45 protein-coding genes, 1 tRNA gene and 1 pseudogene (2 of these 47 cut by a window edge) are annotated in these 57,671 nt (G+C 71.9%); 21 read left to right on the top strand and 26 right to left on the bottom strand.

The window, feature by feature from the left end; translation table 11 throughout:
- From eccCa to ACQEVM_RS00775, 8 genes are all read left to right on the top strand, one after another.
- Positions 1-3,935: the 3' portion of a type VII secretion protein EccCa gene (eccCa, locus tag ACQEVM_RS00810; protein WP_433073441.1), read on the top strand. Its footprint begins 40 nt before the window's first position; 3,935 of the gene's 3,975 nt are visible here — the last part of the coding sequence; its start codon lies off the left edge, out of view; its stop codon occupies positions 3,933-3,935.
- Between the two features lie 34 nt (positions 3,936-3,969).
- Complete coding sequence (locus ACQEVM_RS00805; RefSeq protein ID WP_433073438.1) at positions 3,970-5,388, top strand: DUF6177 family protein; 1,419 nt, start codon at positions 3,970-3,972, stop codon at positions 5,386-5,388.
- Positions 5,389-5,504: 116 nt separating this feature from the next.
- The gene (locus ACQEVM_RS00800) at positions 5,505-5,837 is read left to right on the top strand and encodes a hypothetical protein (RefSeq protein WP_267797350.1); all 333 of its coding nucleotides are present in this window, start codon (positions 5,505-5,507) and stop codon (positions 5,835-5,837) included.
- Between the two features lie 58 nt (positions 5,838-5,895).
- Positions 5,896-6,207 (top strand): pore-forming ESAT-6 family protein, encoded by a 312-nt coding sequence (locus ACQEVM_RS00795; RefSeq protein WP_267797349.1) that lies wholly within the window; start codon positions 5,896-5,898, stop codon positions 6,205-6,207.
- A 28-nt stretch (positions 6,208-6,235) separates the two neighbouring features.
- On the top strand, positions 6,236-6,676 hold the full coding sequence (locus ACQEVM_RS00790) for a DUF6507 family protein (RefSeq protein WP_433073434.1): 441 nt from the start codon (positions 6,236-6,238) through the stop codon (positions 6,674-6,676).
- Complete coding sequence (locus tag ACQEVM_RS00785; protein WP_433073431.1) at positions 6,673-9,573, top strand: hypothetical protein; 2,901 nt, start codon at positions 6,673-6,675, stop codon at positions 9,571-9,573. Before ACQEVM_RS00790 ends, ACQEVM_RS00785 begins: the two co-directional genes overlap by 4 nt.
- 11 nt (positions 9,574-9,584) lie before the next feature.
- Positions 9,585-10,436 (top strand): immunity 49 family protein, encoded by an 852-nt coding sequence (locus ACQEVM_RS00780; protein ID WP_433073428.1) that lies wholly within the window; start codon positions 9,585-9,587, stop codon positions 10,434-10,436.
- A gap of 209 nt (positions 10,437-10,645) precedes the next feature.
- Positions 10,646-11,509 (top strand): immunity 49 family protein, encoded by an 864-nt coding sequence (locus tag ACQEVM_RS00775; RefSeq protein WP_433073425.1) that lies wholly within the window; start codon positions 10,646-10,648, stop codon positions 11,507-11,509.
- Between the two features lie 52 nt (positions 11,510-11,561).
- Here ACQEVM_RS00775 and ACQEVM_RS00770 read toward each other — a convergent pair whose 3' ends face one another.
- From ACQEVM_RS00770 to ACQEVM_RS00725, 10 genes are all read right to left on the bottom strand, one after another.
- Positions 11,562-12,308, bottom strand: a complete 747-nt coding sequence (locus ACQEVM_RS00770) for a DUF4232 domain-containing protein (protein WP_433073422.1) — start codon at positions 12,306-12,308, stop codon at positions 11,562-11,564.
- A 147-nt stretch (positions 12,309-12,455) separates the two neighbouring features.
- Positions 12,456-13,070, bottom strand: coding sequence for a TetR/AcrR family transcriptional regulator (locus ACQEVM_RS00765; RefSeq protein ID WP_433073419.1), 615 nt, complete (start codon positions 13,068-13,070; stop codon positions 12,456-12,458).
- Between the two features lie 219 nt (positions 13,071-13,289).
- Entirely contained in the window at positions 13,290-13,673 is a 384-nt protein-coding gene (locus tag ACQEVM_RS00760) for a hypothetical protein (protein WP_433073416.1), read from the bottom strand.
- 192 nt (positions 13,674-13,865) lie between these two features.
- Entirely contained in the window at positions 13,866-15,806 is a 1,941-nt protein-coding gene (locus tag ACQEVM_RS00755; protein ID WP_433073413.1) for an exo-alpha-sialidase, read from the bottom strand.
- 540 nt (positions 15,807-16,346) lie between these two features.
- Positions 16,347-16,532, bottom strand: coding sequence for a hypothetical protein (locus ACQEVM_RS00750; protein ID WP_433073410.1), 186 nt, complete (start codon positions 16,530-16,532; stop codon positions 16,347-16,349).
- 200 nt (positions 16,533-16,732) lie between these two features.
- Positions 16,733-19,726 (bottom strand): NHLP bacteriocin export ABC transporter permease/ATPase subunit, encoded by a 2,994-nt coding sequence (locus tag ACQEVM_RS00745; RefSeq protein ID WP_433073407.1) that lies wholly within the window; start codon positions 19,724-19,726, stop codon positions 16,733-16,735.
- On the bottom strand, positions 19,723-22,041 hold the full coding sequence (locus ACQEVM_RS00740; RefSeq protein ID WP_433073404.1) for an NHLP family bacteriocin export ABC transporter peptidase/permease/ATPase subunit: 2,319 nt from the start codon (positions 22,039-22,041) through the stop codon (positions 19,723-19,725). Before ACQEVM_RS00740 ends, ACQEVM_RS00745 begins: the two co-directional genes overlap by 4 nt.
- A 64-nt stretch (positions 22,042-22,105) precedes the next feature.
- Entirely contained in the window at positions 22,106-22,918 is an 813-nt protein-coding gene (locus tag ACQEVM_RS00735) for an HlyD family efflux transporter periplasmic adaptor subunit (RefSeq protein ID WP_433073401.1), read from the bottom strand.
- 24 nt (positions 22,919-22,942) lie between these two features.
- Positions 22,943-24,397: a SagB family peptide dehydrogenase gene (locus tag ACQEVM_RS00730; RefSeq protein ID WP_433073398.1), complete on the bottom strand. Its 1,455-nt coding sequence runs from the start codon at positions 24,395-24,397 to the stop codon at positions 22,943-22,945.
- A 230-nt stretch (positions 24,398-24,627) separates the two neighbouring features.
- Positions 24,628-26,880, bottom strand: coding sequence for a TOMM precursor leader peptide-binding protein (locus ACQEVM_RS00725; protein ID WP_433073395.1), 2,253 nt, complete (start codon positions 26,878-26,880; stop codon positions 24,628-24,630).
- A gap of 79 nt (positions 26,881-26,959) precedes the next feature.
- On the opposite strand from ACQEVM_RS00725, the gene ACQEVM_RS00720 reads away from it, so the two are divergent.
- A complete protein-coding gene (locus tag ACQEVM_RS00720) occupies positions 26,960-29,680 on the top strand; it encodes an AAA family ATPase (RefSeq protein WP_433073392.1) in 2,721 nt (906 codons plus the stop codon).
- Positions 29,681-29,743: 63 nt separating this feature from the next.
- On the opposite strand, the gene ACQEVM_RS00715 is transcribed toward ACQEVM_RS00720, so the two are convergent.
- The 10 genes from ACQEVM_RS00715 to ACQEVM_RS00670 all read right to left on the bottom strand — a co-directional run bounded on the left by ACQEVM_RS00715 (position 29,744) and on the right by ACQEVM_RS00670 (position 39,670).
- A complete protein-coding gene (locus ACQEVM_RS00715; protein ID WP_433073389.1) occupies positions 29,744-31,162 on the bottom strand; it encodes an NAD(P)/FAD-dependent oxidoreductase in 1,419 nt (472 codons plus the stop codon).
- Positions 31,163-31,411: 249 nt separating this feature from the next.
- Complete coding sequence (locus tag ACQEVM_RS00710) at positions 31,412-32,071, bottom strand: VOC family protein (protein ID WP_433073386.1); 660 nt, start codon at positions 32,069-32,071, stop codon at positions 31,412-31,414.
- A complete protein-coding gene (locus ACQEVM_RS00705) occupies positions 32,017-32,910 on the bottom strand; it encodes a hypothetical protein (protein WP_433073383.1) in 894 nt (297 codons plus the stop codon). Before ACQEVM_RS00705 ends, ACQEVM_RS00710 begins: the two co-directional genes overlap by 55 nt.
- Positions 32,911-32,990: 80 nt before the next feature.
- Positions 32,991-33,902, bottom strand: coding sequence for an alpha/beta fold hydrolase (locus ACQEVM_RS00700; RefSeq protein ID WP_433073380.1), 912 nt, complete (start codon positions 33,900-33,902; stop codon positions 32,991-32,993).
- Positions 33,899-34,822, bottom strand: coding sequence for a Rieske 2Fe-2S domain-containing protein (locus tag ACQEVM_RS00695; RefSeq protein ID WP_433073377.1), 924 nt, complete (start codon positions 34,820-34,822; stop codon positions 33,899-33,901). The genes ACQEVM_RS00700 and ACQEVM_RS00695 overlap by 4 nt, the downstream gene beginning before the upstream one ends.
- A 2-nt stretch (positions 34,823-34,824) precedes the next feature.
- Positions 34,825-36,072 carry a flavin monoamine oxidase family protein gene (locus ACQEVM_RS00690; protein ID WP_433073374.1) on the bottom strand — a complete coding sequence of 416 codons (1,248 nt, stop codon included), beginning with the start codon at positions 36,070-36,072 and terminating at the stop codon, positions 34,825-34,827.
- The gene (locus tag ACQEVM_RS00685) at positions 36,065-37,312 is read right to left on the bottom strand and encodes a cytochrome P450 (protein WP_433073371.1); all 1,248 of its coding nucleotides are present in this window, start codon (positions 37,310-37,312) and stop codon (positions 36,065-36,067) included. The genes ACQEVM_RS00690 and ACQEVM_RS00685 overlap by 8 nt, the downstream gene beginning before the upstream one ends.
- A 91-nt stretch (positions 37,313-37,403) precedes the next feature.
- Positions 37,404-38,306 carry an ABC transporter permease gene (locus ACQEVM_RS00680; protein ID WP_433073368.1) on the bottom strand — a complete coding sequence of 301 codons (903 nt, stop codon included), beginning with the start codon at positions 38,304-38,306 and terminating at the stop codon, positions 37,404-37,406.
- Positions 38,303-39,250, bottom strand: coding sequence for an ABC transporter ATP-binding protein (locus tag ACQEVM_RS00675; RefSeq protein WP_433073365.1), 948 nt, complete (start codon positions 39,248-39,250; stop codon positions 38,303-38,305). Before ACQEVM_RS00675 ends, ACQEVM_RS00680 begins: the two co-directional genes overlap by 4 nt.
- Positions 39,251-39,289: 39 nt before the next feature.
- Positions 39,290-39,670 (bottom strand): hypothetical protein, encoded by a 381-nt coding sequence (locus ACQEVM_RS00670; RefSeq protein ID WP_433073362.1) that lies wholly within the window; start codon positions 39,668-39,670, stop codon positions 39,290-39,292.
- 390 nt (positions 39,671-40,060) lie between these two features.
- Between ACQEVM_RS00670 and ACQEVM_RS00665 the strand changes: the two genes are divergently transcribed.
- The 4 genes from ACQEVM_RS00665 to ACQEVM_RS00650 all read left to right on the top strand — a co-directional run bounded on the left by ACQEVM_RS00665 (position 40,061) and on the right by ACQEVM_RS00650 (position 43,917).
- Entirely contained in the window at positions 40,061-41,404 is a 1,344-nt protein-coding gene (locus ACQEVM_RS00665; protein ID WP_433073359.1) for a cytochrome P450, read from the top strand.
- Complete coding sequence (locus ACQEVM_RS00660) at positions 41,401-42,324, top strand: class I SAM-dependent methyltransferase (protein WP_433073356.1); 924 nt, start codon at positions 41,401-41,403, stop codon at positions 42,322-42,324. Before ACQEVM_RS00665 ends, ACQEVM_RS00660 begins: the two co-directional genes overlap by 4 nt.
- Before the next feature lie 42 nt (positions 42,325-42,366).
- Entirely contained in the window at positions 42,367-42,552 is a 186-nt protein-coding gene (locus tag ACQEVM_RS00655; RefSeq protein ID WP_433073353.1) for a hypothetical protein, read from the top strand.
- Positions 42,553-42,645: 93 nt separating this feature from the next.
- A complete protein-coding gene (locus ACQEVM_RS00650; RefSeq protein WP_433073350.1) occupies positions 42,646-43,917 on the top strand; it encodes a cation:proton antiporter domain-containing protein in 1,272 nt (423 codons plus the stop codon).
- A gap of 105 nt (positions 43,918-44,022) precedes the next feature.
- On the opposite strand, the gene ACQEVM_RS00645 is transcribed toward ACQEVM_RS00650, so the two are convergent.
- A complete protein-coding gene (locus ACQEVM_RS00645; RefSeq protein ID WP_433073347.1) occupies positions 44,023-44,220 on the bottom strand; it encodes a GNAT family N-acetyltransferase in 198 nt (65 codons plus the stop codon).
- A gap of 458 nt (positions 44,221-44,678) precedes the next feature.
- A complete protein-coding gene (locus tag ACQEVM_RS00640) occupies positions 44,679-45,617 on the bottom strand; it encodes an alpha/beta fold hydrolase (protein ID WP_433073344.1) in 939 nt (312 codons plus the stop codon).
- A gap of 128 nt (positions 45,618-45,745) precedes the next feature.
- Between ACQEVM_RS00640 and ACQEVM_RS00635 the strand changes: the two genes are divergently transcribed.
- Complete coding sequence (locus ACQEVM_RS00635; RefSeq protein ID WP_433073340.1) at positions 45,746-46,381, top strand: TetR/AcrR family transcriptional regulator; 636 nt, start codon at positions 45,746-45,748, stop codon at positions 46,379-46,381.
- 159 nt (positions 46,382-46,540) lie between these two features.
- Here the strand turns inward: ACQEVM_RS00635 and ACQEVM_RS00630 are convergent.
- Positions 46,541-46,614, bottom strand: a tRNA-Gly gene (locus ACQEVM_RS00630).
- Positions 46,615-47,088: 474 nt separating this feature from the next.
- Here ACQEVM_RS00630 and dcd point away from each other — a divergent pair.
- From dcd to ACQEVM_RS00615, 3 genes are all read left to right on the top strand, one after another.
- Positions 47,089-47,676: a dCTP deaminase gene (dcd, locus tag ACQEVM_RS00625; protein WP_433073336.1), complete on the top strand. Its 588-nt coding sequence runs from the start codon at positions 47,089-47,091 to the stop codon at positions 47,674-47,676.
- Complete coding sequence (locus ACQEVM_RS00620; protein WP_053675422.1) at positions 47,673-48,170, top strand: phosphoribosyltransferase; 498 nt, start codon at positions 47,673-47,675, stop codon at positions 48,168-48,170. Before dcd ends, ACQEVM_RS00620 begins: the two co-directional genes overlap by 4 nt.
- Positions 48,171-48,370: 200 nt before the next feature.
- A complete protein-coding gene (locus ACQEVM_RS00615; protein WP_433073333.1) occupies positions 48,371-48,976 on the top strand; it encodes a hypothetical protein in 606 nt (201 codons plus the stop codon).
- Between the two features lie 118 nt (positions 48,977-49,094).
- Here ACQEVM_RS00615 and ACQEVM_RS00610 read toward each other — a convergent pair whose 3' ends face one another.
- On the bottom strand, positions 49,095-50,006 hold the full coding sequence (locus ACQEVM_RS00610; protein WP_433073330.1) for a Yip1 family protein: 912 nt from the start codon (positions 50,004-50,006) through the stop codon (positions 49,095-49,097).
- 290 nt (positions 50,007-50,296) lie between these two features.
- Between ACQEVM_RS00610 and ACQEVM_RS00605 the strand changes: the two genes are divergently transcribed.
- Positions 50,297-51,085 (top strand): hypothetical protein, encoded by a 789-nt coding sequence (locus tag ACQEVM_RS00605; RefSeq protein WP_433073327.1) that lies wholly within the window; start codon positions 50,297-50,299, stop codon positions 51,083-51,085.
- Between the two features lie 639 nt (positions 51,086-51,724).
- Here ACQEVM_RS00605 and ACQEVM_RS00600 read toward each other — a convergent pair.
- Together ACQEVM_RS00600 and ACQEVM_RS00595 are read right to left on the bottom strand one after the other, a co-directional pair.
- Positions 51,725-53,947: pseudogene (locus tag ACQEVM_RS00600) on the bottom strand (heterodisulfide reductase-related iron-sulfur binding cluster); the annotation flags it as partial.
- Between the two features lie 110 nt (positions 53,948-54,057).
- A complete protein-coding gene (locus ACQEVM_RS00595; protein WP_433073324.1) occupies positions 54,058-54,657 on the bottom strand; it encodes a sugar transferase in 600 nt (199 codons plus the stop codon).
- A gap of 235 nt (positions 54,658-54,892) precedes the next feature.
- Here ACQEVM_RS00595 and dnaK point away from each other — a divergent pair, with 235 nt between their 5' ends.
- The 3 genes in view from dnaK to dnaJ are tightly spaced (at most 39 nt apart) and all read left to right on the top strand, a layout consistent with a single transcriptional unit that may run on beyond the window.
- On the top strand, positions 54,893-56,740 hold the full coding sequence (dnaK, locus tag ACQEVM_RS00590) for a molecular chaperone DnaK (RefSeq protein ID WP_433073321.1): 1,848 nt from the start codon (positions 54,893-54,895) through the stop codon (positions 56,738-56,740).
- Positions 56,740-57,423, top strand: coding sequence for a nucleotide exchange factor GrpE (gene grpE / locus ACQEVM_RS00585; protein ID WP_433073318.1), 684 nt, complete (start codon positions 56,740-56,742; stop codon positions 57,421-57,423). The genes dnaK and grpE overlap by 1 nt, the downstream gene beginning before the upstream one ends.
- 39 nt (positions 57,424-57,462) lie before the next feature.
- Positions 57,463-57,671: the start of a molecular chaperone DnaJ gene (gene dnaJ / locus ACQEVM_RS00580; RefSeq protein WP_433073315.1), read on the top strand. Its footprint extends 985 nt past the window's final position; 209 of the gene's 1,194 nt are visible here — the first part of the coding sequence; the start codon lies at positions 57,463-57,465; its stop codon lies beyond the right edge, outside the window.

The following is a 57,671-nucleotide window of genomic DNA, read 5'->3' as shown; positions in this document are numbered from 1 at the left end:
GGCCGCCGGCCGCCTCCGACGCGCGCGTCATAGAGGCACCGCCCAACCTGCCCGAGGGCAAGGCGGGCAACATCGCGATGTCGCTGCTGCCCGTGGCCGGCGTCATGTCGTCCGTCGTGATGATGACGGTCGTCCGCAACAGCCAGTTCGCCGCCCTCGGCGCACTCATCCTCGTCGTCACCATCATCGGTTCCGTCGGACTCGTCTTCTCCCAACGCGGCAAGGCCCAACGCACCCGACGCACCCAGCGCGAGGCGTACCTCGCCTACCTGGAGGACCTCCGCGAGGAACTCGCCACCGAGGAACGCGAGCGCGGCGAACGCGCCGACGTGCTCAACCCGCCGCCCCACGCGCTCTACGACATCGTGCGCGACCCGGCCCGGCTGTGGGAGCGCCGCCGCGTCGACGCCGACTTCCTGCGGGTGCGCGTCGGGACCGGCGAGATGCCCGTCCGCGACCTTCGCATCGCGGAGCAGGGCTCCACCGTCCTCACCCCGCCCGACCTCTTCATGCTCAACGAGGCCTCGGCCCTGACCACCCGGTTCCGCAACGGCACCGAGCTCCCCCTCACCGTCCCCCTCGACCGCGTCGGCAACGTCACCGTCATCGGTCCCCGCGAGGACTGCCTGCGCGTCGCCCGCGCCCTGATGGTGCAGACCGCCGCGGCCCACGCACCCGACGACGTCGCCATCGCCCTGGCCGTGCCCGGCGACCGGCTCGACGACTGGGAATGGGCCAAGTGGATGCCGCACCTGCTCGACACCGAGCAGTTCGACGGCCCCGTCGCCGCCCGCCGGATCGCGCCCTCGACGGCGCGGCTCGCCCGCCGGCTCGGCCCCGAACTGCGCCGCCGCGCCTCCTACGCCGCCGAGGTCCGTCGCGGCCTGTCCGGCAAGGACGCCCTGTCGATGAACTCCCGGCTGCTCGTCGTCGCCGACGGACACGGTGAGGACGCCGTCGAGCTGCCGCGCCCGGACGAGGCCGTCGGCCTGCGCGAGATGGGCGTCACCGTCCTGCACCTGCTCGAACAGCGGATCCAGGAACCCGGCCACGTCGGCGTACGGATCACCGTCGACGAGGACCGGGTCCTCATCGAGGACCTGCGCGAGGAGGAACCGATCAGCGCCCACGGCACCGTGGACGAGGTCGGCATCCCCTTCGCCGAGGGCCTCGCCCGGATGCTCGCCCCGCTGAGGCTGTCCGCCGAGTCCCTGATCGACGCCCCGCTGTCCGGACCCGTCGACTTCGCCGACCTGCTCGGCATCGACGACGTGGCCCGCCTCGACCTCGACCGGCTGTGGGCGCCGCGCGGCGAGCGCGCCTTCCTGCGCGTGCCCATCGGCGTCAGCGACTCCCGCGAGCCGGTCCTGCTCGACCTGAAGGAGTCCTCCGAACTGGGCATGGGCCCGCACGGGCTGTGCGTCGGCGCCACCGGCTCCGGCAAGTCCGAACTGCTGCGCACCCTCGTGCTCGCCCTGGTCGCCACGCACCCGCCGGAGGACCTCGCGCTCGTCCTCGTCGACTACAAGGGCGGCGCGACCTTCGCCCCGTTCGCGGACCTGCCGCACGTCGCCGGTGTCATCACCAACCTGGAGAACCAGGCCGGTCTCGTCGAGCGCGTCCACGCCTCCCTCGCGGGCGAGGTCAAACGCCGCCAACAGGTCCTCAAGGAAGCCGGCAACGTCGCCGACATCGGCGACTACGCCGCGCTGCGCGCCGACCGGCGACCCGACCTGGAACCGCTGCCGCACCTGTTCGTCGTCATCGACGAGTTCGGCGAACTGCTCACGGCCAAGCCCGACTTCATCGACCTCTTCCTGTCCATCGGCCGGATCGGCCGCTCCATCGGCGTACACCTGCTGCTGTCCAGCCAGCGCATCGAGGGCGGCAAGCTCAGGGGCCTGGACACCTACCTCTCCTACCGGCTCGGCCTGCGCACCTTCTCCGCCGACGAGTCCCGCACGGTCCTGGACACCACCGACGCCTTCCACCTCCCCCCACTGCCCGGCTTCGGCTACCTCAAGGTCGACACCAGCCACTACGAGCGCTTCAAGGCGAGCTACGTGTCCGGCGGCTACCGCGGACCCGTCCGACGGGCCGAGGAGGAGGACACCGGCCCCCTCGCCCTGGAGTACGAGGCGTTCAACACCCTCGCCGACCTGGAGAACCAGGGGACGCAGGAACCCTCCGCCCGGCGCCGCGAGACGGGCCCCACCGAGATGGGCGTCATCGTCGGACAACTGGAGCACGCCGCCGCCCCCGTGCGCCGCATCTGGCTGCCGCCGCTGCCCACCGCGATCACACTGGACACGGTCGCCGGCCCGCTGGACGCCGGCCCGCGCGGCATGCAACTCGCCAAGCGGCGAGGCCGACTCGCCGTGCCGCTCGGCCTGCTCGACGATCCGACGAAGCAGTGGCAGGGCGAGTGGTACCTCGACCTGACCGTCGCGGGCGGCCACGCCGCCGTCATCGGCGGACCGCAGTCCGGCAAGACCACGCTGCTGCGCACCCTCGTCCTCTCCCTCGCGCTGACCCACACCCCGCGCGAGGTCGGCGTGTACGGCCTCGACCTGGTCGGCGGCGGCCTCCAGGCCCTGTCCGGTCTGCCGCACGTCGGCGGGATCGCCGGACGCGCCGACCGCGAGCGCGCGGCCCGTACCGTCGAAGAGGTACGGAACATGCTCGCCATCCGCGAGGACCTCTTCCGCGAGCACGGCATCGACTCCGTCGAGCAGTTGCGGACCCTGCACGCGGCGGGCCGGCTGCCGCGACTGGCCTCCGCGGAGATCGTGCTCGTCATCGACGGATTCGGCGCGCTGCGCGACGACTTCGAGGAACTCGACGACGCCGTCGTGGACATCCTCAAGCGCGGCGGCGGCTACGGCATCCACGTCGTCGCCGGCATGCTCCGCTGGAACGACGTCCGCATCGCCACCCAGTCGAACTTCGGCACCCGCGTCGAGCTGCGCCTCAACGACCCCGGCGAGTCCAGCATCGAACGCAAGCTCGCCGAGACCCTCTCGCCCGACGAGCCCGGCCGGGTCCTCACCGACGGCAAACTGTTCGCTCAGGTCGCGCTGCCCCGCACGGACGGCCTCGCGGACCAGGCGGAGCTGGGCGCGGTGCTGGAGCGCACGGCCCGCCAGGTGCGCGCCACCTGGAGCGGAGAGGCCGCCCAGCCGGTGAGGGTGCTGCCGCACGTCCTGGAGCCGCACCTGCTGCCGGGACCCGCCGCCGAACCCCGCCGGGTGCCGATCGGCCTCGACCAGAGCGCGCTTGCGCCCGTCCTGCTGGACCTCTTCGCGCACGACCAGCACCTGCTGGTCATGGGCGACAGCGAATGCGGCAAGACGAACCTGCTGAAGACCATCGCGGCCGGACTCATCGAGCGGTACGGCGAACAGGAGCTGGTCTTCGCCGTCATGGACCCGCGCCGCGCCCTGCGCGGGGCGATCCCCGAGGAGTTCAACGGGGGCTACGCGTACAACGCCAAGATGTGCGCGGGACTGGCCGCGGGCATCGCCACCGAGCTGGAGCGGCGGATGCCCGACGACAGCGCCGCCCTGGACGACCTGGAACCCGGCAGTTGGGGCGGCGGCCCGCGGATCGTGGTCCTCGTCGACGACTACGACGTGCTCACCACCGCCGGACAGTCGCCGCTCGCCCCGTTCCTGCCGTACATCCCGTCGGCGGCCGACATCGGCCTGCACTTCGTCCTGACCCGCCGCGTCGCCGGCGCCTCGCGCGGCATGTACGAGCCGCTGGTGCAGGGCCTGCGCGAGTCGGGGGCCTCGGCCGTGGTGATGGCGGGCGACCGCAGCGAGGGGCAGCTCTTCCCCGGTGTGTACGCCTCGCAGCAGCCCGCCGGACGCGGTGTGCTCGTCCGACGGGGACAGACCCACCGCCTGATCCAGACCGTGTACACGCCCGAGTGACGGAACCGCCAGACCCTAAGGACCGTACGACCCCATGACCAAGGACGTCATAGCACTCACCCCGCGGATGCCGGACGCCTGGAGCGTGCTCGCGGGGCTGCTCTCCGGCGGCCCGGACAAGCTGGTGGACACCACCGGCGAGGGCGCCGTCGTACAGCTCTGCGACCCGCGGGGCCGGCCGCTGGTGGCCGTCGAGGCGCCGATGCTCGTCCAGGTCCCCGGCGAGGCCGCGCGGCTGTTCGGAGCCGTGGAGCCGCCGGTGCCGTTCTGGTGGACCGAAGCGCGCGCCACCACCGGTGTCGCGGAGGCCGAGCGGCTCGCGGGCACCTTCGCGGCCCGGGTCGCCGCACTGACCGGGGGCACGGCCTGGCCGCCGGAGGTCGCGCTGTCGGTGGCCGTGGTCCCGGCCGAGGGCGTGGACGTCGCCCCCGCGCCGGCAGCCGCACAACCCGCCGTGGACGTCCTGACCGACAAGGTCGCCGTCGTCATCATGGACCGGCCCGTGGTCGCGATGACGGCCTGGCTCGCGGACGCCTTCCGGGCCGCCGCCGCCTCGGAGCGCGGGCTCCAGATCGTCAGCCCGGCGGGCAGCACCCTCACCCCGGCCGTGCGCGACGCCCTGCCCGGCCGGCCCTCGCGCTGGGTGGTGCAGGACGAACGGGACGGCTACTACGACGGCCGCTCGGGCGCCGTGTTGCGCTGGCAGGAGGGCATGTTCGCGACGGTCGTCCAACCGGACGCGACCGAAGACGATCCGCGCACCCCGGTGGCGGCCTCCTTCCGGGAGTTCACGGACGGCGGTGAACGCCAACTGACGGTCTCCTTCAGGACGGTCCATCCGGCCGACGACCGGCTGGTGCTCGGCGGCGCCCTGGAGACGGTCTGGCGCGAGCTCACCGGCGAGGCACCGGCCGGCTGGTCGACCGCCGAGCCCGCCAACCTGCCCTGGTCACCGGCGCGGTTGACCGACGTCGCGCACGCGCGCTCGCCCGAGCCGAGCTGGTTCGTGGTCGTCGGCAGCCCGGAGCGGCCGGGCGTCGCCGGCGTCCGGGTGACCCGCACGAAGGCGGGCGTGGAGGAGGACGTCACGCTCGCGTTCGGCTACGGGGCGCACGAGGAGCCGCCGTTGGAGGCGCTGCCGAGGCTCGCGGAGACCCTCGCCACCCGCCACCCCCTGCGATCGATGCTCGTACAGCTCCGCAAAGCGCGCCGTGACCTGGCGGTACCGGCCCGCTTCGAGGGCCCCGGGGTGCCGTTGGCGTTCGTCCTGGGCTCCGAGGAGGTCCGGGCGATGCCGGGTGACCGCGCACGGCGCACTCCGTTGTCGGTGCAGCCGGTCACACTGGGACCGAAGGCCCGCCCGGCGCTGTACTACCCGTTCCCGGGGGATCCTTCGGACCTTTCGGGGTGGACCGACTTCGAGCGGCTGGTGCGCCACCTGAAGGGCGAGTGATGGGGCCGCGGGTTTGTCAGGTCTTTGTCACAGGTACTCGGTTGCTGGTTGCACTAGCGACGTGAGTTGATAGAAATGAACATACTTACGATCATCCGAGTGTGCGGGGGAGTGGAATGAAGTTCGACATGGGGACGCAGGTTCTGACGAGCCTGATGTCGGGGTCGCGGAACTCCAGTACTGACCTGGGGACGCTGATCCAGCAGTTGATCAATGCGGCGCAGCCCCTGGAAGGCAAGTTCAACGGCCAGGGCAAGGTCGCGTTCGACTCGTTCAAGTTGCGGTCGGACGGGATCACGAAGGAACTCAACGCCTCGCTGTCGGCCATCCTGGGAGGCCAGTCCGGCATGGAGAAGGCCTTCGGGACCGGTGACCAGGAGCACGGCGACAACGCGCGCACGCAGATGGGCGCGGGCAACTTCGACGCGGCCCGGTTCTCCGGCCGCTGACCCGCCGCGCGACCTTCCTCTTCAGAAACCTTCAACCACACGGGGAGTGTGATGTGTGATGGCCGGTGACACGGACCGTCGGTCCTACGACACGGGTGCCTCGACCGAGGCGCAGGGCAACATCCAGGTGGTCATCGGCCAGTTGGAGCAGGTGATCGCGGCGCGCGAGGCGCAGGTGAGCGCGGCGATGTCGGACTTCGCGGCGGACGGCGTGGCGGACGACTACCACGCCAAGGAACTGCGGTGGAAGAACGCCTCGCAAGAGGTGAAGAACATCATCCGGCTGCTCAAGACGACGCTGGAGAAGAACGACGCGACGGCGCAGCAGACGCTGGCGCGGGCCAAGGCCGCGGTCGACAACATCGGCTGAGCAGGGTTGTCGGAGCTTCGGGGGAGCCATGACGTCGTGGGACATCAAGCCGCAGGGTGTGCAGAGTCAGCTCAAGCTCACCGGTGAGCGGGCGGGTGATCTGGAGAAGGCGCTGAACAAGCTGATGTCGGACATGTCGGAGGCGGCGTACGCGGCCGGCACGGCGATTCCGGGATCGGCGGCCACGCTGCCCTCGCCCACCATGCAGGGGCCGGTGGCGACGGGGCAGGTGCCGCTGTCGCACCGCGGCAGCACGGGTCCGGTGGGTGCCGCGCTCAGCCAGTACCTGGAGAAGCGGCAGACGGACCTCAAGTCCATGGTCGACCGCATTCAGGCCGCGGTCCTGGGCGCGGCCAAGGCGACGAACGAGTACGTCCACGGCGACCTGGAAGCGGCCAAGGAGGCCCAGGACGCGGCGAAGAACGTGCGCCTCGACCAGCTCAAGGAAGCCGCGGGAGGGCACAAGTGAGCAACGCACCGGTCGATCCGGCCAACGTTCCCGTCTTCACGGGTCAGTTGTCGGTGTTGGACGAGAAGGTCAAGGCCCTGTCGGCGGACGGCGGCGCCCTGGCCAATGCCGGCTCGTCGGTCCACACCACCTTCGGCGGGATGTCGGCGTACTACCAGGCGCCCGAGGCCGAGCAGTTGTTCGCGGTGACGAAGCCGGTCGTCGACATCACGATGTCGTTCAGCGGCGACATGTGCACCATCGCGGGAGCGCTGGGCACCTACGCGCAGGAGATCCGTCCTCTGGTGAAGAGGATGGAGGAACTGAAGACCGAGGCGGCGTCGTTCAAGTCCAAGGTCTCCCAGGACGAGGACTGGATCGAGGACGGGGATCTCATCGACGAGAACCTCGAACGCCGCAACAAGATCGCCGAGGTGTGGACCCAGTTCCAGGCGGCGGAGCGGCACGCGCACGACAAGATCGTGGCGTTGGTGTGCGGAACGCCGCTGAAGGTCAACGACGGCTCCAACGGCGAGGGCATGTACGGCTATGACGCCGAGGCCCTCAAGCATGCCAAGACGCTCCCGTGGGGCGACGCGGTGGAGGAGTCGGTCCCGGCGTGGCAGGTGTGGGAGCACGCCTACGACTTCGGCAAGGGCCTGATCGTCGACGGCGTGTGGGGCACGATCAAGGGTCTGGGCACGCTCGTCGGCTTCGACGGCTGGGACGCGGCGGGGCAGGCGTGGACGGGGCTCGGGAAACTCGCGACGGGTCTGGTGATCGCCTCGGTCCCGGGCGTCTCGACGGTGTTCTGGCTGGCGGACGACAAGGACCTGCCGCCGTGGATCCGTGACTCGCGCACGGCGATGAAGGAAACGGGCAAGGCGCTTCTGGCGTGGGACCAGTGGGGTTCGAACCCCTCGCGGGCGGCGGGCGCGGTCACCTTCAACGTGTTGACGACGGTGTTCACCGGCGGCGCCGGCGGTGCGGCGGCGGGTGCGGGCAAGGCGGGCCTCGCGGCGAAGGCGATCTCGTTGGCCGGCAAGGCCGGTCGCGCGATCGATCCGATGACGTACGTGTTCAAGGGTGCCGGTGCCGGCATCTCGAAGATCGGCGACGTCATGGCCGGTCTCAAGGGCATGGGCAAGATCGAGCTTCCCAAGATCGACGAGGGTGCGTTCAGCCTGCCCGAGGGCTCTCTGGAACTGCCTGACGGAACGATTCAGCTGCCCAAGGATACCCCGATACCCGAGGGGGCCATCAAGGTCTCCGACGACACCATCAGACTCCCCGAAGGCACCACCTCCCTGCCCCCGGGCACCGTGAAGTGGCCCTTCGACGGCCCGGCGAAGTACGCCGACGAGGCGGGCAACCTCTACAAGGAGGACGGCAGCCTCTACCAGAAGGCCGGCGAGGCCAGGCCGGAGCCGTCCCCGAAGATCGACACGGGCGCGAACACCCCCCGTACGGAGGTCCCGGTCCGCCAGGAGACCCCGGTCCTCGCGGGAGTCGGCGCCCGGGGCGGCGACGACGTCATCCGCCTCGGCAGCGACATCTCCGAACCGGTCCACGCGGTGGACAACGGCGCCCACGGCGGCCCCCACGGCTTCGACAACACCCCCACGGGCCGCGCGGGCGACCACACCACCCCGGGCGGCCACGCCCCGGACGGCATGCCGCGCAACGACCTGGACCACACGCCCCGGGGTGGCCCCCGACCGGGCGATCTGTCCCCGGTCGGCCGACCCGACGGCCCGTCTGCGGGCGGTTCGCACCCGGACGGCCCCGGTTCGGGCGGCTCGCACCCGGACGGCCCGCCTCCGGGCGGCTCGCACCCCGACGGCCCGTCTGCGGGCGGCTCTCACCCGGGCGACCTCTCGCCGGTCGGCCACCCCGACGGCCCCGGCTCGGGCGGTGGTCATCCGGACGGCCCCGGCGGTACGGGTGGCGCCGAACCCCACGGCCCTTCACCCTCGGCACCCCTTGACGAGGCGACCCGTGCGGCCCACCGAGCGGAGTACGAGGCCGCCCGTGAGGTGCCGGCGAAGGAGCGGACGCCCGCTGAAAGCATGGCGATCACCCGCGAACACGTCCGGCTGGTCAACGAGGACCCCATCTGGCGAGCCGAGCACTACGACAAGTTCGGGCCCGGTTACCGGAACAGTGCGAGCGAACTGGTCGATGGCCAGCTCCTGCCGATTCTGAACAAGCAGCCGGACGGCAGCTGGATTGCCGCGTCCTCGATTCCCCACGCGCACCCGGGCGGATTCCACCTCGACACCATGGAAAGGGGCCGATCCACGGTCGAGCCCAACGACCTCCCGCACCTGGACAAGATCGCGGCCAGGCGCTTCGCAGGCATGGAGCTGACCAAGTGGGAGAAGGCCTTCGCGGAGGACCCGAGCTTCGCCAACGCCTACGAGTTGGCCCACGCGCAGGAGAACTTCAACGTCATCGGCGAGGGCGCCGCGAACAACAGCAAGCTGGGTGAGGCCCTCGGCGAGGAGGCGGCCCGCCAACACATTCTCCGGCAGGTGGAGTTCGAAGGAGCTCACGAGCTGACCGACCTGCCGGAGACGGCGAACGGTTCGAAGAGGTTCGACCAGCTCTGGCGTGGCAAAGACGGCAACCTCATCATCGTCGAGGCCAAGAGCCCCAACGGGACCTTGGAATGGCGCCAAAGCAATGGCCATCCCAGCGGCGGCACGTTCATGGTGAAGCAAGGAAGCATCGATTATGTCCGCACCATCGTGGCCGACATGAAGGATCGCGTTCTGGAATCACCGGGCGAAGCCAAGTACATCAAGGAGATCGAGGACGCCATCAAGGCAAAGACCCTGCGTTACGTCCTCGTCCAGGCCTCCGAGAACACCGGTACGTATGCTGGGGCCGTACTCAAAGACTTCGAGCTCTTCTAAGGAGAAACGCCTTGGTTTCGGTCATCCCCCGCCACCCCTTCCCCACGGAGAACGTGGACGCAGCGCTCACCGTGCTCACGGAGAGTGCGAAGGGGTGGATCGGTGGTCTGGAGGCGGACTCGACTGGTCTGGGCGAAGCCTTGGACACCACGCTCATGGTGGCCAAGTTGCGCTGCGGGACGGATCCACGGGGGGCGATCTTTCCCACGTGGGATGCCTGGGTGAATGCCATGCAGGTCGGCTCGGCCGTGTTCGCCGCCGCGAGCGCGACCGAGGGTCCGGTGCTGTGCCGAATCGCGCACGAGGACCGTACGCTCCAGGCCACCGGTCCGCGGCAGTACGTCACCCCGGGTAGCTGGCTGACCGCCTTCTACCTGGCCGTGGTGTGCCGGGAGCGGGACCGGATCACGGCCCTGTGCCGGGTACCGATGTCGCTGCTCCGGGACAACGACGCGCAATTCGACGCATTCGAGTACGCCTGGATCGACGCGTTGCAGACCTATTGGCTCGGTGGTGAAGGCTTCAGCGCGAAGCTGGTGGCCGCGATCGACGGCACGGACCCGGCAGTCGCCACTCAACCGGAAGCCGCGGGCAAGCTGATGTACCCGCCGATGGAGATGTTCCACCGTGTCGTTCGAGGGGACCACGAGGGCTTCAATCGTGCCCTCGTCGCAGCCCTGGAGTTGCACAAGGAGTACTGGACCGACGAGGGTCGGGCGGCCCGGGTCTCGGGTCTCGTCGCGCTCGCTCCGCTCGCCGTGGCCTGCTTCGCTCAGAACGAGGGCATTCCGGTCGAGGTCGAGTCCGAGTACCTGCCCGCCACTCTCCTCGCCGGCAACTGGTGCGGCGAATTCCCCACGTAAGGCGGACTCATGGCGGCCCCGGTGCGTATGGCCCTCCTTGACATCTCTGTGCCGATGCCGGTCGAGTTCAGGGAGTGACATTCCAAGGAAGCCTTGACGGCACCGCGATGCTTCGACGCTGACACTCGCAGCCTGCGAGACGTGACGTTCTGGGACGAGAAGGGCGCTGCCATGCGCGCACGGGAGCGGCCCGACGTGAGGGAGATCGAGTGACCTTCACTGTGGAGCGCCACGGTGCCCCCGCAGGACCTGATGGCGAGGACTATGCGGATCGGATGGCGGCGTCGGCGATCAAGCGGATCGAATCCCTGGAGAATTCACCGCGGATGATCGACGCGCTGTGGAATTCTGTCCGGATCGCCGTGGGTGCGCGCGCGGCCGTGGATCCGGTCGGTGGGGCCATCGACACCTGGGAAGCGGTGGTCGATGTCGCGCAGCTGGGTTCCGCGTTGTTCCGGATCACCGGAGCAACCGAGGGGACCGTCGATTGTCGCATTCACCATGAGGTCCGGCGGCTTCCGGCCATGGGCCCCAAGAAGTTCGCGAGTGCGCCGAACTGGCTGGACGCCTTCTACTACGCGGTCATCTGCCGTGACCAGGAGCGCATGACCGAGTTGTGCGCGGTTCCTGTGGGCAGGCTCCGCGCGTCCGGGGCCATGCACGACGAGTACCTGTACCACTGGGTCGGGGCGCTCCAGGCGTACTGGACGCACCGGCAGGCGGAGATGGTGGAGGAGCTGGCCGCGGCCTTTCGGCTGTCCCACCCCGACGCGGTCCGGATCGCGCCCCGGGACTGGCTCCAGCAGGTCTCGTATCCGCCGATCAATCTCTTCTACCGGTTCGTCAAGCGCGACCATGACGGTTTCAATCAGGCTCTCGTCGAGGCGCTCGAAGCACACAAGACGTACTGGAGCCAGGAGGACCGCGACTTCGACGTCCGCGGCCGGTGGGCGATCGGCCCCCTGGCCGTGGCGTGCCTTGCCTTCGACGGCGACTTTCCCATCGACGTGGTCTCCGACTACCTCCCGACCCAGCTCCTGAACCGGAGCTGGGTCGGCGAGTTCGACACGTAGGGCGCGGCCGGCATCGGTCGGCGTCGGCCGGCCATGGGCCGTGGTGCGTGCGTCAGAGCGTCTTGAGCGAGTCGCCGGCGTTGGTGCGGTACAGGCCCACCTTCGGCTTGACGACGCTGCCCGGCTTGGCGAGCGGGAGGCTGACGCCGTCCGCGTTCGGCATGTGCGAGCCGTCGGCCAGGATGTTGATCTCGTCGGCGACGGGGCCGTTGCCGCCCGAGGGGTTGAGGTTCACGGCCGCGTACGCGGTGGCACCGGCCCGCACCGGGTACGCCGGCGCGCCGCCCAGGCCCTCGGGGGCGGTGGCCTGGATGCCGAGCGCCGCCCCCTTGGCGCTGAAGCCGACGGCCGGGTGGTAGTCCAGGCCGCACGCGGTGGAACCGTTGTTGGTCACGGTGATCACGCGCACGGTGGCGGGCATGCCCTGCGGGGTGGTGACCTTGACGGTCAGGTTCCTCGCGGAGCACGGGTGGCCGTAGGCGTAGGAGTCGTCCGTGGCGTCGCCCGAACCGGCATCGGCCGGGGTGACCGGCGTGCCCGGGGTCCCCTTGCCGGCCGTACCGGCTCCGGCGGCCGTCTTGCCGTCCGTCGCGGCGGGCGAGCCGGCGGCCGGGGGAGCCGATGCGGACGTGGACCCGGAGGAGACGGGCCTGGCGTCCGTGCCCGGCGTCGCGGTCGATCCGCCCGAGGTGGCCGCGCCGCCGCCGCAGGCGGTCAGGGCCAGGGCGAGGCCGGCGGTGGCGGCGGCCAGGGCGGTGGCCCGGGGCGGGTGGATGGTGCGGGTCCGGTTGGTACGCATGTGGAGTGCCCCCGTGTGGTGCGGTCGAAGCGGGAGGTTTCCCGCATGATCACCACTGTGCCTGGAGCGACCGACGCTGTGGTCATGCCCCGCTGACGCTCCGCCGGCGTACAGGAACGGGTGCGTGCCGAGGGAACGGAACGGGGGTTACCCGTCTGCGGGCGTCGTGAAGATCCGGTCCAGGTGGTGGCGCAGCACCTCGATGGACGACTCGGGTGACCGCTGCCCCACGAGGATGCTGGTTCCCATGGTCGCCGTCATGGCGAGCAGGCTGACCGCCTCCGTGCGCGCGTCCACGGCGGGGTCGGCCAGACCGGCTTCCCGGGCCCCTTCGATCAGCCCGGTCACGGCGTCCTCGGCGGCGTCGGGGTTGTCGATGAAGGGCTGGGCGGCCAGCGCCTCGTCGGTCACGGACATGATCGCGTACGAGCTGTAGAGCAGGTGGAAGGTGCGGCTCTCCTCGTCGGTGGGCAGCGATGCCAGGAGCAGTGCGTCGACGGTCGCGCGCGGCCCCGGGGCCGGGCCCGCCGCGGCGAGCCGGGCGCCGACGCGCGCCGTGAAGCGGTCGGTCAGGTGCTGGAGCCCGTAGAGGAGCAGTTTCTCCTTGGTCTCGAAGTAGTACTGCACCAGGCGCAGGGACACGCCGGCCTCGGCCGCGACGTCGCGCATCCCGACGGCGTGCAGTCCGCGCCGTCCGGCGACCCGGACGAGCGCCTCGGCGATCTGCGCCCGCCGTTCCTCGTGGTCCACGCGCTTCGGCATGTTGGGGTGTCTCCGCCCGGTCGGGGATGGGGCCCGGTCGGCGGTGGGGCCGCGGTCGGGGCCGTTTCATGGTACCGCCGTACCAGCACAGCGCGACCACCCCGTCCCGGCCCTGTGGACCGGCCCTGCGGGTTGGACCGTCCCTGCGGGTTGGACCGGCCCCGCGGGTTGGACCGGCCCCGCCGGTTGGATCGGGATCGGGGATGGCCGGTCAGGACGTCAGCTCTTGTCCACCCGGGGCGGGTGGCCGCAGATCTCCTCGAACGCCTCGCTCTCGGCCGGCGTGTACTCGTCGGCGTCGTACGTGGTGCCGGAGCAGGTGGAGTGCCGGAACATCTCGTGCCCCTGCCGGGCCGTGAGCGCCTGGTCCACCTGAGCCCACGCGATGACGCCCAGCAGCAGGAGGGTCATCAGGTAGAGGGAGGCGGCGAGCTTGCCGCGGATCACGGGGAAGGTGATGGTGACCGACTTCGCTCCGTGCGGGGCGGGTTGCGCGTACGCGGTGGGCGCGCCGGCGGGTTGTGCGTACGTCGGCTGCGAGTACGTGGGCACCAGGGGCGGCTCGGAGGGTATGGGCGGCTGCGGTTCGGGCGGAACGGTCACGCGGTGTCCTTCGTCGGTCGTGGTCGAACTCATCTCGATGGAGGCCACGTTGATTGTGCCCGCAGGGGGCGGTGACGGTCGTGCCGTTTCGGTGAGTGGGCCGGCGGGGCTGCCCGGGAATTCCCGGGCAGCCCCGCCGGCCCTCACCCGCCCCGAGGGCCCCCGCCCGCGCGGACCGTCGGCAGCCGCTGCTCACCCGATGGTGGAGAACCCCAGGCGCACGCTCTCCTTGTCGTTCGCGACGTCCGGCGCGCCGTCCTTGACCCGCGCGGCCTCAGCCGCCGTCAGTGCCCGTCGGAAGATCCGTACGTCGTCGAGTCCGCCGTTGAACAGTTCCCCGACACCCACCGGCTGGTTCGGGAAGTCGGGCCGGGCGCCCACGTGGATGCTGAACTCGCCGGGCGGGGTGATGTCCCCCGCGGGCGCGTTCGCGGTGAACGCGGTGCCGTCGACCGACAGGACCAGCTTCGCGCCCTCGCGCTTGAACACGGCGTGGTGCCATTTCCCGTCGTTGTAGGACGAGGTGGTCTTCACCTCGGCGTACGCGGTGTCCGTGCTGATGGCCGCGCGCATGATGCCCTTGCCCGGCTCGGCCTTCAGCCAGAACTGCCGTACGTTCTTCGCCGGGTCCGAGTCCTCCATGCCGTACGCCCAGACGATGGGCAGCGCGCCGGTGGTCGCGCCGTGGCGGAACCACGCGGTGACCGTGAAGTCCCGGTCCTGCACCTTCAGCGAGTCCGAGCAGCTCACCAGACGCAGGTAGTCGTCCTTGCCGTCGAACGTCATGGCCTTGCCGGTACCGCGGTCCCCGAGCACGGCGCCGCCGTGGACGACGGCGTGGTTGCCGTAACCGTTGGGGCCGGTGTCGGCGGTACGGGGACGGCGCAGCCCGGTCTTCGCTGCGTCCATGTCGGCCTCGGTGAAGGAGGCGAACGCGACGGTGCCGTGCGGGATGTTCCCCGCCGTCTCGTGGAGCATGCCGACCGTGCCCGACGGCAGCAGCGTCAGGTCCGAGTACCCGGCCCGGCCCGGTACGACCAGGGTGCCCTCGGTCTGCCAGGTCCGGCCCTCGTCGTACGAGGATCGGATCGCCAACTCGCGCCGGTCTTCAAGGGTGTTGGGACCAAGGCGCGAGGGCGCGGAGAACAGGATCCGCTCGCGCCTGCCGTCCGCGGCGGCGGGACGGAGCCCCAGCAGGGACCCGGACACCGGCGAGGTGTCGAGGCCGGCGACGGGCTTGAAGGGCGCGGCGAACGTCGCACCGCCGTCGGTGCTGGTCGCGTCCAGGCGGTGCTCCTCGGTGTCGCACCGGGCGGAACTGCGGGCGTTCACGTACAGCGAGCCGCCCACCGTCTCGGCGACCGTCAACTCGGCCGGATAGGGGGCGGACTGGTCCACGTCCGAAGTGGCGCCGAGCGCCCAGGTCAGGCCGCCGTCGTCGCTGTGGTACAGCTGGGCACCCGCCTTGTCGCCGGTGGCCGTGTGGTCCCCGGGGACGATCAGCCGGCCGCGGTGCGCGCCGTGGGTGAGCTGAACTCCGTGGCCGGGGCCCGTGGAAACCCACACCCACCCCGCCGGCTTCAACTGCGGCAGCGCGACACTCTGCTGCCAGCTGTCGCCGTTGTCGACACTGTGCACGACGCGCACACCGCGCGTGCCCCGCACCGGTGCGCCGGCGGTACCGCTCCAGGTGCTGGTCGCGTACAGGAGGCTGACGCGGCCGGTGGCCGCGTCGACGACGGGCGCGGGATTGCCGTGCGCGTCGGTGTCGTCCTTGCCGACGACGACGGCCAGAGGGCCCCAGGTCTTCCCGCCGTCGGTGGACTTCTTCACGACGATGTCGTTGTGACCGACGTCGCTGCACGTGGCGACGCGACCCTCGGCGAAGGCGAGCAGGTCACCGGACCTGGTGGTGACCAGGGCCGGAATGCGGAAGCAGTAGTAGCCCTCACCGCGCGCGGGGAAGGGCGTGGACACCGTGCCGGGCAGGGCGGACCCCGCCACGGCCGCGACGGCGGGCGCGGGCGGTATCAGCGCGACGCCCGTCAACACGGCTGCCACCAGCGCGGAAAGCCACCCGTACAGGGCGGCCCGGCGAAGACCGCCGGGTGGGCTCGCAGGGGAAACGGACATGCAGTGGATCCTTGTCGTGGTCGTGGTCGTGGTCGTGGGTGAGAGGGAGGTGGAGGCCATGCCGATCAAAGAGATGATCTTGGCAGAGCGCAGAGCGCAGAGCGCAGAGCGCCGCATCTCCTACGGTCTCGGGATCCTCGACACCTGCGGCCGGCTCGGCCACAACGGAGGCCTGCCGGGGTACGAGGCGATCACCGTCCGGTACCCCGCCGACAAGGCGACGCTCGTCGTACTCGTCCATTCCGACGTGAACCACCGGCGCAAGAACTTCGCGTCCATCGTCGCGCGCACGGTCACCTCGACCGTCGCCCCCGACCACCCGTGGCCCGTTCCGACCCGGCGTGACGAAGGCCCATCCGACCCTCGTGCTCCCGCCCCGCTCGGGTCTCACGCGGCGCCCCGGCGCCCCGGCGCCCACTCCGGGCCCACCAGGCCGTGTTCCCGGGCCCCGTCCGCCGGGATGGTCGGGAGGGGGAGGCGTTCCGCGCCCCCGCGGGTCACCGCGGAGGCGCGGATCCTGAAATGCGCCCGGCAGCCGTGTCAGCCGCGGGTGGTGCGGCGGCGGCCGAAGGCGAACCAGAGGCCCAGCAGTACCCCGCCGACCACGGCGACGCCGGTGGCGACCGCGCCGGAGGCGAGGCTCGCGGCGACGACGACGGCCAGCGCGTACGCCACGGGCAGCAGCACGTTCAGGTTGGTGGCGGCTGTCCTCGGACCTTGTGACATGGGTGGGTCCCCCTTGCTCGGTGGTTCGGTCGTACCCGGCCGCAAGTCGTGTGCGCAGCGGGCGGGTTGGTCGTGGGGCGCATCGTTTCGGGAGGATCATCTCACCTGGCGGCGGATGTCGTGAGCGGTCGGGCGGGAGGTGCGTCCCGGTTCCCGCCCGACCGCCCCCGCGATCTCATACTTCGTCACATCAGGTGTTCTCAGGGCCGGTTGACGGCATCGGACATCTGCGGGCCCGCCAGCCGGGCGAAGAGTCCGTGCGCGTCCGCCATGAGTTCTTCGTACGTACCCTGCTGGACGACCCGGCCCCGGTCCATGACCACGATGCGGTCCGCGTCGACCACGGTGGACAGCCGGTGCGCGATGACGATGCGGGTGGCGTTCAAGCGGCGCGTGCTCTCGGCGACCAGTCCCTGCGTGGGATTGTCGAGGGCGCTGGTCGCCTCGTCGAAGAAGACCAGGCGCGGCCGGGCCACCAGGGCGCGGGCGATCATGAGGCGCTGGCGCTGGCCGCCGGAGAGGGTGTTGGTGCCCTCGGAGAGCACGGTGTTCATGCTCATCGGCATCGCCCGGATGTCGTCGGCCAAGCCCGTCATCTCGGCTGCCGCCCAGGCGTCGTCGAGGGTGTGGCCGCCGGAGCCGACGATGTTGGCGAGGATGTCGCCGGCCTGGAGCGAGCCGTTCTGCAGCACCACTCCGCACTGCCGGCGGACCGCCGAGACGTCCAGTTCGGCGAGGTCCTGGCCGTCGTACAGCAGGCTGCCGGACATGGGGGTCTCGAAGCCGAGCAGCAGCCGCAGCAGGGTGGACTTGCCGCTGCCGGAGGCGCCGACGACGGCGATGAACTCGCCCGGCTGCACGGTGAGGCTGACGTCGTCGAGGACGAGTGGGCCGTCCTGGCCGTAGCGGAACGACAGGTGCGAGACGGCGATCCGGCCGGACAGGTCGCCGGGGTCGACCTTGGTGCCGTCGTTCTCCGGCTCCGCTTCGAGGATGGGCTTCAGCCGCTCCAGCATCGGAACGGTGCCGACGGCGGTCACGGCGGAGGCGGTGAACTGCAGGCCCGCCGAGAGCAGCAGGTTGAAGGCGGCGAAGAACGGCAGGAAGGTGGCGAGCGGGACCTCCCCGTGCAGGGGACCCGCGGTCACCCCGAAGACGACCGCCGAACACACCAGCGGGAAACCGGCGTTGAAGGTCGTCACGCTGTTCTGCACCCGGCGGACGCGGGCGGACAGGGCGTGGCCGCGGGCGGCCAGCCGGGTCCACTCGGCGAAGGCCCGTTCCTCGGCGGCGGCCACCCGCAGCTTCGGCATGGCGGTGAGCATCTGGAAGACCATCGCGGACATCGCCTGCTCGTGTGTGTACTCACGTCGGGCCCAACGCAGTTGGAGCCGCCCGGCCACCGCCGCGAACAGCACGCCGACGGCCGTCAGGCCGGCGGCGACCAAGGCCAGGGTCAGGTCGTACCAGAAGACGAGGGCCAGATTGGCGAGGCCGGTCAGCAGGGCCAGCGTGGCCGTGGTGAGCATTCCGGACAGGAGTTCCTGGGCGGCGGTGACACCGAGCACGGTGGTGCCCAGCTCGCCCGTGGAGTAGCGGGTGAAGAACGCGGCCGGCAGGGACAGCAGCCGGTTCCACAGCCCGGCCTGCATGGCGGCGCCGGTGCGGCTCTCCAGCCGCAGGACGGCGAGGTTCTGTACGACGGACAGCGCGGCGGTCACCAGGCCCGAGCCGATGACGACCAGGGACCCCTGCACGATCAGGTTCCGGTTGGCGTCCGCCACGAACTCGCCGAGCACCTTGCCGGTCATCACCGGGATGATCAGGCCGATCAGGGCGACGAGTACGCCGGTGAGGGCGAGCCGGGCCAGGTCCCGGCCGTGCCCCAGGGAGGGCGAGAGGCCGAACCTCAGCAGGCCGGGCACGTCGCGCACGGCCGCGGGCAGCGGCCGGTACAGCACGACGGCGGCGGGCCGCAGCCGTGCGGCCGTCTCGGCGTTGAGCGCGCAGACCCGGCCGTCGTCGACGAGGACGTAGCCGTGGCCCAGCGGCAGCAGCGCGACGGGCCGGCCCGTGACGTGGTACCCGAGCACCGGCCCCACGTCGCGGGTCCACCAGCGGTCCTCCAACCGGATGCCTCGGGTGCGGAAGCCGGAGGCAAGGGCGATGGCCCGCAGGTTTTCGGCGGCGCTGCGGCGGCCCGGGCCGGGGCTTCGGACCGGGGGGCGGACCGAGAAGCCCTGCCGGGAGGCGACCAGCCGGACCGCGGCGAGCATCGGCTCGTCGTCGGCGACGTCCGCGAGCTTCAGGCGGGTGCCGGTGTCGTGGAGGACCGCGTCGAAGGTGCGGACGGCGGACGACAGGACCTTGCCGTCCTGGGCGCGGCGCGCGGCGAGTTCGGCGCGCTCGCGGGCCCGCTGGACGGCGATGCGGTGGTCGACGGTGGTACGCAGCCGGGCGGCGTGCTCGGTCAGCGCGTCCGTCAGCCGGCCCTCCCGGTAGACGGAGAGGAGGGAGGCGGTGCTGAGGCGGGCGGCGCCGCGGGCCCGGACCCAGTCCTGCTCGGTCAGGACCAGCTCGGCGCCGGGCCCGACGGGCTCCAGCGCACTGATGTCCTCCTCCCCGTCGAGGCCCGCGGCGACGCTCTCGGTGGCCGGGTCGCCCGGGTCGAGGAGGCCGGACTCCACACGGACGAACTGCACCCCGTCGACGGAGCGGGCCACGTCGCCCTCGTGGAGTTCGGTGCCGTCGGTGGTGCTCAGGGACGTGAACTGGCGGGGTGCGAGGGCGCCGGGGAGCGCGTCGGCGAGGGCGGTGAGCCCGGCGGTGAGGCCGGCGAGGAGCGGGGCGTGGTCGAGCGCGGCGGAACGGTCGCCGGCCGGCCGGGGCAGCGTGGCCCGGCCCTGGCGGATCTGGTCGAGGAGGGACAGCGGCAGCCGGGTGAGCCGGGCGTCGAGCACGGGCCGGGCGATGACGGTGTGGCGGCTCTCGCCGCCGGTGCCGCACACCACGAGCATGCCGGCCTCGGCGCGGCACAGGAAGTAGCGCCGGCCGTGCTCCTCGCAGTCGTCGCCGCCCGGTCCGCGGTCCACGGCGAACAGGTCGGCCGCGCCGGATTCCACGTACAGCAGGGTCGCGGGGTCGTCGAGGCAGACGGTCCGGGCGAGGGCCGCCGCGGCGGAGGGAGTGCTCACAGGGTGTCCTTCTCCTCGGAGCGGCTGGAGTCGAACAGGGCGGCGTAGCGGCCCTGGGCGGTGAGCAGTTCGTCGTGCGTGCCGCGTTCGGCGATGACACCCCGGTCGAGCACGATGATCTCGTCGGCGTCGCGCACGGTCGAAAGGCGGTGGGCGATGATCAGGCAGGCGCAGCCGCGGCGGCGCAGGTTGTCCATGACGGTGCGCTCGGTGGCCGGGTCGAGTGCGCTGGTGGCCTCGTCGAGGACGAGCAGGGTGGGGCGGGCGGCGAGCGCGCGGGCGAGTTCCAGGCGCTGGCGTTGGCCGCCGCTGAAGTTGCTGCCCTGTTCGCACACCTTGGCGTTGATGCCGCCGGGCCGGGACATGACCTCGTCGAAGACGGCGGCGTCCTGGAGGGCGGCGAGGACGACCTCGTCGGGCACGGTGTCGTCCCACAGGGTCAGGTTGTCGCGGACCGTGCCGGCGAAGAGCGCGACGTCCTGGTCGACGTAGGCCATGGAGGCGGCGAGGACGGTGCGGGGGATCTCCTCGCGGGGCCGTCCGCTGATGAGGATCTGCCCCGAGCGAGGCTCGTACAGGCCGGTCACCAGCCGGCCCACGGTGGACTTTCCGCTGCCGGAACCGCCGACGATCGCGGTGCGGGAACCGGGGGTGACGGTGAGGGTGAGTGCGGTGACGACGGGGTCGGAGAGCGGGCCGTAGCCGAAGGTGACCTCGTGCAGGGTGAGTTCGCCGTCGAGCCGGTTGGTCGGGACGTCGGGCCGGGCGGCGGGGGTGTCGTCGGTCGGGCCGTCCGTTCCGGGTGCGCCGGGCTGGAAGCCGCGGGCCTGCGGGTACTTCTCCACGTCGTGGATGCGCTTGAGGTCGGCGTTCATCTCCTGGAGCCGGCTGCCCAGGTTGGTGAGCTGGGTGACGGGGCGGCTGAGGGATGCCAGCAGGGTCTGGAAGGTGACGAGGATGCCGACGCTGAGGGTGCCGTCGGCCACCCGCAGGCCGCCGACGAGCAGCATGACGCCGATGTTGACGACGGCCAGCAGGGGCGGCAGGACCGTCAGCACCGCGGTGGTCTGTCCGAGCCGCTGCTGGGCGGTGGTGACCTTGGCGAGGAAGCCGGCCCAGCGGGTGAAGGCGTCGGGCTCGGCGCCGGTCGCCTTGACGGACTCGATGGTGGACAGGGTCGCGAAGGTGGTGCCGATCAGGTTGCCGCGGTCGGCGCGCAGCGCGTCCACGGCGTCCTTGCGGGAGCGCGAGACCAGTTGCAGGACCAGCACGTTGAAGGCGGCGGTGGCCAGGCCCAGCAGGCCGAGCAGGATGTCGTAGCGGACCATCAGGGCGCCGTAGAAGACGACGAGCACGAGGTTGATGGTGGTCGCGGCGACATCGCGCGAGAGGATCATCGCGACGGTGTCGTTGCTCGCGACGCGTCGGGCGACCTCGGCCGGGCGGCGCTGAAGGAAGAACTCGATGGGCAGCCGCAGCAGATGGCGGAAGAAGCGCGCCGACGCCACCAGTCCGGTACGGATCTCCATGCGCAGCAGGTAGTGCTGCTGCACGGAGGTGAGGACGAAGACCATCAGGGCGGTGACGGACATCGCCAGGACCAGCGGCAGCACGGCCGTGGGCGAGTCCGAGGCGAGCACCCGGTCGAGGAAGACCCGCGAGTAGGCGGCGCCGACGATGCCCGGCACCACCAGCAGCAGGCTGGCCAGCAGGACGAGGGGCAGGGCGCGCCCGGACGGCAGGCGGCGGTCCAGGAGGGCGGCGGCGGTGCTGCTGCGGCGGCCGCCGGGCGTGAAGTCGGGGCCGCGTTCGAAGGTGAGGACGATGCCGGTGTACCCGGAGTCGAACGCGGACCACTCCATCAGGCGGGGGCCGGCGGCCGGGTCGTTGACGGCGACCTGGGTGCGTCCGAACCGGGTGGTGATGCCCTCGACCACCATGAAGTGCTGGAACGCCCAGAAGATGATGACGGGCCCGTGGCGGAGCTTCTCCTCCAACTGGTCGGTCTCCGCCTGGAAGCCCTTGGCGACGAGCCCGAACGAGCGGGCCGCGGCCAGCACGGAACTCGCGCGGGCGCCGTCCCGGGAGACGCCGCACAGGGCGCGCAGCTCCTCCAGCGGGACGTGCCGCCCGTAGTGGGCGAGGATCATCGACAGACTGGCCGCGCCGCACTCCACCGATTCCATCTGCAGGACGGTGGGCACCCGGTGCGCGCGGCGCCGGGCCCAGCGGCGGTTGCGGGTCGCGGTGCGCCTGGTGCGGCGGGCGTCCCGGCGGGAGGCGGCCACGGGGGGTCGGGTCTTCGTGTCGCTCATGGCTGCCGTTTCCTCAGCTTGTCGTGGGGTGTCCGGGCGGCGTCGGCGGCCCCGTCGGCGCCGCTCAGCGCCCCAGCACCAGGTCGAAGGGCGACTGGGTGCGCAGCTCTATGGAGGCGGACACGGAGGTCTGCGAGCTGAGCCGGATGGGCGGAGGCTTGGCGGAACTCCAGGCGTAGCCGGAGGCGGAGCCCGATGCGGGGACCAGGTCGACGGTGACCAGGCGCGGCGCCTGGTCCTGTTGGAAGCTCTGGGCCGCCAGCTCGCCGCCGGCGATTGCCGCGAGGCCCTCGCGGGTCAGCGGGTACGGGTCGACACGGGTGACCGTGCCGCGCAGCAGGCCGTACACGGCCGGGGGCGCGGTCGACACGTTCAGGTCGACGGGGCGGCCGGGCGCCAGGCGGGCGGCCCGGTCGGCGGGTACGAAGACGAGCGCGACGAGGCGGTCGCCGGGGAGGTCGGTGCGCTCGACGGTGGCGACGGTGGCGCCGGCCGGGACGAACTGGCCGGTGGTGATCGTGGCGCTGATGACCTTGCCGGCGAACGGGCTGGTGATCGTGTTGATCTTCCCGGTCGGGTCGGCGACGCGGGCGACGGGCTGTCCGGCGCGGACCTCGTCGGCGGGGCCGACCAGGAGGTCCTGTGCCATGCCGGTGTACGGGCTCTGGACCTGGCTGGTGCCGCCGGGGTGGGTCAGGACGCCCGGGGCGTCGACGGTGACGTCGAGCCGGGCGAGCACCGCCCACACACAGGCCCCGACCATCATGATGAGCACGACGAAGACGGCGATCCAGCCGCGCGGGGCCGCGAGCATGACGGCGGCGTCCAGCTCGTCCGGCTCCCGCTTGCGCTGGAGCGCCTGGTAGCGGAACTTCATGGTGGTGTGTCCCCCCTTGCCGGGTCAGAAGCCCGCGGTGGCGGGCTCGGCGGCGGGTTCGGCGGCCGGCGCGGCCGGGCGGCTGCCCAGGACGAGCTCCCCGACGGTGCCCTCCAGCAGCGGGTCCCGGCCGGTGGCGGCGGCGAACGCGCTGGTGTCGCCGCCGCCGAGTCCGCACACGGCCAGGCCCATCGCGGTGGCCACCAGGTAGACGGTCTGGTAGAGCACGCCGACGTGCTTGAGGATCAGCGGGTAGCCGACCGTCTCGTACTTCCACATCACGCGGCCGAAGCGGGCGGCCACCAGCAGCACGACCTGCGGGTCCCCGTCCATCATCGTGCCGCCGCGGGCCTCCTTGACCAGGGTCGCGGTGGCCGGGCCCGGCGCGCTGACCAACTCCAGCTCGTGCCGGTCGGGTGCGTACCGGTACAGCCCCGGCTCCAACCCCTCGCAGCGCGTGACCAGCGGATAGACCTCCAGCTCGTGCACGGCTCCGCCGTTGGGCAGCGGGCGGTCGGCGAGTTCCTGGCCGTCGCTTCCGGTGAACGTGCCGCGGATGCGGACGGTCCGGTAGAGCAGCTCGGCGAGCTGGGCCAGCGTCAGTGGGTGCTCGGGGTCGTGCGCGCGGGTGGAGGTGCGCTGCTCGATGGCCTCGGTGAGGGACGGGTCCCGGGCGGCGATCGTTTCGAGGTCGGGCACGGGCAGTGCCACGCGCGGCCCGTCGGCGGCGGGGGCCGCGACCGGCTCGGGGCCGAAGCGGTCCGCGTGCCGGTAGGTGCCGCCGTAGCCGGGCGCGGAGGCCGGGACACGGGTGCGGGCGTGGAAGGCGAGGTCGACCGGGTCCCACTGGACGCTGCCGCGCTCCTCGGCCTGCGGGTCGGCGTCGGGGCCGCCGGGGGCCAGCGCGCCGGCGGTGGCGAGCAGCCGCACCAGCGGGGCCGGGACCTCCTCGGTCCAGGTGGTCAGCAGCGGCAGCAACGCGGTGGCGCCGGCGCCCAGTTCCACGGCCAGCGGGCTGCCGGGGGCGCGCAGCGTGAGGGTGCCCTCGGCGGGTGCCAGCAGGGCGTGCCGGCTCAGCCGTACGGGGCCGCGCGGGGCGGGCTTGAGGGTGGTGGCGCCGCGGCCGACGCGCACCAGGCGGGCGACGGGAGCGCCGTCCGGGCCGACCACCGCATGTTCGAGGAGGCCCGCTGCTTCGAGCCGGGAGCGCAGCATCTGCCAGCGCAGCAGGCCCATTTCGCCGTCGTGGGCCACGATGAGCGCGCTGATCGCGGCCTCGGCGTGGTCGTCCTCGCCGAAGGCGCGCAGCGCGGCCTCGGCGCCCGGGGTGAGGGCGCCCAGGCGCACGGCGCCGAAACGGGTGGTGAGCTGCCCGTCCCGGAAGCCGCCGCCCCGGGCCAGCCGGCTGGTCAGGGTGTGGGTGACGGACGCCGCGGAGGCCGGCGACGCCGTGCCCGGGAGTGTCGTCGTACTGGTCATGGCTCCAGCCCTGATGGGGCGCGGGCCGGGGCGTGCCCCGGACCGCGCGTGTGACGGATGGTCAGGAGCCGGTCCCCGGACGGCACGGTCCCCGTGGGAACCGCGCCCGGTGGGACCGCGCCCGTGGGAACGCGCCCGTGGGAACGCGGAGGGGCCGCGCCCGGCGGGAATCCGCTCGCGCGGAGCGGGCTCAGCGCCTCGGTGGCACGGCGCCTCGGCGCCTCAGCGGCTCAGAAGAAGACGTTCCACTTGTTCAGGTCGGCCTCGGGGATCGGCTCCGCGAGGCGGCCCATGCGGACCGGGGCGTCGTAGAGCCGACCGGGGCCCAGCCGACGCCAGAAGTGGCGCAGGCCCGGGGCGATCACCTTGACCACGTTGAGCTCCAGGTCGGGGCGCGTCTGGTCGACGACGATGACCTCGGAGCCGGCCTCCTTGATGCGCTCGACCTGGTCGCGGATGCGGGCGGCGAGGTCGAATCCGGGCTGCGGGCCGACCTTGGTGGCCGGCAGCTCCGGGTCGGGCAGCAGCCAGGGCTCCGCGGCGACGGTGGCCGTCTTCAGCCAGGTCAGGGTCTCCAGGTCACCGACGAGGTAGGAGGTGTTCCCGTCGGCGTCGCGGTTCTCGATCATCGGCAGGAACTGGTTGAGCTCGGTGAGCGCGCGGAAGGCGGCGACGCGCGGGTCCGGGTGGGCGCCGAAGCCGACCATGATGTCCTCGACGCTGTGGCGGCGGCGCGAAGCGGCCACGTACACCGGCATGCCGAGGTCGGTGGTGAGGTCCATCATCCACAGGTCGCGGTTCATGGAGCCGTAGTAGGCGCGCAGTTGGTCCACGTACGGGTCTTCGAGCGAGTCCATGTCGAAGGCCGGGAGGCGCAGCCGGTTGTACCACCACACGGCGACGGCGTCGCGCTCGGTCAGTTCGCACAGGCCCTGGAGGATCGCCTCCTCGAGCGAGTTGCCGGCGGCGGTGCCGTTGGAGTCGGCGATGCAGAAGAAGTTGTCCTGGAGGTCCGGGTGGCCGTACCAGGAGTAGGCGGCCGGGACCAGGCGCTCTTCGTCGTGGGTGAGGGACCAGCCGCTGGTCCAGTCGATCGCCACGTCCTCGGGGAACCGGTCCGGCACCTTGTGCAGGCGGTTGGCGGGGTCCTGGTTCCAGGTGTCGCGGCCGGCGACCTGCGCCTCGGAGAAGTGCAGCAGGCTGCGGGGGTGGACGACCGTTTCGGCGTCGAGGTCGCGGTAGGCGGCGCGCCGCACGGCCTCGTCACCGCGCCAGACGCCGGCGTAGCGCTCGATGGCCTCGCAGACCGCGCTGACCTTGGCCTGGATCTCGGAGCGGCCCTTGCCGCCGCTCTGGCCGCGCAGGTTGCGGCGCAGCAGGTCCATGCTGTCGTTGACCATCGCGAAGTTGTGGCCCGCGGCGTAGCTGTAGGTCAGCGTGTTGGACTCGGGCGTGTGCGAGACCAGCTTGGTGATGGCGCCGAGGTGCGGGCTGATGTGCCGCTCCAGGCGGGCGAGGGTGGCCTCGGGGCTGTTGACGCGGTAACCGCCGTCGCTGGTGTGGCCGGCGTCGCCCGAGGTCAGGACGATCTTGGGGCTGCGCTCGCTGACCAGGGTCGGGTCGCCGCAGGAGCGGCACTGGGGCTGGCGGATCAGCGGGTGCCGGTCGGTGGTGAGGGTGGCGAGGTCGAGGGTGACCATCTGCCCGCACAGGGCGCCGGGTTCGCCGGTGGCGGCGATCCGGGCGGCCTCGGCTGCGATCAGGCCTGCGGCGACCTGCGGTCCGGCGGGGATGCCCGCGCGGGACGGGTGGCGGGGCACGGAGTCGCCGCGCTTGCCGGCCAGATAGCGCTCCAGCTGGCGGTTGCCGGCCAGGCGCTGGGCCAGACAGGTCCAACAGCCGGTGTGGTCCGGGTCGAGGAACGGGCCGATCCATGGCGCGATGCCGCCGGTGCGGGCCAGCAGCCACGGCTTGGCCGCCGCCAACTGGCTTGCGTTGCGGGCTTCGAGGGCCGGGTCGAGGTAGTCGTCGACGAGGACGACGGAGATGCCCTCTTCGGGCACGGTGTGGAAGTCGCCGGTGCGGGCGGTCAGTCCGAGCGCGCGCAGCGCCGCGAGGACCGGCTCGGGGTCGACGCCCGCGGTCGCGGAGACCGTGACGGGCGCGGTGGCGAGGGTGGCGGCGGGGTCGATGCCCAGGGCGTCCCAGTACGCGAGGCCGGCTTCCGGCAGGTCGGGCCGGCCCTCGGCCAGGTGCCCGGCGGCGTCGAAGCGGGTGAGTGCCGCGAGTACGGCGGGGATGGGCAGCGTGCCGGCGAGGGCCTGCACGATCTCCATGACGGTCTTGCGCCCGTCCAGGTGGGGCAGCACGGCCGCGGCCGCCTTGCCGGTCACCAGGTAGTCCTGGCCCTCCGCGTAGAGGAAGACGCGCTCGCCCTCCACCACCTCGACGTGGAAATGGGCCTTGAGGCGCGGCTTTTCCATCTGTCCCCCTCGGTTCTCGCGATCAGCCCTGACGTGGCATCACACCGGCAACCCAAACACGGGGTCGACCCCCGGGTAAATGCTTCACCTCATACGCAGGAAGGCCTTCGAATACGTAGCCCGACGGTGTTTCATACGTACCGGGAAACGCGCGGGCCGCGAGGCGACTCACGCGGAATTCAACCATCCGGTTTCTTCCGTGAGAGCCCGGCCCAACTGGACTGTTCAGACTGTCCTTTGGCTTGATCTGCACCCTGCGCAATGCGACATTGACCCCATGCATTCACCCAACGGGGATCTGTACCACCGTGAGCGTGAGATGGGCCTCCTTCAGGGTGCCGTCGGTGAACTCGCCTTGAGGCGGCCGACCGTGATCACCATTCACGGGCCTCGCGGAATAGGAAAGTCCGCACTGTTGAACGCGGTGCCCCGACTACTGCCCCCCGGGGCCCTGATTCTGCGGGCGCGCTGCCATCCGAGCGAGAGCCAGTTCCCCTACAGCATGGTGAGCCAGCTGTTCGACCCGGTCCTCGGCGGGGCCGGCGGCCCCGGCGCGCCCGTACCCGGGCTCGGAGAAGCCGGTCCGACCCACGAGGCCCTGCTGGGACTCCTGCGGACCACCCGCTCCCTCGCCGTCGACCGGCCGGTGGCCATCCTCGTCGACGACCTGACCAACGCCGACCCGCACTCGCTGCGCTGGTTCTCGTACATCGCCCGGCGGCTCGACGACCTGCCGGTGCTGATGGTGGCCACGTTGCCCGCCTCGGCCGCCGCACAGGTGGCGGAGCAGCTCGGCCCGCTGCCCTACCTGCTGCGGCTGTGGCCGGAGCCGCTGTGCCCGACCTGTACGACCGAGCTGGTCGACCGCGCCTTCGACAGCCCCGTGGACCAGGAGCTGGCGGCGCTCTGCCACACCCTCGCGCACGGAAACCCGCTCGTGCTGCACGACCTGGTGACCCGGCTGCGGCGCACCCACGTGCCGCCCGGCTCGCCCGACCCCGAGCAGGTGCTGCCGATCGGGGCGCAGGCCCTCTCGGAGACCGTGCTGGCCTGGCTCGACGAGGACGACCCGTGCGGGAGTGAGCTGCTCACGCAGCTGGCCGTCCTGGGCCCCGACACCGACCCGGCCGTGTGCGCCGCGCTCTCCAAGCACGGCGAGGTGCACGACCAGCAGGCACGCGAGACGCTCGTACGGGCCGGGCTCCTGGGAGTGGGTGCGCCCGGCCGCTTCACGCACACGGCGGTCCGGCCCGCCGTCCTCGCCCGGGTGTCGGCGCACGAGCGGCTGCTGCTGCACGGGCGTGCCGCGACCGTACTGGCTCGGCTCGGCGCCCCGGCCCGGCAGACGGCGGACCAACTGATCCTGGCGGGCTGCGACTGGGGGATCGACGTGCTGCGCGGTGCGGGCATCCAGGCCGCGGGGGTCGGCGACCACGAGTCCGCGGCCCGCTACCTGCGGCGTGCGCTCACCCTGTCGGAGCAGCGCGGCGTGCCCGTGGCGGACGGCGACGAGAGCGCGGCGAAGGAGGCCCGGGAACGTGAGGAATCGTTTCTTGACCTGACGGTGCGGCTCGGCGCCGTCGAACTCCACCGCGACCTCGACGCCTGCGCCCGGCAGGCCGCGGCCGCGGCCGACAGCCCGCTGGGTCCGGTCCGGCGCGCCGAGGCCCTGGCCCGGCTCGCCTCCCCCGCGCTCGTCTCCCGGGTCGAAGGCGCCCAGCCGTTCGTCCGGGTCTGCGGCGAACTGGCGGCACTGCCCGCGCCGCCGCGCGAACACCTGCTGCGGCTGACCGCACAGACCCTGCTCACCGGGCACCGCTCCGGTCTGCGCCGGGCGGCCCGGCTCGCCGCCGCCGACCCGGGGGACCCGGCCGCGCACGTCTTCGCCGGGGCGCTCGCCGCAGCAGCCGCCGCCGGCGGTCGGCTCGGCACCGCGCGCCGGATGGCCCTGCGGGTCGCGGCCGGCCCGGCCGGCGCACCGGAGGGTACGGCGCCCGGGTCGGCGGCCGGCCCGGTGGGCGCCGCCCTGGCCCTGACCTGGACAGGCGACCTCGACGGGGCCGCGGCCCTCGCCGACCGGCTGATCAGCATGTCGCGCGCGTCGGACGACCTCGCCACCACCCTGCTCGCCCACCTCGTACGCAGCGAGGTCCGCCACCGCCGGGACGAGCACACCGACGCGCACACGGACGCCGAGGCCGCGCTGCACCTCGCCCGCCGGCTGAACGCCCCCGCCCTGGCCGTCGCGGCCGTCGCGGCCGGGGCCCGCGCCCTCGTGGGCCTGGGCCGGGCCGCCGAGGCGGCCGCCCTGCTGACCGACGAACCGGCGGCCGGGGACGCCCACCCGTTCATCAAGGCGCTCTCCCTCCAGGCACACGGCACGGTCGCCGCGGCCCTCGGCGACCACGCCACCGCCGTGAGCCTGTTCCTCGACTGCGGCCACCGGCTCGCGCTGCGCGGCATCACCCACCCCGGCTGCGTGACCTGGCGGGCCCAGGCGGCCGCCTCGTACCGGGCCCTGGGCGAGGAGTCCGCCTCGGCCACGATCCTGGACGGCGCACCCCGGGAGCAGGGCGCGGCGCCGAGGCCCCGGCCGGGGCGCGAGCGCACCCTGCTGAGCCCGGCGGAGCAGCGGGTGGCCGAGCTGGTGGTGCGGGGCAGCTCCAGCCTGGAGGTCGCGGAGAAGCTGTTCCTCAGCAAGCGCACCGTCGACACCCATCTGGGCCGCATCTACCGCAAGCTCGGCATCCACAGCCGACACGAGCTGGCGGGCGCGATCGGCGAGGAACTGCCCGTGTGACACCGGGCGGTGGGCGGGGCCACCGGGCCCCGCCCACCCGATCCGTCTCCTGCGGATCGGCGCTCAGGTGCGCGCCGCCTCCGCGGACCGCCCTGCCCGGCCTATGCCCAGCCGGGGGGTGGTCGTCAGGTACAGCCCCGTCGCCGTGTCGTGGCCGCCGATGTCGTGCCGCCCGGACACCCGGTCGGCCAGGACGTCGGCGGGCAGCGGGCCGGCGCCACCCGCCCGCCGCGCGTCGTCGAGGTCCAGGACGCCGGCGGTGAGCGCCGCGAACGCCCCGCTGTCCGGCGCGGAGCGCATCGGGTCCGGGCTCTCCGGGCGGGCCATCAGCTCGGGGTGGCGGCCGCGGGCGAGACGCTGGGCGAGCCAGAAGTACGTCGACTTGCCGCGGTACTGCTCGTAGAACCCGGCCACCATCGAGAACATGCGGGCGTACGCGTTGCGGTAGAGCGCCTCGTAGAAGGACAGCGCCTCGTCCTCGGTCACCTCGCCCGCGTCGATCGCCGTGATCGACGCGGCGGCGAGCATGCCGCTGTACATGCCGAGGTGGACGCCGGTCGACAGCAGCGGGTCCAGGAAGCACGCGGAGTCGCCGGCGAGGAAGTAGCCGGGCCCGCAGAAGCTGTCCGCCGTGTACGAGAAGTCCTGCTCGACGCGCACGTCGTGCCGGAACACGCCGTCCGCCACCAGCTCGCGCACGGTCTCCGACTCCCGTACCGCGTCCAGGAACAGGGCCTCCATGCCCGCCGCGCCCGCCGCGTGGCCCTGCTTGCGCCTGAGGAAGTGGTCCTGGTGGGTCACGAAGCCGACGCTGTACACGTCGTCCTTGAGCGGGATGACCCAGTACCAGCCCTCGGGCGCGGAGATGACGTTGATGCCGCCGCGGGGGGTGCGCGGCAGCAGCGCGCCGCCCTGGTAGTAGCCCCAGACGGCCACGTTGCGGAACACGTCGTGGGGCGTGCGGTTGTCGAGGTGGCGCACCGACAACAGGCCTGCCCGGCCGGTCGCGTCGATCACGTGGTCGGCGCGGGTCGTGTGCTCCCGGCCCTCGTGGGTCCACTCGACGCCCGCCGCGCGGCCGTCCTCGAAGAGCACCGTGCGGGCCTGGGCCCCCTCGATGACCTCGACGCCCTGGGAGGCGGCGTGGCGCAGCAGGACGTCGTCGAAGTCCGCGCGGTCGACCTGCCAGGAGGTCCGGGCGTCGGTGCCGAAGATCTCGGGCCAGTCGACGACCCAGTCGCGCTCGGCGCCCCAGCGCAGCAGCAGGCCTTCCTTGACCTGATAGCCGCGCTCTTCCACCTTCTCCAGCGCGCCGGCCAACTCGATGATGGACCGGCAGGACGTCGCCACGGACTCCCCGACGTGGTACCGCGGGAAATGGGCACGCTCCAGCAGTCTCACGCGCGCGCCCTGGCGGGCCAGCAGCGCCGCGGCAATGGAGCCGGCCGGCCCACCACCCATGACCACGATCTCGGATGCCATCGCTTTCGCCTTTCCCGTACGGAATTCCACCGCATTCCATGCGTCGTACGCGAGCGCGGGAATTCTTTACAGCGGATGTCTCGCTCCGTCTTTTCTTCGGCCGAATCGACCTTCGCACGACGAGCAGCGCGAATGAACCGGAGGCGATGCGCAGCGAGGGATTACGTATCCGACGGATTGCGTAATCGGCGGTGGCGAGGGGCGGTTCCGATGCCGTGCCCCGATCCGCCAGGGATGGCGGGGCGGCCCTCAGGCGGTGCCGAGGCCGTCCGTCACGCCGAACACCGCTCCCCAGGGGTCGCTCAGCAGTCCCGGGGCGAGGACGCGGGCGCCCGCCGCGCGGGCGAGGACCTCGAAGGTGCCGGTGTCGGCCACCCCGAACCGCGGCACCCAACGCGCGTCCGCCGCCTCCTCGGTCTCCGGCCGGGCGCCGCAGACCTCCCGGTAGAAGTCGCCCGACTCACCCGGCCGCGGCGTGTGCAGGGCGGCGCCGGTCAGCGCGCCGGCCTCGTCGACGACCACCACGCCCTCGTCGTGGGCGCCCTGCCACAGCCCGAAGGCGGCGCCCAGGGGGTCGACGGCGAGGCTGAGGCGGCCGTTGCCGCCGGCCGGGACGCCCGCCACCACCACGTGGGCGCCGTGCAGCTCGGCCCGCCGCCCCGCGGCGTCGAGGTCCTTCGCCGCGAGGTACACGGTCCACGCGGAGCCGAAGCGCGGTCCGGCCGGGCTCGGCCCGAGGCCGCCGACGATCTCGCCGCCGAGCAGCACCAGGTGGTAGCCCCGGCCGCCCTCGGGCCGGAACTCCCAGCCGAAGAGGGCCGCGTAGAAGTCCTTGGCACCGGTGGGGTCGACGCCTACGTGGTCGATCCAGCAAGGAGTTCCGTCAACGTAGGAGGTACGGCGGGGCACGGCGCGGTTCCCTTCGGGGTGGTCGCGGTCAGTCGTCCGTCGAGCAGGTCGGCGGCCTCTTCGGCGGCGCCCGATTCGGGCAGCAGCAGGCGCATGCGGGGGGTGGCCGCGAAGGCGGGGTCGGCCGAGGCGTCCGGGGGCCACACCGAGGCGGCGAAGTTCCAGTCCTCCAGCCGGGACCGCTGCGCGCCCGTGCTGCAGAGCCGCACGAGTGTGGCCGGGCCGAGCCGTTCGCGGATGTCCGCCGTGGCGATCAGCCGCTCCGGGCGGACCATGACGGACGGGCCCGTCAGCGGCGAACACACCGTTCGTGCGTCGCTGCCGGGGGCGTCGGTGAGGCCGGCGGCCCGGGCGGCCTCCAGGGCGGGGCCCCTCAGTTCGAGGGGCAGTTGGTAGGGCAGTGTCTCCCCGGTGACGCGGTCGACGACCAGGTATTGGCCGGAAACCATGCGCCACCCGCGTGCGCCCAGGGCGAGCGCCACGGAGTTCCGCGGCGAACCGATGCCGCCGACCAGCGCCACCACGCCGGCGCCCTTGGCCAGCACGGCGGCCTGAACGACCGCGTACGGGTGCTCCATGACGGCGAAGGGCGGCAAAACTGGCGGGATTCCGCCTATGCCGTGGTAGGCCCAGCGGCGTAGCACGCGCCCCTCGCCATCGAGCACGCGCACCTCGCGCCCTCCCTGACCCGCCCCGGTGTGCGAGGCGAAATGCAGGCTCACGGCGTTCCGCACCGGCTCGGCCCGTTCCTCGATCAGATGTCGGCCGAAGTGAAAGGCGAGGTCGGACTGCTCGACCAGCCCCATCACTTGGAGGATCGACCCAAAGAACTCAAGCATGAATATCGGCATGTCCCCCGACCCCCCCGATGTGCATTCCTTGATCACTTTATACGGGTATCGGAAGGCCCATTAAGTGGCTAACAGGCCAACAGGTGGTCCAGCAGCAGCGGCGCCACGGCCCACGGCTGTTCGAGAAAGGGCAAATGACCCGCGTCGGGCAGTACATGGTTGCGGCAGCGGGGTACCACTCGGGACAACAAAGCGGCATTGTCGTGGAATACGGGCATGTCGGCGCTGCCGGTCAGTGCGAACGTACGGGCCGTGATCCGTGCCAGGTCCTCCCCGGAGTGCACGTGCGTGCTGAGCCCCGCCATCGCGCCGCTGTCCAGCTCGGCCCAGGAGTGGCGGGCCACGACGGACCTCAGCTCGGCGCGGAGCACCGGATGGGCCTCGGTGCCCCGGAAGATGTCCGGCGGCGCCGCCATCCACAGATCGGCCAACAGCTCGGCCGCCTCCGCCCCGCGCATCCGGCGCAGCATCAGCATCTCGATGTACCGCTTCCGGGCCGCCGGATCGGGCGGCCCGCCGGCCGGGGTCGGCGCGCCCACGACGAGCCGGTCGACCTCGTCCGGGTACGCGAGCGCCATCTCCAGCGCGACGGTCGACCCGAAGGACAGGCCCGCCCACCGCCGGGCCTTCTGCTCACGGGCCAAACCCATGACGCGTGCCGCGAGTTCCGGCATGGTCAGCCCGGGGCGCAGCGCCTCGGAGCCGCCGTGTCCCGGCAGGTCCACGCCGACGTGGCGCAGCCCGGGGAGCAGCCGCCACAAGGGCCGCCACAGGGTGGCGTCCATGGTGTAGCCGTGCACCCACAGCACGGTGGGCCCGCTGCCGTAGGTCAGGGTGCGCAGCCCGTCGTACGCGCCCTCCCGCTCGCCGGGCAGCGGCTCGCGGGAGACGTGGCGCCCGTCGCCGCCGGGGCCGCCGGTGCGGTCCCCACGGTGATCGGCGCCGGTCGCGCTGCCGGTCGCCGTCTCGGGCACGGTCACGGTGCCTCCCCGACGGCGAGTTCGGCGAAGCCCGCGCAGAACTCCCGGTACGCGACGACGGCCGCGTCGGCCGCGTCGTAGCGGGGCGTCACCCGCGGGTTGAGGTGCTCCCAGACGGCGATGTCCTCGGCGAGGGCCCGCTCGCTGCCGGCGACCAGCATGGGCAGCTGGTTCTCGCGGCCTTCGCGCACGCCGACGGCGACCCGGGCGACACAGCCCCCGCGCCCGTCGGGCACGGCGCCGGTGACGATGACGTGCACCTCGTCGGCGGGCCCGAACTCCGTGACGACGACACCGGGGCTGTACGCGCGCGCGTGGAAGCGCGGAACGTACGGCTGCGCCGCCGCCCTGCCGCGGCCGGCCCAGGGCGAGGCCGACATCGGGAACTCCCCGTCCATCACCAACTCGCCGTGCACACCCGTGGAATGCCTCATGCCGCGGATCCGGTGGACTTTGTGCAGCGCCGTGAAGTGGTCGGTGTCGAAGGCGTTCTCGACGACGAGGTCCGCGGCCGCGGCCACCGGCCGCTCCACCGCCTTGACCAGCGGCATCGAGTCGGCCAGTCCCTTGAGTACGGTGCGCAGCCCGCGGTCGTCGTCCGGCCCGTCGGTGAGGCGCACGAAGACGGCGTCGCCGCACTCGACGACCTCGTGCTCGCGCACCCAGGGCCGGCTGCCCTCACCCGAGGGCTGCCCCAGCCCGATGCGCCGCCCGTGGAAGGGACACACCAGGCAGCCGCCCTCCACCCGGCCGCCGTGGCCGAGGTGGGCGCCGCGGTGCGGGCAGTCGGCATCGTGGACGCGCAGGCGGCCCTCCGTGCGCACCGCCACCAGACGGCGCTCGCCGATGTCCAACGGCACTACCTCGCCCTTCAGTTCGGACGCGAAGGCGGCCAGGTACCACCCCGAATGGACGTTCACGCTCACTGCTTCCCCGCCTCCAGAACTTCCTGTGCGGCGCGCCGCCCGTCGGCGTACGCACCCTGCAACCACGGCAGTGCCCGCCCGGTCACGGCGGCCTCCCCCGCGAAGAACAGCCACCCGTCGCGCCCGTGCAGGGGACGGGCCCAGTCCCGGGCCGCCCGGTCCGTGCCGGGTCCCGGCGCGCAGAACGCCCCGCCGCTGTACGGGTCGGCGGACCAGTCGGCGGTCTCGACGTCCACGACCGCCACGCCCCTGGTCCACGGCAGCGCCACGGCCAGCAGCCCGGCGAGGTGGACCGCGGACCCGGCCGCCTCCCGGACGCACGCGGCGGCGGCGGACTTGGCGACGATCAGCACCTCGGGGCGGCCCTCCCGGCAGGAGACGAACCCGCCGACGCCGTCCGCGTCGAACACGGCGGCCGTCTCGGGGGCCGGGCCGGTCAGGGTCACCACGGCGCAGAAGCCGTCGCCGGGTACGAGCGCCCTCACGGCGGCGGTCTTCTCCGGGCCGAGCCCGTCGACGGCGAGCAGCCCGCCGGCGACCACGGCGGGCGGTACGGCGAGGACCGCCCGGTCCGCGGTGAGTTCGCCGTCACCGGTGACGATGCGCACGCCACGTTCGGGGTCGGCCGCGATCCGGCGGACGGGGGTGCCGGTGCGCACGTCCAGACCTTCGGCGAGGGTGTGGGGCAGCAGGTCCAGGCCGCCGGGGACGGTGAACTCGCCCCGGCCGCCGCCGTCTTGGCGGGCCGCCGTCGCCACCCCGGCGGCGTCGAGCCGGTCGGGGTCCGCGGCCCAGGTCTGGCGCAGCCACTCGCGAGCCGTGGCCGCCTCGGCGGGCGCGGCGCCGCTCGCCGCCAGCCAGCCGCCGACGCTGAGCCCGCCGCCGGGGCCGTCGGGGGCCGGGGCGTAGCCCGCGAGCCTGCCCTCCAGCAGCCACGGCGGGTTCGCACCGCGGGCGAGGACGCCCATGGGGCGGGCGACGCGCCCGGACACGACGTACGCCGCCGACGGGCGGGGCGCGGCGGGCAGCGGGCCGAGGACGGTGTGGGCCGGGTTCCGGTCGCCGTGCACGACCTGCGCGCCGAGTTCGAGGGCCGGACCGCCGTCGGCCGGGCGGAACGTGCGGACGCGCCCGCCGATCCGGGGCCGGGCCTCCAGGACGAGGGTGTCGACGCCCGCCTGCGCCAGGCGCCGGGCACAGGCCAGCCCGGCGACCCCGGCTCCGATCACCACCACCTCAGGCATGTGCGCCCTCCAGCCCGGACGCGTCCCGTACGTCCGCGTGCGGCGCGATCCCGTCCCGTACGTCCGTGCCCAGGTCGACGGGGAGAGCGGTGAGGCGGCGCGGGATCAGGGACGGCGCCCAGCGCGGGTCCGGGCCGGCGATGACGGCCTCGGGGAAGCGGCGGACGATCCTGCCGAGCAGCACCGCGCCGGACTGCCTGACCAGGCGGGCGGCCAGACAGAAGTGCGGGCCGCCGCCGAAGGCGAGATGCGGGTTGGGCCGCCGGTCCCACACCAGGCTGCCGGGGTCGGCGAAGACGGCGGGGTCCCGGTTGGCGGCGGCGAGCACCGCGAGGACCCGCTGCCCGGCCGGGACGCGCCCGCCGGGAAGCTCCGCGTCGCGGACGGTGACGCGGGCGGTGAAGGGGATCGGCGCCTCCAGGCGCAGCAGTTCGTCGACGGCCGTCTCGGCCGCGTCCGGGCCGGCGTCCCGCAGCGCGGCGCGTACCTCGGGGCGCGGCAGCAGCCAGTACAGGGCGTTGCCGACAGCCTCGGCCAGCGGCTGCCAGCCTCCCACGACGGTCAGGCCGAGGACGCCGAGCATCTCCTGCCGGGTCAGCCGCGAGTCGGCGGCGAGCCGGCCGAGCGGACAGTGCGGGTCCACCCGGTCGGTGTGGGCGTCGAGGAACCGGGTCAGCTCGCCCATGGCGGCGCGGCCCAGGCGCGCGACGTGCGGCGGGGCGAGCGGATCGAGGTTGACGGACGCGGCACGGGCCAGTGCGGCCAGCGTCCCCAGCCCGTCCTCGGGCAGGCCGAACAGCCGTGCCAGCACGGCGGTGGCCAGCGGCGCGCCCAGCTCCTCCACGGCATCGACGGGCACGCCGCGCTCCACGGCCCGGTCGAGCAGGGCGTCGGCGTCGGCGGCGATGGCGTCGGCCACGGACGTCAGGGCGGCCGGACCCAGCAGCAGGGCGCCGGGTGCGCGCAGCCGGGTGTGGTCGACGCCGTCCGTGGTCAGCATGGACACCGGCAGGTCGTCGTCCCGGGACCGCTCGCGCTGCCCCGAGGCCGCGGAGAACGCCGGGTCCTTGAGCAGGGCCGCGCAGTCGGCGTGCCCGGTGACCAGCCACATGCCGGTCATCGGGTCGCGGTGCACGGGGTCGTGGGCCCGCAGCCACGCGTACGCCGGGTACGGGTCGACCCGTCCGGCGGGGCTGAAGGGGTGGGCCAGGTGGGCGGGCAGCCCGGCAACCTCGGTCATGTACGTGTTCTCCTCGTCACGGCACTCTTCTCGCCCGGCTCCCGCACGGCCGCTGTCAACCGCTGTCCACCGTTGTCATCGGGGTGGCCGCTCAGCGCACCCGCGGGCCGCGCCAGCCGAACGTCAGTCCGGTCGCCAGCAGACCGCCGACCGCCCACAGCGCCAGGACCAGGGCGATGCGGCCCGGTTCCCAGGACCCGGCCGGCTCCACGACGGCGAAGGAGTCCGGCAGGAACACCGAACGGAAGCCCTGGGCCATCCACTTCACGGGGAACAGGGCGGCGGTGTTCTGCATCCACAGCGGCAGGTTCTCGAACGGGTAGAACACGCCCGAGATGAACTGCAGGACCATGAAGACGGGCGTCACCACGGCAGCGGCGGAACGACTGTTGGGGATCAGCGCGCTGTAGGCGGTGCCGGCCAGCGCGCACGCCGCAGTGCCCAGCGCGAGGCACCACGCCAGGGTGCTCCACCGCTCGGCGGTCTGCGGCAGGGGCAGCCCGAACGCGGCCACGGCGATGCCGATGAGCAGGATCGTCTCCAGCACGGTGGTGACCACCACGCGGACGAGCTTGCCCACGAAGTACGCCGACTTGGGCATCGGGGTCAGGGCGAGGCGGCGGATGGTGCCGGTGTCCCGCTCGATGGCCACGTTGATGGCCAGGCCGGAGAACGCGGTGCTCATGACGCCCGCCGCGATCACCCCGGCCATGAAGACCTGCCGGAAGTCCGTGTCGGTGCCCTCGACCTTCCCCTCGAAGATCGAGCCGAAGACGACGAGCAGGATCACCGGGAAGAACAGGGTGAACACCAGGGACTGCCTGTTGCGGAAGAACGCTCTCAGCTCGACCGACGAACGCGCCGCGCAGGCCCGCGCGTACCCTCTCGCACCGCGCGCGCGAGGGCGCGCGCGCACGGCTTCGGCCGGGCGGATCGCCCGGTCACCGGACGAGTCCGGGGTGGCGGTCCTGGTTTCGGGCACGGTCGCGGTCATGCAGCGGTCTCCCTGCTCTCCCTGTCGATCAGACTCAGGTAGATCTCTTCGAGGGTGGGCCGGTGCACGCGCAGGTCCGCGAGTTCCGACGAGCCCGCCTCGCGCGCCCAGGGCAGCAGCAGGCTCAGCGCGTGCGAGGGCGCGGCGGTGCGCAGCGTCACGGTCCCCGGTCCGGACGGCACCACCTCGGTGTCGGGCGGCAGCGCGGGCAGCGCGACGCCGCCCAGTGCTTCGCCGCGTCGGAACGAGACGGTGGCGGGCGTCTGGTCACGGCCGCCGAACGAGGCCAGCGGCCCGTACTCGACGAGCCGGCCGCCCACGACGACGCCGGCCCGCTGGGCCAGTTCCTCCGCCTCGTCGAGGTAGTGCGTGGTCAGGACGGTCGTACGGCCACGGTCGGCGAAGTACCGGACGAGCTCCCACGCCTCACGGCGGGCCACCGGGTCCAGGCCGGTGGTCGGCTCGTCCAGGAAGATCAGTTCGGGATCGCCGATGACGCCGACCGCGACGTCCAGACGGCGTTGCTGACCGCCGGACAACGCGGAGGCCCGGCGCGAGTGGAGTGATCCGAGCCCCACCATCCCCAGCACCTCGCCGACCGGCAACGGGGCCGGATACATGGCGGCGAAATGCGTGACGACTTCTTTCACGGTCAGATCGGAGTAGGCGCCCGCCGTCTGGGGCACCACACCTATTTTCGCCCGCCATTCCCGCGGGTCCTCGGCCGGATCACGGCCGAGGACCCGCACGTCTCCACCGGTGCGTCTTTGCACTCCCGTCAGAATTTCGACAGTCGTGGTCTTTCCAGCGCCATTGGGTCCGAGCAGTGCGAACACTTCGCCACGATGAATATCGAGGCTTATGTCGCTCACGGCTTGGAAGTCACCGTATCGCTTGGAAAGCCCGCGTACGGAAACAGGATGTGCCGTCGGCGCAGGGGACATGGGTCGCTCCAGCGAAGTGGGAAGGGGTGCGAGCGCCTGTCAGGTGCAGCAGCAGCAGGGGCAGCAGCAGTAGTTGCAGGCGTCGAGCACGCCGGCGGCGACATCGGACAGGTCGCCCTCGCTGAGCTCGACGGCGTCGACCGTCGGGGTCGCGGGGATGTGGAACTCGTAGCGACCGGTCTCCAGACCCGTCTCCCACAAGGCGACCTGGACGTCCAGGTCGCCCTGCTCGTGGCCGTCGGGGGCCTGGGTGACGATGACGACCTCGGCACCGGCCGGGAGCTCCAGGCCGGCTTCGGCGAGCGCGGTCCGCGGCTCCGAGGCGAGCTTGGCGGAGAACGCCTCGTCGGACCAGGCGCTGATGAGAACCCGGGTGTAGGAGTTCACGAACTCAGCGCGCTGCTGCGGGTCGAGTGCCATGTGGACTCTCCATTCCTTGCGATTGCTGCGGATTCGGTGCGGCCGCCCAGCCGGCGACGAAGCAAGATTCACACGGCGAGAACCGCCCGGCCAAGACGCAATGAAACGTAATCCGAAGACCCTCGGGCGATGAGTATCCGGCTACTCCCAATAAGCATTGAGCCGATTCTTTCCGGGAGTTACTGTGGCCGAACCACCCGCGCCCGCAGGCACGGTTGCCCTGCCTGCGTAGGCATGCTCTCACGCAGGGCGCCGCACGGCGCCTGCCGGGAGCACAACCGGGGTAATTCCCACGGCGATTACGGAATTACCGATATCCGGTACGTATCGCGGGGCCGGCTTGCGCAGGGGGCGTACGTACATCGGATCAAGCCATCCACGGAGGTTCACGTGACAGCCACCACCGCACCGGCGGGCACCGTCCCACCGGGGCCGGACACCCCTGTGGACATGGCACTCATGCGTGCCGACCCGCTGGCCTTCGTGACCGAAATGAACCGTCGCCACGGCGACATCACCAGCCATGTCGGAGACGGCGAGCGGGTGGTCATGCTGCACCGGCCCGAGCTGGCCAGGCACGTACTGAAGGACAACACCGCCAACTACACGAAGGCCGGCACCCCCGACGACGCGATGCTGCGGCCCCTCCTCGGGAACGGGCTGCTGACCAGCAACGGAGCCGACTGGGTCCGCCAGCGCAGGCAGTGCGCCCCCGCCTTCCGGCGCACCGAGGTCGCCACCTTCGACAGCATCATCACCGAGGAGACCGAAGCCCTCCTGGCGCGCTGGCAGCCGGCCGTGCGGGACGGCAGTGCCCTCCCCGTCGAACACCACCTGACCTCGCTGACCCTGGCGATCCTCACCCGCGCCGTACTCGGCGTGGACCTGGGCGCGGCCGGCGAGGGCTTCGGGCGCGCGGTCGACGCCGCCAACCGGTTCATGGGGCACTACGTACCCACCCCCGACCCGGATCCCGCGGACACGGCGCTGCGGCGCAAGGGATACGTACAGGCGCGCATGTTCCTCCAGTTGATCGCCCGCACCGTCATCGCCTCCCGACGGGCGGTCGCCGGCGGACAACCCCCCGCGCACGGGTCCGCGTCCCTGCTCGACGCGATGATCGGCGAACTGGACGACGAGGAACTGCGCGACCAGGTGCTCACCCTGGTCATGGCGGGCCACGAGACCACGGCCAAGGCCCTGACGTGGACCCTGTACCTGCTCGACCGGCACCCGGAGGAGGCCGAGAAGGTCCGGGCGGAGATCGACGCCGTCCTCGGGGACCGCACGCCCACCGCGGCCGACCTGCCCGACCTGGTGCACTGCCGGCGCGCGATCGAGGAGGCCATGCGCCTCTACCCGCCGGTGTGGCTCATCTCCCGGCGCGCCAAGGGCCCCGACACCGTGGGTGGTTACGAGATCCCCGCCGGGACGCTGGTGTGCGTCAGCCAGTGGGTGCTGCACCGGCACCCCGACTACTGGGACCGGCCCGATGCGTACGTACCCGACCGCTTCGAGGACGCCGACCTGCCCAGCCACCTCTACCTGCCCTTCGGCGGGGGCGAGCGCATCTGCATCGGCCGGCACCTGGCCCTGATCGAGGCCACGCTGGTGCTGGCCGTCCTGATGCGCGCGACCCGCCTCGAACTGGAGCCCGGCTTCCCGGTGGAGCCGGAAGCCCTGGTGACCCTGCGACCCAAGCACGGCATGCGGATGACTGCGAGGCCCCGATGACCACGATTCCCCCGACGGCTGCGCCGGCCCCGACGACCCCGACGGCCCCGACGGCCCCGACGGCCCCGACAGACCCGGGAGGCCGGGCGGGCACCGGCACCGGCACCCGTACCGGCCCGGTCGGCGGCTCGTACGACCCGGCCGCCACCACGGCCGGCGGGCTCACCGGCGAACTGGCCCGCCTGGAGGCCCAGGCCGAGCTGTCGTTCGGCGCCGAGCTGCGCATCCTGCGCGAGGCGGGCCTGGACGCGCACTCCGGCCCGTTCGTCGAGATCGGCGCCGGCTCCGGTGCGGTCACCCGCCGGCTGCGCGCCGCCCTGCCCGGCCTCGCCCACACCGCCGTGGACATCGACGGCGACCTGCTGGCCCACGCCGCCGGCTGCGGAGCCGAACTCCTGGTCGCCGACGGCGCGGCCCTGCCGCTCCCCGACGACTCGGCCGGCTTCGTGCTGCTGCGGTACGTACTCCAGCACCTGGCCGACCCGCAGGCCGTACTCGCCGAGGCCCTGCGCGTGCTGCGGCCCGGCGGGCGGATCGCCGTGACCGAGGTCGACGCCTCCTGTTGGGGCCTGGCCGAGCCCGCCTACCCCGAACTGGCCGAGATCCACGGCAAGTTGGCCCGAGCGCAGACCTCGGCGGGCGGGGACCGGACCGTCGGACGCCGCCTGACCCGGCTGCTGCGCGGCGCGGGCTGTGAGGACGTGGCCCTGCGCCCGTTCGCCACCACCAACGACGACCACCCCGTCGAGGCCTTCGCCCCGCACCTGGGCCCCGGCCGCCTCCAGCCGCTCGTGGCCGCCGGCGTGGTGAGCCTGGGCGAGTTCGCGCTGGCCGCCGACCGCTGGAACCGCTTCCGCGTCGACCCGGACGCGTACGTGATGCTGCTCGGCTTCACCGCCACGGGCACCGCCCCCCACTGACCCGGCCCGAACGCCCGCCCCCTCCGATTGGACCCACCCCCCATGAATCCGAGCCTCAAGATCTTCCTGACCATCTTCTGCTACATCAGCGGCGTGATGGGCGTCGTGACGGCCGTCCTGCACGCCAGCGACCAACCCGCCCAGACCACCGCGGCCGTCATCGCCGGCGGCCTCGGCGTGGTCTTCCTGTTCGCCGGCATGGCACTCAGCCGCCGCCCCCGCCACTGAAGGCCCCGCCACTGAAGGCCCCGCCACGGCCGGTACCCGGCAGCGCCGTACCGAGAAGGGCCGGACCTGTCGGGTCCGGCAGAACGGAACCGCATGTTTCCTCTCGACTCCGTCGGCCACTTCTTCCTCGGTGCGGCCGTCGTCCTCGCCCTGTCGCGGGCCGCGGGCACGCTCGCCGTCCGGGTGGGCCAGCCGCGCGTCATGGGCGAGGTGGTCGCGGGCATCGCCCTCGGCCCCTCGCTCCTGGGCGCGCTCGCCCCCGAGGCGGCGGACTGGCTGTTCCCGGAGGCAGTGCTGCCCATGTTCTCCGGGCTCGCGCAGATCGGCCTGGCGGTGTTCATGTTCTTCACCGGGCAGGAGCTCTGCTCGATGCGGGTGCGGGGCACCGCCCGTCAGGGCCTGCTGATCAGCCAGGCCTCCCTGTTGGTCCCGTTCGCCGGCGGCGCCCTGGCCGCCCTGCCGCTCGCGGACCGCTACACGCCCGCGGGCCTGCCGCAGTCCGTCTTCGTCCTGTTCATCGGATGCGCGATCAGCATCACGGCGTTCCCGGTGCTGGCCCGCATGCTGGAGGACCTGGGCCTCTCCCGCACCCGGCCCGGCCGGCTGAGCCTGTTCGCCGCGGCCGTCGGCGACGGCGGCAGCTGGCTGGCGCTTTCGGCGATCCTCGCGCTGTCCCGGGGCTCCGACCACCGGGACGCGGCCGTGCGCGCCTTGATCGCGGTGGTCGTCGTCGCCGTCTACCTGGGCCCGGTGCGCCGGGCTGCGGCCGGGTGGTTCGCGCGCAAGGGCGAGACCACCGACCCCGCCACCCTCCGGGTCGTGCTCGTCACCGCGATCACCGTCTCCGCGGCACTGACCGCCGCCCTCGGGGTGCACCAGCTCATCGGCGCGTTCCTGGTGGGTCTGGTGTGGCCGGCCGGCAACCCGTTCGCCGTCGCCGCCGCGGAGCCGCCGGCCACCACGTCCAAGACCGTGCTGCTGCCCTTCTTCTTCCTGGGCTTCGGGTTCGGAGTGGACCTGTCGGCCCTGGACCTCTCCTCGGGCGGCGGGCTGGTCCTGCCGGCCCTGCTGGCCGTGGCCGTCCTCGGAAAGATCGGCGGCGCGGGGCTGGCCGCGCGGTACGCGGGCCTGCCCTGGCGGGAGTCGTTCGCTCTGGGCGTGCTGCTGAACACCCGCGGACTGACCGAACTGGTCGTCCTCCAGATCGGCCACGAGGCGGGCATCATCGACGGCCCGCTGCTCGCGACACTCACCCTCGTCGCCCTGGTCACGACCCTGATGACCGGCCCACTGCTGAAACTCGCGGGCCCGACGGCCCCGACACCGCAGACCCACCCCCCACAGCCCGCGACCACCCACCGCTGACCCCCACCCCACCGCCCGCCGCCCGCATACGCAACGGCCCCGGCGCCGCCGCTCAGGCGCACGAGGAGGCCGAAGCCCCTGCCCCGGTACGGTCCTGAGACGACGTCATCCCTCCAGTTCACCGGTCGTGAAGCCGGACCGCGGGCGGCAACCCAGCCGCTGGTACAGCGCGTTGCCGGTGGGATTGCCCGCATCGGTGAACAGGATGACCTGCCCGGCGCCGGCCGCCCGGACATCCTCGGTGACCGCGAAGGCCAAGGCCCCCGCATACCCGCGCCCGCGCAGCCCGGCCGGCGTGTACACGGGCGCCCCCCGGGCCTGCCCCGACACCACGGCGGAACCTCCCGCCGGCGAGCCGGGCCCGCCCCGGCAGCCGCGGTGCCACCGAGGTCAGGGCCGCCGGCTCGAACGGCCGGAGTCCGGGCGGGGCCACGGTCAAGGCCTTGCAGGCGGAGCGCCCCGGGGATGTCTGGCGCACCGCCCCCGTCGGCCGACTGGTGAACGGCTTCGGTACGGGCCCCGAGTACGGGCCCGTCTACGGCGGCGCTCTGCTGCCCCGTACTCCACAGGAAGCCTTCGCCACTGGGCAGTTCAACAAGGTCCCGGTGCTCCAGGGCCCTTTGACCTGCCGGAATGTTCGACAGTGGACCTGTCCCGGGTCCTTCTGCGAGCCCGGTGTTGACCGCTGTTCACCGCCCCTACTACTGGCACGTTCTGGCACGGAGTGGGCGCCGCCGGTGCCGTTTCTCCCTGCCGTACCCCTATGTGTCGACCGCGGCAGGGTCAAGGGAGTCGACGTCCTCCATGAAGGACAGCATCCGGGCGTTGACCACGTCCGGGTGGTCGATCTGCGGGCCGTGCCCGGTCGCCGCGATGATCTCGGCGCGGGCTCCGGGAACGAGGCGCGGTACGCGTTCCAGCTGGCGCTTCGGGTGCACGAGCAGGCTGTGCTTGCCCAGGATGACGTAGAGCGGGATCCGGATGGACCGCAGCGCCTCCTCGGCCAGCGGCAGGGGGGCGGGCCGGCGGATCCGGTAGGCGCGGGCGCCCAGTTGGATCCACTTGCGCATCTCGGGGATGGCGAGGACCGGCTGGTCCAGCCACTTGGCGAGCCGGGGGCGCAGCGCCTTCGGGGCGAAGGTGGCGAACAGGCTCACGAAGATCCAGACGAAGAAGCGCAGGCCGACCTTCTCCAGCCCGCCGGGGTCGAGGGCGGTGACCGAGGCGAGCCGTCCGGGCCGCCGGTGGGCCTGGTTGAGGACGAGCCAGCCGCCGTAGGAGGAGCCGACGAGGTGGACCCGGTCGAGGCCGAGCGCGTCGAGGGCCTCGTCCATCCACTGCGCGGCGCGCTCGGGCTGCCACATCGGTTCGCGGTGGATGCTGCGGTTCGCGTCGCCCGGGGTGTCGAGGGCGTAGACGGGGCGGTCGAGGCTGAGCCCGGGGGTGTTGGGGTACCACATGGCCGAGCTGTAGGCCGCGCCGTGGATCAGGACGATCGGCGTACGGGATGCGGCGGCGGGGTCCGAGGGCCCGTACCGGTAGACGTGGGTGGTGCCGAAGCTCGTCTCGACGTCCGTCTCGGAGCGGGCCGGTGCCCCCATCGCGCGGAGCACGTCATCAGCGGCGAAGTAGCGGTCGCGCAAGGCGTCATTGACATAGCGGCCGACATCGCGGCGTACGCGGGCGGTGTTCTCGGGCACGGCGGCACCTCCTGGAAAGATCCGTTCTTCGTGGTACGACCGTATCACCAATGTGGTACATCGGTACCATGAAAGGGTTCGGGCAGCGGAGCGCGAAACCCACCATCGACAGGCGGAGACACAGGAACATGCCCAAGCGTGTGGATCACGAGCAGCGGCGCGCCCAGATCGCAGAGGCGCTCATCCAGGTCGCGGGGCGGCGCGGACTGCACGCCGTCGGCATGCGCGAGGTGGCGGCCGAGGCGGGAGTGTCACTGCGCCTCGTCCAGTACTACTTCGAGACCAAGGAGAAGCTGCTCTTCTACGGCCTCCGGCACCTGACCGACCGCTTCACCGCGCGGGTGGGCGCCCGCCTGGCCGCCGCCGGTCCGGACCCCGGCCCGCGCGCGACCATCGAGGCACTGCTGTTGGCCTCACTGCCGACCGACGAGGAGAGCCGCACCTTCCACCTCCTCTACAGCTCCTACGCGATCCTGTCCGTGACCGACGGGGCGCTGGCCGCCCAGCCCTTCATCGACAACCCGGACGCCGCGGAGCACGCCCTGACCGGACTTCTCGAACACGCACAGAAGGCAAACCTGGCCGACCCGGCCGCCGACGCGCGCACGGAGGCGATCAGCCTGCTCGCGATGGCGGCGGCCATGGGAACCAGCATCCTGGTGGGCCAGCGAAGTCCGGAGTCGGCGATCGCGGTACTCCATCACAACCTGGACCGGATCTTCACGACTCCCGAAACATCCGAGAGGGCACCTGGCCCGGCCTGACGTACCGCGAGGAACCCTGCGCCGCCATGCGCTCCCCCGCGTCCTCTCCTGCACAACTGCGGCCCACGGAGCGGGCCATGTGGTGCACAGGTGGTGCGGGCGCCAGGAACCGAATCGGGCAACACAAAAGCCCCAGGTCGTTGACCTGGGGCCTTGTCATGGAGCGGATGACGGGAATCGAACCCGCGCTATAAGCTTGGGAAGCTCATGTTCTACCATTAAACTACATCCGCACGGTGGTCCATTTGTCCGGAGCCGTATCGTTGCACACTCTACCCCATGATCGACCCCCGGCGAATCTGCCGCGGGGTCGTCGTTGTGTGTGGGGTACAGCAAGGCGCGTACGAGGGGGAGTTGGGGCGTACCGTAGGGCTTCGGAGCGGCGGCTGGAGTGGGTCCCGGTCATCCCTTAATGTGGCGATTCGTCGCAGTACGGCTGGTTGGGGAAAGGGACTCGATGGAGCACACCGTCGTCCGTTGTGCCGAAGGGCATGTATTCAGCACCGCTTCGTTTCCGCTGCAGCACCTCGGTGCCGGACGGATCGGACCCGGGCGGCTGCTGCGGTGCCCGCGGTGCGCGCGGCTGAGGCATGCGGTGCCCGTCGGCGGCGCAAAGCGTTAGTCGCGGAGGTCGCGGGGCGTCGGCAGGCGCGCGGGGGGCCGCTCTCGATTGGGGGTGGCCCGTGCGCACTGCGTATCCTCGGGGCGTGCTTCTCTCTGACAAAGACATCCGGGCCGAGATCGACAGCGGACGGGTTCGCATTGACCCGTTCGACGAGTCGATGGTGCAGCCCTCCAGCATCGATGTACGTCTCGACCGGTTCTTCCGGGTCTTCGAGAACCACCGGTACGCGCACATCGACCCCGCCACCGAGCAGCCGGATCTGACCCGCATGGTCGAGCCGGACGGGGACGAGGCGTTCATCCTCCACCCGGGCGAGTTCGTGCTCGCCTCCACGTACGAGGTCATCTCGCTGCCCGACGACATCGCCTCCCGGCTGGAGGGGAAGTCCAGTCTGGGGCGCCTCGGTCTGGTGACGCATTCGACGGCCGGGTTCATTGACCCGGGGTTCTCCGGTCACGTGACCCTGGAGCTGTCGAACCTCGCGACGCTGCCGATCAAGCTGTGGCCGGGCATGAAGATCGGGCAGCTGTGTCTGTTCCGGCTCAGCTGCCCCGCGGAGTTCCCGTACGGGAGCGAGCGGTACGGATCCCGTTACCAGGGGCAGCGCGGACCGACTGCCTCGCGTTCCTTCCAGAACTTCCACCGCACCCAGGTGAGGCACGAGGCATGAGCGACGTACGCGAGAACCTGAACTACGAGGGTTTCGGTCGCGCCGTGCGCGAGCTGGCGCAGACCATCGCCGACGACGGCTACGAGCCGGACATCATCCTGAGCATCGCCCGCGGCGGCGTGTTCGTGGCCGGCGGTCTGGCCTACGCGCTCGACTGCAAGAACATCCACCTCGTCAACGTGGAGTTCTACACGGGCGTGGGGACCACTCTGGAGATGCCGGTCATGCTGGCGCCGGTGCCCGAGGCGATCGACTTCACGAACAAGAAGGTCCTCATCGCCGATGACGTGGCCGACACCGGGAAGACGCTCAAGCTCGTCCACGACTTCTGCCTCGGCCATGTCGCCGAGGTGCGCTCCGCCGTCATCTACGAGAAGTCGCACTCGCTCGTGAAGTGCGAGTACGTGTGGAAGAAGACCGACGAGTGGATCAACTTCCCGTGGTCGGTCGAGCCGCCCGTGGTCAAGCGCGAGGGTCAGGTCCTCGACGCCTGACACCTTGCGTCGTGAGGGGGCGCGTACGTGTGATCGCGGGGCCGGGCGTACAGCGCCCGGCCCCGTCGTCATGTCGGGTGTCGTGATGCCGTCGTGCCGTGATGTCGTCGTGTCGTCGTGTCGTCCCGAGGTCCGTCCGCCCCGTCCGTCCACCCCGTCCGTCCTCCCGTCCTTCTCCTCCGACAGCCCCCGGGAGAGTCATGCACGCCACCACCGCGCCCTTCACGCTGCGGGTCTGGAAGGAGGGGGAGGGGTACGAGCGCCGCACGGGATGGCACGGCACCTCGACGGAGTTCGGCGAGATCACGGTGCTCCACCCGAAGGCGGCTTTCGCCGACACCCTCACGAGCGAGGTGCGCGGCGGTCGCGTCCCCTCCGCGCGGTTCTCGGCGAGCGGGCTCCACACGCAGGTCATGACCCGGCCGAGCCTGAACGGCGCGCGACTGACCGTCGCCGACGCCACGGTGTACATGACGCGGAACCGGTGGGCGTTGACGCACCGGGGCCGCTCGCTGCGCCTGAGGTGCATGGGGGACTCGTACCGGCTGACCGCGGTCGGCCGCAAGGAGTACGAGCTGACCAGGGAGCGGGACTCCGAGGACCCCGGTGCCACCGTCCGCGTCCGGCAGTCCGGCATGGGCAAGGGGCGGCGGTTGACGATCAGCGTCACGGGCCTGGCCCTCGGGACCGACATCACGCTCGCGGCGCTCTTCGGCGCGGTCGACCGTGCCGTCCTTATCCGGCGCGGCGCCGTGAGGGCCGGGCTGGCGCGGGCCTTCGGCTTCTACGGGGAGAGCGCCCCCTGACCGCGAGCGCCCTCCGCGGGCGCCGACCGCGTACGAACGGGCGCCGACCGCGTACGAAGGGGCCCGGCGCGCGGGGTGCGCGCCGGGCCCCTTCGTACGTCCGTATCGGGTGCGGCTGTCAGATCGTGCCCAGTTTGATGATGGACAGCAGCGCGATCAGCTGGATCGCGGAGGCGCCCAGGGCCTTGGGCCACGGCAGGTCGTGCGACTTGCTCACCAGCGAGGTGAACAGTGCGCCGGCTGCCAGCCAGGTGACCCAGCCCAGGACCTGGACGACGATGTTGTCGCCGCCGAGGAAGATCGCGAACAGCAGGCGCGGGGCGTCGGTGACGGACATGACCAGCATCGACAGGCCGACCGTCGGCTGCCACGCGCCGTCGCCACCGAGTTGGCGGGCCAGCGTGTGCGTGACCGCGCCCAGGATCATGCCGCAGAGCACGAACGCCACGGCGGCGCTGAGGACGATCGGGACGGCGTTGGCCAGGGTGGCCTTGATGACGTCCTCACGGGTGTCGTCGAGGCCGAAGACCGCGAGGAGTCCGTAGATGAAGGTCACGATCAGCGCCGGCCCCCATACGGGGTAGTCGCGCATCTGCAGGAACGTCGGTCCCGGCCGCATCACGATGCCGCGCAGCAGCTCCTTCCAGGGCAGCCGCGGACCGGCCGGGGCCGCCGCGCCCGCGTGGTAGGTCGCGCCCTGGTTGTACGGGTCCTCGCCGATGGAGAACGCCTGGGTGAAGCCCGGGTTGTTCGCGTACGAGGACTCGTGCGGAGGCTGCTGCTGCCCGTGGTGCGGCTGCTGCTGTTGTCCGTACGGGTCGAAGTACTCGGGCTCGCCGTGGTCCCCGTGCGCGCCCTGCTGCGGCCACTGCTGCTGCGGTGGCGGCCCGCCGGCAGGCGGGTAGGGCTGTCGGCCGTACGGTGCCTGCGGCGGTTGCTGCTGACCGTACGGCTGCTGCCGCGGGGCTTGCGGGCGTTGTTGCGGGGTGCGGTTGTTGTCCCGGCCGCGTCCGATCCTGAATCCAGCCACGTGATCGAAAGTACCTGCTCCGGCGGGTGATGGTGGTCGGGCGGCCGGAACAGGGGGCCTTTGCGGCTGACCTGTGACATCCCCTAGGGGAACCCCGGGGGGTTCTCCCCACCCCTGAGGTTGGTGGGGTTTACGTGGCTGAGGGGCAGTCTGCGGAGGTTCGTTACGTTCTCTACTGAATGCGGAGATATGGGACCCGTAGCTTCGTGAAGGTCGCCGTCACGCCTCACGCACCACGCCTCACGCACCACGCCTCACGAACGTGGAACGAGCACGGAAAGAGTCCCCCCATGCGCAGCACCCGCCCCACCAGCCGCCGTACCGCCTTCCGTACCACCGCCGTCCTCGCCGGCGCGACCGCCGTCCTGGCGCTCCCGGTGGGGGCCGCCTTCGCGGACTCGCCGGCGGCCCCGGAACCGCGGGTGCTGCCCGGTGTGGAGCAGTCGGCCGTGGACCGGCCGATCGCCCCTTCCACCGCGCCGTCCACGAAGCCGGCCCGCGGGTACGTCACCACCGCCAGGCTGGCGGACGGGTCGGTGGCCAGGATCTACGAGGTCGGCGTTGCCCACGTCGAGGCGGACGTCTTCGCCGGGTCCACGAAGCTGGGCACGCTGGCGGGCGGGGACGGACGGCCCGCGTACGGGCAGTACAACGGTCTGCACCTCACCCTCTACCCGAACGGCACCGTGAGCTCGTGGGTCGAGGACGCGCCGCAGCCGCAGCCGCAGCCGCAGCCGCAGCCCCAGTCCAAGTCCAAGTCCAAGCCGAGGCCCGCGGCCGTGCAGGAGAGCGCCGCGCGGATCGTCATGCCGGACGGGAACGTCGCGGAGGCGGTGTACGGCGCGCACGGCAAGCGCGTGGACCTGTCCACGCCGAACGGGCACCGACTGGGCACGATCGACCTGGAACACCCGAACGCGCTGAACGACGGCTGGATGTACAAGCTCGTTCGGGACGGCGGGGACGGCCGGCACGTGAAGTTCGTTGTCATCGACGGCAGGAGCGGCGGCAACAGCTGGGTGTACGACTTCGACAGCGGCAGGCTGATCGAGCGGTACACGGTCGCGACCGGCAAGTAGGCCGTCGCCGTCGTCGTCGAGAGTGTCGCCCTCCGGGCGGTGTGAGCGCCGGCGCCGACCGGAAACAGCGGAACGGCCGGTCCCCCGAGTGGGGGCCGGCCGTTCCTGTGGGTGTACCTACGCCTACTTGGCAGCCTCGGGCTTCGCCTCTTCCGCCGCGGACTCGGCGTCGCCCTTCTCGGCGGGCTTCGCGTCGGCCTTCGCATCGGCCTCCGTCTCGCCCTTCGCGTCGGCTTCGACCTCGGCCTCAGGCGCGGACGCCACCGGCGCCTCGGGCTTCGCCTCGGCCTCAGGCGCGGACGCCTCGGGCTCGGCCGCAGCCTTGGGCTCGGCCTTCGCCTCGGCCTTCGGCTCGGACGCCTCGGCCTGCTCGGGCTTCGCCTCGGCCTCAGGCGCAGACGCCTCGGCCTTCGGCTCGGACGCCTCGGCCTTGGCGTCGGCCTCAGGCGCGGACGCCTCGGGCTTCGCCTCGGCCTCCGCTTCCTCGGCGGCCTCGGCTTCCGCCTTCGCCTTGGCCTCCGCCTCCGCCTTCGCGGCTGCCTCGGCCTTCGCGGCGGCCTTCGCCTCCGCCTCGGCTTCGGCGGCGGCCGCGGCGGCCGCTTCCGCCTCTTCCGCGGCGAGCGCCTCCGCGGCGAGTTCCTCCGCCGTCGGGCCCGGTGCCTTCACCGATTCCAGCAGCAGCTGCGCGACGTCGACGACCTGGACGGATTCCTTCGCCTGGCCGTCGTTCTTCTTGCCGTTGACCGAGTCGGTCAGCATCACCAGGCAGAACGGGCACGCCGTCGACACGATGTCCGGGTTCAGGGACAGGGCCTCGTCGACACGCTCGTTGTTGATGCGCTTGCCGATCCGCTCCTCCATCCACATCCGCGCGCCACCGGCGCCACAGCAGAAGCCCCGCTCCTTGTGGCGGTGCATCTCCTGCTGCCGCAGCCCCGGAACGGCCGACATGATCTCGCGCGGCGGCGTGTAGACCTTGTTGTGCCGGCCCAGGTAGCAGGGGTCGTGGTAGGTGATGAGGCCGTCCACCGGCGTGACCGGCGTCAGCCGGCCCTCGTCGAGCAGGTGCTGGAGCAGCTGCGTGTGGTGGATGACCTCGTACTCGCCGCCCAGCTGCGGGTACTCGTTCGCGATGGTGTTGAAGCAGTGCGGGCAGGTGGAGACGATCCGCTTCGCCGACTTCGGCTTCCTGGTGGACTCGTCCTCGTCGTCCTCGCCGAAGGCCATGTTGAGCATGGCCACGTTCTCCTGGGCGAGCTGCTGGAACAGCGGCTCGTTGCCCAGGCGGCGCGGGGAGTCACCGGTGCACTTCTCGTCGCCGCCCATGATCGCGAACTTGACGCCCGCCATGTTCAGCAGCTCCGCGAAGGCCTTCGTGGTCTTCTTCGCGCGGTCCTCCAGGGCGCCGGCGCAGCCGACCCAGTAGAGGTAGTCGTACTCGGAGAGGTCCTCCGCGTCCTTGCCGATGATCGGGACCTCGAAGTCCACCTCCTTGGTCCACTCGACGCGCTGCTTCTTCGCGAGGCCCCAGGGGTTGCCCTTCTTCTCCAGGTTCTTGAGCATCGTGCCCGCCTCCGACGGGAACGCGCTCTCGATCATCACCTGGTAGCGCCGCATGTCGACGATGTGGTCGATGTGCTCGATGTCGACCGGGCACTGCTCGACGCACGCGCCGCACGTGGTGCAGGACCACAGCACGTCCGGGTCGATGACGCCGTTCTCCTCGGCGGTGCCGATCAGGGGGCGCTCGGCCTCCGCGAGGGCGGCCGCCGGAACGTCCTTGAGCTGCTCCGCCGTCGCCTTCTCGTTGCCCTCCATGTCCTTGCCGCCACCGGCGAGCAGGTACGGGGCCTTGGCGTGCGCGTGGTCGCGCAGCGACATGATCAGGAGCTTCGGGGACAGCGGCTTGCCGGTGTTCCAGGCGGGGCACTGCGACTGGCAGCGACCGCACTCGGTGCAGGTGGAGAAGTCGAGGATGCCCTTCCAGGAGAACTGCTCGACCTGGGAGACGCCGAAGACGTCGTCCTCGCCCGGGTCCTCGAAGTCGATCTCCTTGCCGCCGCTCGTCATCGGCTTCAGCTCGCCGAGCGCGACCGCGCCGTCGGCGTTGCGCTTGAACCAGATGTTCGGGAAGCCGAGGAAGCGGTGCCAGGCCACGCCCATGTTGGTGTTGAGCGAGACGACGATCATCCAGATCAGCGAGGTGCCGATCTTGATCATCGCGGTGAAGTAGATCAGCGTCTGGAGGGTGTCGACCGAGAGGCCCTTGAAGGCCAGCACCAGCGGGTACGACAGGAAGTACGCCGGCTCGTAGTGGTCGACGTGGTGGATCGCGCCCTCGAGGCCGCGCAGCGTCAGGATCGCGAGGCCGATGGTCAGGATGATGTACTCGACGAAGTACGCCTGCCAGGCCTTCGAGCCGGTGAAGCGCGACTTGCGACCGGCCCGCGAGGGAAGGTTGATCAGGCGGATGGCCATCAGCACGAGGATGCCGAGGATCGTCATCACGCCGATGAACTCGATGTACAGCTCGAACGGCAGGAAGCCGCCGATGATCGGCAGCGTCCAGTCGGCCTGGAAGAGCTGGCCGTAGGCCTGCGCCAGGGTCGGAGGCAGCGTCAGGAAGCCGATGGCGACGAACCAGTGGGCGAATCCGACGATGCCCCAGCGGTTCATGCGGCTGTGGCCGAGGAACTCCCTGACCAGGGTGATCGTTCGTGCTTTCGGGTTGTCCGTGCGGCTGCCCGCCGGCACGGGTTGGCCGAGTTTCACGAACCGGTAGATCTGCGCCACGGCTCGGGCGAGCAGCGCGACGCCGACCACGGTCAGGACCAGCGACACGATGATCGCGGCGAGTTGCATGGGAGGGCTCCTCGGGCGGGACTTACTAAGCGGTAACTTATTGAGTCAAGGCTTGAGGTTACCCAGTTCCCGCGCCGCAATGTAGGTGAGCGGGCGGTGATCTGTGTCGCTCAGGCATGCCTCTGTAGGCGGGCTGCCCGAGGCGTCTGCGCGAGGATCGCGAGATCCATCCCCAGCCAATGGCTCTCCACATAGTGCCGGTCCAACAGGGCCATCTCCTCCCAGGGGAGGTCGGAGCGCGCGCTCACTTGCCACAATCCGGTCATTCCGGGGCGTACGAAGAGCCGCTCGGGTCGATCGGTGCCCGCCTCGGGGCGCGGTCCGACCAGCGACATCTCACCCCGCAGCACGTTCAGCAACTGCGGCAGTGCGTCCAGACCGCACCGCTCCACCGCCGCACCCGGGCGGCCGGTGTCCCGCGTTCGCAGCCGCCAGGTCCGGAACTCCCGCCCGCCCCGCCCGAGCGCGGGTTCCCGTACGAGGATCCCGCGCCGGCCCGCGTACAGCAGTCCCGCGGCGGCGAGCAGCGGCAGGGCGGACACCGCGAGCAGGATCACCGCGCCGACGAGGTCGAGCACCCGCTTGGCCGACAGGTCGGGGCGGGGGAGGGCGGGCCTGCGGGGCTTCGGCGGGGCGTCCGGGTTCGGCTTCGTCAGGATGGGCAGGCGGGACGTCCGGGGTGGGCGCGGCGAGGGTGGTTGCGGGCGCATGGGGGCACGGTGCCCCACACGTTCGGCGGCCCCCGGATGCCGCGCGGGGTGGCGGCCGGAGGGTCGCCCGCTCGGCTGTGTGGCGGACGGGGCGGGTGTCGGCGGCGTGTCGCGGCCCTAGTGAGCGTAAGAGCGGGATAAAAGTTGAGCGCCCTCGACTCAGCTCTGTTGACGTCGGCGCGGACGATGGTGCATGGTTGAGTCTGTTCCACTCAAGTCAGCTGGAGGAATCGAAATGGCACGTGCGGTCGGCATCGACCTGGGCACCACTAACTCCGTCGTCAGCGTTCTGGAAGGCGGCGAGCCCACCGTCATCACCAACGCCGAGGGCGCCAGGACCACGCCGTCCGTCGTCGCCTTCGCCAAGAACGGCGAGGTCCTCGTCGGAGAGGTGGCCAAGCGCCAGGCGGTCACGAACGTGGACCGGACCATCCGTTCCGTCAAGCGCCACATGGGCACTGACTGGAAGATCAACCTGGATGGCAAGGACTTCAACCCGCAGCAGATGAGCGCCTTCATCCTGCAGAAGCTGAAGCGCGACGCCGAGGCGTACCTGGGTGAGAAGGTCACGGACGCGGTCATCACCGTCCCGGCCTACTTCAACGACTCCGAGCGTCAGGCGACGAAGGAAGCCGGCGAGATCGCGGGTCTGAACGTCCTGCGCATCGTCAACGAGCCGACGGCCGCCGCCCTGGCCTACGGTCTCGACAAGGACGACCAGACCATTCTCGTCTTCGACCTCGGTGGCGGCACCTTCGACGTGTCGCTCCTCGAGATCGGCGACGGCGTCGTCGAGGTCAAGGCCACCAACGGTGACAACCACCTCGGTGGCGACGACTGGGACCAGCGCGTCGTCGACTACCTGGTGAAGCAGTTCCAGAACGGCCACGGCGTCGACCTGGCCAAGGACAAGATGGCGCTCCAGCGTCTGCGCGAGGCCGCCGAGAAGGCGAAGATCGAGCTGTCCTCCTCCACGGAGACCACGATCAACCTGCCGTACATCACGGCGTCCGCCGAGGGCCCGCTGCACCTGGACGAGAAGCTCACGCGCTCGCAGTTCCAGCAGCTCACCGCGGACCTGCTGGACCGCTGCAAGACCCCGTTCCACAATGTCATCAAGGACGCGGGCATCAACCTGTCCGAGATCGACCACGTGGTCCTGGTCGGTGGCTCCACCCGCATGCCGGCCGTCGCCGAGCTCGTCAAGGAGCTCACCGGCGGTCAGGACGCCAACAAGGGCGTCAACCCGGACGAGGTCGTCGCCATCGGCGCGACCCTCCAGGCGGGCGTGCTCAAGGGTGAGGTCAAGGACGTCCTGCTCCTCGACGTGACCCCGCTGTCCCTCGGTATCGAAACCAAGGGCGGCATCATGACCAAGCTCATCGAGCGCAACACCACGATCCCGACCAAGCGGTCCGAGATCTTCACGACGGCCGAGGACAACCAGCCGTCCGTGCAGATCCAGGTCTACCAGGGCGAGCGCGAGATCGCGGCGTACAACAAGAAGCTCGGCATGTTCGAGCTGACCGGCCTGCCGCCGGCCCCGCGTGGCGTCCCGCAGATCGAGGTCTCCTTCGACATCGACGCGAACGGCATCATGCACGTCACGGCCAAGGACCTTGGCACGGGCAAGGAGCAGAAGATGACCGTCACCGGCGGCTCCTCGCTCGGCAAGGACGAGGTCGACCGCATGCGCCAGGAGGCGGAGCAGTACGCGGACGAGGACCTGCGTCGCAAGGAGGCGGCCGAGTCCCGCAACCAGGGCGAGCAGCTCGTCTACCAGACGGAGAAGTTCGTCAAGGACAACGAGGACAAGGTCCCGGCCGACGTCAAGGCCGAGGTCGAGGCCTCCGTCACCGAGCTGAAGGAAAAGCTCAAGGGCGAGGACGCCGCGGAGATCCGCACCGCGACCGAGAAGCTCGCCGCGGTCAGCCAGAAGCTCGGCCAGGCCATCTACGCCGACGCGCAGGCCGGCCAGGCCGGTGGCGCGCCGACCGGTGACGCCGACCAGGCCAAGGCCGACGACGACGTCGTCGACGCCGAGATCGTGGACGACGAGAAGCCGAAGGGTGGCGCTGCCTGATGTCGGAGGAGACCCCGGGTTTCGACGAGAAGCCTGAAGTCCCCACCGGCGCCGACGCGGACGACGCCGCCGCCGAGCCGAAGGCCGCCGACTCCTCCCCGGAGGAGAAGGCGGCCCCGGCCGGGGACTCGGACACTCAGGCCGTCGGCCGGGAAACGGCCGTCCTGGCGCAGTTGGACCAGGCCCGCACCGCGCTCGGTGAGCGCACCGCGGACCTCCAGCGGCTCCAGGCCGAGTACCAGAACTACCGCCGTCGGGTGGAGCGGGACCGGATCGCCGTCAAGGAGATCGCGGTCGCGTCCCTCCTGACGGAACTCCTCCCGACCCTGGACGACATCGGCCGGGCACGGGAGCATGGCGAACTGGTCGGCGGCTTTAAGTCGGTGGCCGAGTCGCTGGAGACCGCCGCCGCCAAGATGGGGCTGCAGCAGTTCGGCAAGGAGGGCGAGCCCTTCGACCCGACGATCCACGAGGCCCTGATGCACTCGTACGCGCCGGATGTCACCGAGGACACCTGCGTGGCGATCCTGCAGCCGGGTTACCGGATCGGCGAGCGCACGATCCGCCCCGCGCGGGTCGCGGTGGCCGAGCCCCAGCCCGGGGCGGCCCCGGCCGCCAAGTCCGAGTCCGCGGACGGCGACACGCCGTCTGACAAGGACGCGGATGCCCCCGACAAGGGCTGACGTCCACCATGTAGCCGCACGAGAGGAGGGCCACCGGGGATGAGCACGAAGGACTTCGTCGAGAAGGACTACTACAAGGTCCTCGGTGTCCCGAAGGACGCGACCGAGGCCGAGATCAAGAAGGCGTACCGGAAGCTCGCCCGCGAGTTCCACCCGGACGCCAACAAGGGCGACGCCTCGGCCGAGGAGCGCTTCAAGGAGATCTCCGAGGCGAACGACATCCTCGGTGACGCCAAGAAGCGCAAGGA

The organism is Streptomyces sp. CA-243310 (genome assembly GCF_050936775.1).
GTDB lineage: Bacteria > Actinomycetota > Actinomycetes > Streptomycetales > Streptomycetaceae > Streptomyces.
Note: the sequence above shows the minus strand (reverse complement) of the source record. Positions and strands in the feature narration are given on the sequence as shown.

Excerpts from the sequence above, each read along its gene's own strand:
- ACQEVM_RS00595 (WP_433073324.1), bottom strand. The coding sequence starts at position 54,657 with ATGCGCCCGCAACCACCCTCGCCGCGCCCACCCCGGACGTCCCGCCTG.
- ACQEVM_RS00735 (WP_433073401.1), bottom strand. The coding sequence starts at position 22,918 with ATGAAGTTCCGCTACCAGGCGCTCCAGCGCAAGCGGGAGCCGGACGAG.
- ACQEVM_RS00705 (WP_433073383.1), bottom strand. The coding sequence starts at position 32,910 with ATGCTTGAGTTCTTTGGGTCGATCCTCCAAGTGATGGGGCTGGTCGAG.
- ACQEVM_RS00805 (WP_433073438.1), top strand. The coding sequence starts at position 3,970 with ATGACCAAGGACGTCATAGCACTCACCCCGCGGATGCCGGACGCCTGG.
- ACQEVM_RS00605 (WP_433073327.1), top strand. The coding sequence starts at position 50,297 with ATGCGCAGCACCCGCCCCACCAGCCGCCGTACCGCCTTCCGTACCACC.
- ACQEVM_RS00740 (WP_433073404.1), bottom strand. The coding sequence starts at position 22,041 with ATGAGCGACACGAAGACCCGACCCCCCGTGGCCGCCTCCCGCCGGGAC.
- ACQEVM_RS00770 (WP_433073422.1), bottom strand. The coding sequence starts at position 12,308 with ATGCGTACCAACCGGACCCGCACCATCCACCCGCCCCGGGCCACCGCC.
- ACQEVM_RS00615 (WP_433073333.1), top strand. The coding sequence starts at position 48,371 with ATGCACGCCACCACCGCGCCCTTCACGCTGCGGGTCTGGAAGGAGGGG.
- ACQEVM_RS00725 (WP_433073395.1), bottom strand. The coding sequence starts at position 26,880 with ATGGAAAAGCCGCGCCTCAAGGCCCATTTCCACGTCGAGGTGGTGGAG.
- ACQEVM_RS00620 (WP_053675422.1), top strand. The coding sequence starts at position 47,673 with ATGAGCGACGTACGCGAGAACCTGAACTACGAGGGTTTCGGTCGCGCC.
- ACQEVM_RS00655 (WP_433073353.1), top strand. The coding sequence starts at position 42,367 with ATGAATCCGAGCCTCAAGATCTTCCTGACCATCTTCTGCTACATCAGC.
- ACQEVM_RS00680 (WP_433073368.1), bottom strand. The coding sequence starts at position 38,306 with ATGACCGCGACCGTGCCCGAAACCAGGACCGCCACCCCGGACTCGTCC.
- ACQEVM_RS00720 (WP_433073392.1), top strand. The coding sequence starts at position 26,960 with ATGCTTCACCTCATACGCAGGAAGGCCTTCGAATACGTAGCCCGACGG.
- dnaK (WP_433073321.1), top strand. The coding sequence starts at position 54,893 with ATGGCACGTGCGGTCGGCATCGACCTGGGCACCACTAACTCCGTCGTC.
- ACQEVM_RS00685 (WP_433073371.1), bottom strand. The coding sequence starts at position 37,312 with ATGACCGAGGTTGCCGGGCTGCCCGCCCACCTGGCCCACCCCTTCAGC.
- ACQEVM_RS00750 (WP_433073410.1), bottom strand. The coding sequence starts at position 16,532 with ATGTCACAAGGTCCGAGGACAGCCGCCACCAACCTGAACGTGCTGCTG.
- ACQEVM_RS00650 (WP_433073350.1), top strand. The coding sequence starts at position 42,646 with ATGTTTCCTCTCGACTCCGTCGGCCACTTCTTCCTCGGTGCGGCCGTC.
- ACQEVM_RS00755 (WP_433073413.1), bottom strand. The coding sequence starts at position 15,806 with ATGTCCGTTTCCCCTGCGAGCCCACCCGGCGGTCTTCGCCGGGCCGCC.
- ACQEVM_RS00795 (WP_267797349.1), top strand. The coding sequence starts at position 5,896 with ATGGCCGGTGACACGGACCGTCGGTCCTACGACACGGGTGCCTCGACC.
- ACQEVM_RS00730 (WP_433073398.1), bottom strand. The coding sequence starts at position 24,397 with ATGACCAGTACGACGACACTCCCGGGCACGGCGTCGCCGGCCTCCGCG.
- ACQEVM_RS00800 (WP_267797350.1), top strand. The coding sequence starts at position 5,505 with ATGAAGTTCGACATGGGGACGCAGGTTCTGACGAGCCTGATGTCGGGG.
- ACQEVM_RS00660 (WP_433073356.1), top strand. The coding sequence starts at position 41,401 with ATGACCACGATTCCCCCGACGGCTGCGCCGGCCCCGACGACCCCGACG.
- ACQEVM_RS00790 (WP_433073434.1), top strand. The coding sequence starts at position 6,236 with ATGACGTCGTGGGACATCAAGCCGCAGGGTGTGCAGAGTCAGCTCAAG.
- ACQEVM_RS00670 (WP_433073362.1), bottom strand. The coding sequence starts at position 39,670 with ATGGCACTCGACCCGCAGCAGCGCGCTGAGTTCGTGAACTCCTACACC.
- ACQEVM_RS00635 (WP_433073340.1), top strand. The coding sequence starts at position 45,746 with ATGCCCAAGCGTGTGGATCACGAGCAGCGGCGCGCCCAGATCGCAGAG.
- ACQEVM_RS00690 (WP_433073374.1), bottom strand. The coding sequence starts at position 36,072 with ATGCCTGAGGTGGTGGTGATCGGAGCCGGGGTCGCCGGGCTGGCCTGT.
- ACQEVM_RS00765 (WP_433073419.1), bottom strand. The coding sequence starts at position 13,070 with ATGCCGAAGCGCGTGGACCACGAGGAACGGCGGGCGCAGATCGCCGAG.
- ACQEVM_RS00715 (WP_433073389.1), bottom strand. The coding sequence starts at position 31,162 with ATGGCATCCGAGATCGTGGTCATGGGTGGTGGGCCGGCCGGCTCCATT.
- grpE (WP_433073318.1), top strand. The coding sequence starts at position 56,740 with ATGTCGGAGGAGACCCCGGGTTTCGACGAGAAGCCTGAAGTCCCCACC.
- ACQEVM_RS00675 (WP_433073365.1), bottom strand. The coding sequence starts at position 39,250 with ATGTCCCCTGCGCCGACGGCACATCCTGTTTCCGTACGCGGGCTTTCC.